The 48,741-nt window shown below is 68.4% G+C and carries 49 protein-coding genes and 2 pseudogenes; 23 read left to right on the top strand and 28 right to left on the bottom strand.

The window, feature by feature from the left end:
- Window positions 1-49 precede the first annotated feature (49 nt).
- From D1832_RS13295 to ahpC, 7 genes and pseudogenes are all read right to left on the bottom strand, one after another.
- Entirely contained in the window at window positions 50-265 is a 216-nt protein-coding gene (locus tag D1832_RS13295; protein ID WP_118914717.1) for a hypothetical protein, read from the bottom strand.
- 96 nt (window positions 266-361) lie between these two features.
- The gene (locus D1832_RS13300) at window positions 362-862 is read right to left on the bottom strand and encodes a hypothetical protein (protein WP_118914719.1); all 501 of its coding nucleotides are present in this window, start codon (window positions 860-862) and stop codon (window positions 362-364) included.
- A 107-nt stretch (window positions 863-969) separates the two neighbouring features.
- On the bottom strand, window positions 970-2,427 hold the full coding sequence (locus D1832_RS13305) for a phytoene desaturase family protein (RefSeq protein ID WP_118914721.1): 1,458 nt from the start codon (window positions 2,425-2,427) through the stop codon (window positions 970-972).
- 29 nt (window positions 2,428-2,456) lie between these two features.
- Window positions 2,457-3,338 carry a hypothetical protein gene (locus D1832_RS13310; RefSeq protein ID WP_118914722.1) on the bottom strand — a complete coding sequence of 294 codons (882 nt, stop codon included), beginning with the start codon at window positions 3,336-3,338 and terminating at the stop codon, window positions 2,457-2,459.
- Window positions 3,339-3,550: 212 nt separating this feature from the next.
- A pseudogene (locus D1832_RS16335) lies at window positions 3,551-4,438 on the bottom strand (FAD-dependent oxidoreductase); the annotation flags it as partial.
- Window positions 4,439-4,572: 134 nt separating this feature from the next.
- Window positions 4,573-5,100: pseudogene (locus D1832_RS16340) on the bottom strand (alkyl hydroperoxide reductase subunit F); the annotation flags it as partial.
- A gap of 270 nt (window positions 5,101-5,370) precedes the next feature.
- Window positions 5,371-5,934: an alkyl hydroperoxide reductase subunit C gene (gene ahpC, locus D1832_RS13320; protein WP_047311193.1), complete on the bottom strand. Its 564-nt coding sequence runs from the start codon at window positions 5,932-5,934 to the stop codon at window positions 5,371-5,373.
- A 421-nt stretch (window positions 5,935-6,355) separates the two neighbouring features.
- Here ahpC and D1832_RS13325 point away from each other — a divergent pair, with 421 nt between their 5' ends.
- Window positions 6,356-6,580, top strand: coding sequence for a VOC family protein (locus D1832_RS13325; protein ID WP_206609407.1), 225 nt, complete (start codon window positions 6,356-6,358; stop codon window positions 6,578-6,580).
- A 130-nt stretch (window positions 6,581-6,710) separates the two neighbouring features.
- On the opposite strand, the gene D1832_RS13330 is transcribed toward D1832_RS13325, so the two are convergent.
- Entirely contained in the window at window positions 6,711-7,631 is a 921-nt protein-coding gene (locus tag D1832_RS13330; RefSeq protein WP_118914785.1) for a LysR family transcriptional regulator, read from the bottom strand.
- A gap of 89 nt (window positions 7,632-7,720) precedes the next feature.
- Between D1832_RS13330 and D1832_RS13335 the strand changes: the two genes are divergently transcribed.
- Window positions 7,721-8,833, top strand: coding sequence for a threonine ammonia-lyase (locus D1832_RS13335; RefSeq protein ID WP_241511017.1), 1,113 nt, complete (start codon window positions 7,721-7,723; stop codon window positions 8,831-8,833).
- Between the two features lie 53 nt (window positions 8,834-8,886).
- Here D1832_RS13335 and D1832_RS13340 read toward each other — a convergent pair whose 3' ends face one another.
- The 3 genes from D1832_RS13340 to D1832_RS13350 all read right to left on the bottom strand — a co-directional run bounded on the left by D1832_RS13340 (window position 8,887) and on the right by D1832_RS13350 (window position 11,942).
- Complete coding sequence (locus D1832_RS13340; RefSeq protein ID WP_241511018.1) at window positions 8,887-9,858, bottom strand: metallophosphoesterase; 972 nt, start codon at window positions 9,856-9,858, stop codon at window positions 8,887-8,889.
- A gap of 252 nt (window positions 9,859-10,110) precedes the next feature.
- The gene (locus tag D1832_RS13345; RefSeq protein WP_118914726.1) at window positions 10,111-11,052 is read right to left on the bottom strand and encodes an ABC transporter permease; all 942 of its coding nucleotides are present in this window, start codon (window positions 11,050-11,052) and stop codon (window positions 10,111-10,113) included.
- Entirely contained in the window at window positions 11,049-11,942 is an 894-nt protein-coding gene (locus tag D1832_RS13350; RefSeq protein ID WP_118914727.1) for an ABC transporter ATP-binding protein, read from the bottom strand. Before D1832_RS13350 ends, D1832_RS13345 begins: the two co-directional genes overlap by 4 nt.
- A 194-nt stretch (window positions 11,943-12,136) precedes the next feature.
- Between D1832_RS13350 and D1832_RS13355 the strand changes: the two genes are divergently transcribed.
- Window positions 12,137-12,736, top strand: a complete 600-nt coding sequence (locus D1832_RS13355) for a pentapeptide repeat-containing protein (protein ID WP_182434795.1) — start codon at window positions 12,137-12,139, stop codon at window positions 12,734-12,736.
- A gap of 65 nt (window positions 12,737-12,801) precedes the next feature.
- Here D1832_RS13355 and D1832_RS13360 read toward each other — a convergent pair whose 3' ends face one another.
- The gene (locus tag D1832_RS13360; RefSeq protein ID WP_118914731.1) at window positions 12,802-14,295 is read right to left on the bottom strand and encodes a CoA-acylating methylmalonate-semialdehyde dehydrogenase; all 1,494 of its coding nucleotides are present in this window, start codon (window positions 14,293-14,295) and stop codon (window positions 12,802-12,804) included.
- Between the two features lie 129 nt (window positions 14,296-14,424).
- Between D1832_RS13360 and recQ the strand changes: the two genes are divergently transcribed.
- Window positions 14,425-16,302: a DNA helicase RecQ gene (gene recQ / locus D1832_RS13365; protein WP_415557364.1), complete on the top strand. Its 1,878-nt coding sequence runs from the start codon at window positions 14,425-14,427 to the stop codon at window positions 16,300-16,302.
- Between the two features lie 14 nt (window positions 16,303-16,316).
- Here recQ and D1832_RS13370 read toward each other — a convergent pair whose 3' ends face one another.
- Entirely contained in the window at window positions 16,317-16,814 is a 498-nt protein-coding gene (locus tag D1832_RS13370) for a hypothetical protein (RefSeq protein WP_118914733.1), read from the bottom strand.
- Between the two features lie 120 nt (window positions 16,815-16,934).
- Between D1832_RS13370 and D1832_RS13375 the strand changes: the two genes are divergently transcribed.
- Window positions 16,935-17,459 (top strand): type 1 glutamine amidotransferase domain-containing protein, encoded by a 525-nt coding sequence (locus D1832_RS13375; RefSeq protein WP_118914735.1) that lies wholly within the window; start codon window positions 16,935-16,937, stop codon window positions 17,457-17,459.
- 56 nt (window positions 17,460-17,515) lie between these two features.
- On the top strand, window positions 17,516-18,235 hold the full coding sequence (locus D1832_RS13380; protein WP_206609408.1) for an HAD family hydrolase: 720 nt from the start codon (window positions 17,516-17,518) through the stop codon (window positions 18,233-18,235).
- On the opposite strand, the gene D1832_RS13385 is transcribed toward D1832_RS13380, so the two are convergent.
- Complete coding sequence (locus tag D1832_RS13385) at window positions 18,202-18,624, bottom strand: NUDIX hydrolase (RefSeq protein ID WP_118914737.1); 423 nt, start codon at window positions 18,622-18,624, stop codon at window positions 18,202-18,204. The two genes, D1832_RS13380 and D1832_RS13385, sit on opposite strands and share 34 nt — an antisense overlap.
- 30 nt (window positions 18,625-18,654) lie before the next feature.
- Here D1832_RS13385 and D1832_RS13390 point away from each other — a divergent pair, with 30 nt between their 5' ends.
- Complete coding sequence (locus D1832_RS13390) at window positions 18,655-19,845, top strand: alpha/beta hydrolase (RefSeq protein WP_118914739.1); 1,191 nt, start codon at window positions 18,655-18,657, stop codon at window positions 19,843-19,845.
- A 157-nt stretch (window positions 19,846-20,002) separates the two neighbouring features.
- Complete coding sequence (locus D1832_RS13395; RefSeq protein WP_118914741.1) at window positions 20,003-20,755, top strand: hypothetical protein; 753 nt, start codon at window positions 20,003-20,005, stop codon at window positions 20,753-20,755.
- Between the two features lie 311 nt (window positions 20,756-21,066).
- Here the strand turns inward: D1832_RS13395 and D1832_RS15165 are convergent, their stop codons facing one another.
- From D1832_RS15165 to D1832_RS15410, 3 genes are all read right to left on the bottom strand, one after another.
- Window positions 21,067-21,360 carry a hypothetical protein gene (locus D1832_RS15165; RefSeq protein WP_147362716.1) on the bottom strand — a complete coding sequence of 98 codons (294 nt, stop codon included), beginning with the start codon at window positions 21,358-21,360 and terminating at the stop codon, window positions 21,067-21,069.
- 80 nt (window positions 21,361-21,440) lie between these two features.
- Window positions 21,441-21,989 carry a TM2 domain-containing protein gene (locus D1832_RS13405; RefSeq protein ID WP_118914744.1) on the bottom strand — a complete coding sequence of 183 codons (549 nt, stop codon included), beginning with the start codon at window positions 21,987-21,989 and terminating at the stop codon, window positions 21,441-21,443.
- Between the two features lie 118 nt (window positions 21,990-22,107).
- Entirely contained in the window at window positions 22,108-23,118 is a 1,011-nt protein-coding gene (locus D1832_RS15410; protein WP_182434796.1) for a hypothetical protein, read from the bottom strand.
- 262 nt (window positions 23,119-23,380) lie between these two features.
- Between D1832_RS15410 and D1832_RS13415 the strand changes: the two genes are divergently transcribed.
- Window positions 23,381-23,824 (top strand): hypothetical protein, encoded by a 444-nt coding sequence (locus tag D1832_RS13415; protein ID WP_147362717.1) that lies wholly within the window; start codon window positions 23,381-23,383, stop codon window positions 23,822-23,824.
- Window positions 23,825-23,829: 5 nt separating this feature from the next.
- Here D1832_RS13415 and D1832_RS13420 read toward each other — a convergent pair whose 3' ends face one another.
- Window positions 23,830-25,473: an AAA family ATPase gene (locus tag D1832_RS13420; protein ID WP_118914747.1), complete on the bottom strand. Its 1,644-nt coding sequence runs from the start codon at window positions 25,471-25,473 to the stop codon at window positions 23,830-23,832.
- Window positions 25,474-25,476: 3 nt separating this feature from the next.
- Entirely contained in the window at window positions 25,477-28,428 is a 2,952-nt protein-coding gene (locus D1832_RS13425) for a hypothetical protein (RefSeq protein WP_118914748.1), read from the bottom strand.
- Window positions 28,429-28,624: 196 nt separating this feature from the next.
- On the opposite strand from D1832_RS13425, the gene D1832_RS13430 reads away from it, so the two are divergent.
- From D1832_RS13430 to D1832_RS13455, 6 genes are all read left to right on the top strand, one after another.
- A complete protein-coding gene (locus D1832_RS13430) occupies window positions 28,625-29,233 on the top strand; it encodes a hypothetical protein (protein ID WP_118914750.1) in 609 nt (202 codons plus the stop codon).
- A 172-nt stretch (window positions 29,234-29,405) separates the two neighbouring features.
- Window positions 29,406-30,095 carry an LppP/LprE family lipoprotein gene (locus tag D1832_RS15415; protein ID WP_182434797.1) on the top strand — a complete coding sequence of 230 codons (690 nt, stop codon included), beginning with the start codon at window positions 29,406-29,408 and terminating at the stop codon, window positions 30,093-30,095.
- A gap of 128 nt (window positions 30,096-30,223) precedes the next feature.
- The gene (locus tag D1832_RS13440) at window positions 30,224-31,573 is read left to right on the top strand and encodes a TrkH family potassium uptake protein (RefSeq protein ID WP_118914752.1); all 1,350 of its coding nucleotides are present in this window, start codon (window positions 30,224-30,226) and stop codon (window positions 31,571-31,573) included.
- Window positions 31,566-32,231 (top strand): potassium channel family protein, encoded by a 666-nt coding sequence (locus D1832_RS13445; protein WP_118914754.1) that lies wholly within the window; start codon window positions 31,566-31,568, stop codon window positions 32,229-32,231. The genes D1832_RS13440 and D1832_RS13445 overlap by 8 nt, the downstream gene beginning before the upstream one ends.
- Window positions 32,232-32,281: 50 nt before the next feature.
- Complete coding sequence (locus D1832_RS13450; protein WP_118914793.1) at window positions 32,282-32,557, top strand: DUF7218 family protein; 276 nt, start codon at window positions 32,282-32,284, stop codon at window positions 32,555-32,557.
- A gap of 105 nt (window positions 32,558-32,662) precedes the next feature.
- On the top strand, window positions 32,663-33,361 hold the full coding sequence (locus D1832_RS13455; RefSeq protein WP_118914756.1) for a hypothetical protein: 699 nt from the start codon (window positions 32,663-32,665) through the stop codon (window positions 33,359-33,361).
- Window positions 33,362-33,364: 3 nt separating this feature from the next.
- Here D1832_RS13455 and D1832_RS13460 read toward each other — a convergent pair whose 3' ends face one another.
- Window positions 33,365-33,883 carry a hypothetical protein gene (locus tag D1832_RS13460; RefSeq protein WP_118914758.1) on the bottom strand — a complete coding sequence of 173 codons (519 nt, stop codon included), beginning with the start codon at window positions 33,881-33,883 and terminating at the stop codon, window positions 33,365-33,367.
- Window positions 33,884-34,002: 119 nt separating this feature from the next.
- Between D1832_RS13460 and D1832_RS13465 the strand changes: the two genes are divergently transcribed.
- Window positions 34,003-34,914, top strand: a complete 912-nt coding sequence (locus tag D1832_RS13465) for a DNA-formamidopyrimidine glycosylase family protein (protein WP_118914759.1) — start codon at window positions 34,003-34,005, stop codon at window positions 34,912-34,914.
- A 133-nt stretch (window positions 34,915-35,047) separates the two neighbouring features.
- Window positions 35,048-35,941, top strand: coding sequence for a glucose 1-dehydrogenase (locus D1832_RS13470; protein ID WP_118914761.1), 894 nt, complete (start codon window positions 35,048-35,050; stop codon window positions 35,939-35,941).
- Window positions 35,942-36,040: 99 nt separating this feature from the next.
- Here D1832_RS13470 and D1832_RS13475 read toward each other — a convergent pair whose 3' ends face one another.
- Window positions 36,041-36,289 carry a hypothetical protein gene (locus tag D1832_RS13475; RefSeq protein WP_118914763.1) on the bottom strand — a complete coding sequence of 83 codons (249 nt, stop codon included), beginning with the start codon at window positions 36,287-36,289 and terminating at the stop codon, window positions 36,041-36,043.
- A 190-nt stretch (window positions 36,290-36,479) separates the two neighbouring features.
- Here D1832_RS13475 and D1832_RS13480 point away from each other — a divergent pair, with 190 nt between their 5' ends.
- Together D1832_RS13480 and D1832_RS13485 are read left to right on the top strand one after the other, a co-directional pair.
- The gene (locus D1832_RS13480) at window positions 36,480-37,151 is read left to right on the top strand and encodes an exonuclease domain-containing protein (RefSeq protein ID WP_118914765.1); all 672 of its coding nucleotides are present in this window, start codon (window positions 36,480-36,482) and stop codon (window positions 37,149-37,151) included.
- A 65-nt stretch (window positions 37,152-37,216) separates the two neighbouring features.
- Window positions 37,217-37,921: an NUDIX hydrolase gene (locus D1832_RS13485; protein ID WP_118914766.1), complete on the top strand. Its 705-nt coding sequence runs from the start codon at window positions 37,217-37,219 to the stop codon at window positions 37,919-37,921.
- A gap of 21 nt (window positions 37,922-37,942) precedes the next feature.
- Here the strand turns inward: D1832_RS13485 and D1832_RS13490 are convergent, their stop codons facing one another.
- Window positions 37,943-38,614 (bottom strand): class I SAM-dependent methyltransferase, encoded by a 672-nt coding sequence (locus D1832_RS13490; protein WP_118914768.1) that lies wholly within the window; start codon window positions 38,612-38,614, stop codon window positions 37,943-37,945.
- A gap of 227 nt (window positions 38,615-38,841) precedes the next feature.
- On the opposite strand from D1832_RS13490, the gene D1832_RS13495 reads away from it, so the two are divergent.
- Both D1832_RS13495 and D1832_RS13500 read left to right on the top strand, forming a co-directional pair.
- Entirely contained in the window at window positions 38,842-40,197 is a 1,356-nt protein-coding gene (locus tag D1832_RS13495; protein WP_118914770.1) for a glutaminase, read from the top strand.
- Window positions 40,178-40,798, top strand: a complete 621-nt coding sequence (locus D1832_RS13500; RefSeq protein WP_118914771.1) for a hypothetical protein — start codon at window positions 40,178-40,180, stop codon at window positions 40,796-40,798. The genes D1832_RS13495 and D1832_RS13500 overlap by 20 nt, the downstream gene beginning before the upstream one ends.
- A 9-nt stretch (window positions 40,799-40,807) precedes the next feature.
- Here the strand turns inward: D1832_RS13500 and D1832_RS13505 are convergent, their stop codons facing one another.
- The 4 genes from D1832_RS13505 to D1832_RS13515 are packed head-to-tail and all read right to left on the bottom strand — an operon-like array spanning window position 40,808 to window position 43,104.
- Complete coding sequence (locus D1832_RS13505) at window positions 40,808-41,161, bottom strand: DNA alkylation repair protein (RefSeq protein WP_241511019.1); 354 nt, start codon at window positions 41,159-41,161, stop codon at window positions 40,808-40,810.
- A 46-nt stretch (window positions 41,162-41,207) separates the two neighbouring features.
- Window positions 41,208-41,405: a hypothetical protein gene (locus D1832_RS13510; protein ID WP_118914775.1), complete on the bottom strand. Its 198-nt coding sequence runs from the start codon at window positions 41,403-41,405 to the stop codon at window positions 41,208-41,210.
- Window positions 41,383-41,544 carry a hypothetical protein gene (locus tag D1832_RS15420; protein WP_182434798.1) on the bottom strand — a complete coding sequence of 54 codons (162 nt, stop codon included), beginning with the start codon at window positions 41,542-41,544 and terminating at the stop codon, window positions 41,383-41,385. Before D1832_RS15420 ends, D1832_RS13510 begins: the two co-directional genes overlap by 23 nt.
- A gap of 48 nt (window positions 41,545-41,592) precedes the next feature.
- Window positions 41,593-43,104 carry a flavin-containing monooxygenase gene (locus tag D1832_RS13515; protein ID WP_118914776.1) on the bottom strand — a complete coding sequence of 504 codons (1,512 nt, stop codon included), beginning with the start codon at window positions 43,102-43,104 and terminating at the stop codon, window positions 41,593-41,595.
- A gap of 183 nt (window positions 43,105-43,287) precedes the next feature.
- On the opposite strand from D1832_RS13515, the gene D1832_RS13520 reads away from it, so the two are divergent.
- Complete coding sequence (locus D1832_RS13520; protein ID WP_118914778.1) at window positions 43,288-44,643, top strand: dihydrolipoyl dehydrogenase family protein; 1,356 nt, start codon at window positions 43,288-43,290, stop codon at window positions 44,641-44,643.
- Here the strand turns inward: D1832_RS13520 and D1832_RS13525 are convergent.
- Complete coding sequence (locus D1832_RS13525; protein WP_118914779.1) at window positions 44,606-45,331, bottom strand: flavin reductase family protein; 726 nt, start codon at window positions 45,329-45,331, stop codon at window positions 44,606-44,608. The two genes, D1832_RS13520 and D1832_RS13525, sit on opposite strands and share 38 nt — an antisense overlap.
- 148 nt (window positions 45,332-45,479) lie before the next feature.
- On the opposite strand from D1832_RS13525, the gene D1832_RS13530 reads away from it, so the two are divergent.
- Window positions 45,480-45,758, top strand: coding sequence for a helix-turn-helix domain-containing protein (locus tag D1832_RS13530; protein WP_241511020.1), 279 nt, complete (start codon window positions 45,480-45,482; stop codon window positions 45,756-45,758).
- Window positions 45,759-46,258: 500 nt separating this feature from the next.
- Here D1832_RS13530 and D1832_RS13535 read toward each other — a convergent pair whose 3' ends face one another.
- Window positions 46,259-48,331: a multicopper oxidase family protein gene (locus tag D1832_RS13535; RefSeq protein WP_118914783.1), complete on the bottom strand. Its 2,073-nt coding sequence runs from the start codon at window positions 48,329-48,331 to the stop codon at window positions 46,259-46,261.
- Window positions 48,332-48,741 lie beyond the last annotated feature (410 nt).

Genomic DNA, 48,741 nt, shown 5'->3' on the forward strand with positions numbered 1-48,741 from the left:
CCCCCGCCCCCCGCCCCCGAGCAAATCTCGCCCTCTGAGGGCCGTCTCGTCACGAGCCGAACTGCGGGACCCACCCCGCTCTCCTGACATTCGGCAGGACGCCATCCGGGTCGTGATGGACGGTGAGGAAGCACTCCGGGCTGAAGAGTCCCTCGAGCGAAAGTCCGCGTGACGGCTCCTCGCACGCTGCACGATCGAGCAGGACGCCTTCCCGAGACGAGGTCACCGCACCGGGAGGGGCCGTCGTGTCGACGATGACTTCCACGTACTCCTTTCCCAACCAAACGAGTTCTCGGCGACTTGTCCACGGACCGTCCGGTGGAGGCCCCACCCACGTCGACCACGAGACCGTAGGCGGGCATCAGGACGCGGCGATCTCTGGGCCTGTGGCTGCTCCGAACCCGTACGGCGGAGCAGCGGTGATCTGACCGAAGACGGCTTCCGAGCTCCGGCACGTTTCCATGAAGGCGCGCTTGTGTCGTTCCGAGAGGTCCGCCCGAAGTCCTACCTGAAACACGGCAACCGGCGGTCCAGGGTCCAGAACCGGAGCGTCTTCGTATTCCTCGTCGTCAGCGAAGTCCGTGTCGAACGGGTCGTCGAACTCCACATCCTCTGTGAAGGTCTCGGGGAAGGAAACGTGTGCCACACCTCCACCCGCGAGCTCCAAGAAGAGAGAGCCCGAGCTCGCTTCTCGGACCTGGGACAGGATGCTTTCGGCATCGCCGACACGTGTCCGAAGTGGCTCGGACTCCCCAGCCCGCGCCGGGAAGAAGCCGAACCCCTCAGCACTGGCAACCTCGCACCAGCTCGACAGAAGGTTGTCGAGCTGTTCGGACACACAGACGAACTCCTTCTCGAACATGAAGCCATCAACGCCTTTCGCACACAGGAGAGGCGGCCTCCTGACGAGGAAGCCCTCTCCCTCAGTGTTCCAGGAGGGCGCCCGTTGCAGAGCCCCGAAGGCTACTTCTACCCTGCCGCGGCTTTCCGCAGCGACGGCGGCGCGATGCCGTGGTCGAAGAGGAGCGTGCGCGCCGCGTGCCAGCCGCACATGCCGTGAACGGCCGGGCCGGGCGCCGTCGCGCCGGAGCCGAGATAGACGCCGTCGAGCGGGGTACGCCAGGGCGCGGTCGACACCACGGGTCGCTTCACCATCTGCGCGACGCTCACCGCGCCGCCCGCGAAATCGCCCCCGGCGAAGTTGGGGCTCACCGCCTCGGCGAAGTCGGTGGCCCGCGTCGCGACGCTCGCGAGGACGAGGTCGGAGAAGCCCGGCGCGTACTCCTCGACGGCGCGTGTGACGAGGTCGGTGGCGTCGAGATTGCTGTCGTGAGGCACATGGAGGTAGGCCCAGAACGTCGCCTTCCCCTCGGGTGCTCGGGTGGAATCGACGACGCTCGGCTGCACCGCAAGGACGTACGGACGATCGGGCACCCAGCCGCGAGCGACCTGCCGTTCGGCTTGAGCGATCTCGGCGCGTGTTCCGCCGAGGTGGACGGTGGGCGCCTCGCCGAGACGGGCATCAGCCCACGGCACCGGCCCGGCGAGCGCGAAGTCGACCTTGCTCACGCCGCGCCCGTGCCGGTAGCGGCGCAGGGCCCGGGCGTACTTCGCGGGCAGGCGTTCCCCGGCGAGATCGAGGTAGGCGGGCACACCGACGTCGAGGACGCAGGCGTTGTACTCGTCGAGTTCGTCGAGGTCTGTCACCCCGCGATCGAGCACGATGCGTCCACCGTGCGCCTCGAGATCGGCCGCGAGAGCGTCGACGATGGCCTGCGAGCCGCCGACGGGAACGGGCCACCCGGCCGCGTGGGCCGTGGCAGCAAGGAGGAGCCCGCCGCCGGCGAGCGCCGGGCTGGGGTGTCGGCCGATGGCGTGAGCCGCGCAACCGGTGAGCATAGCGGGCGCGATCCCCTCCGCGAACCGGGCGTTCCAGGCGGGGGTGCCGGCCTCGGCGACGCGGGCGGCAAAGATCGTAGCGGCCACCGGGTCGCGCGGCACGCGAAGCAACGAGTTGAGCGTGAGATCGACCGTTCCGGCGAGGTGGTCGACGACCGGCGCGAGGAAGGCTCGGTACGCGCCGCCGTCACGGCCGATCGCGTCGGCGGCCCGGTCGAGATCGCGGTACCCGAAGCCGCTACGGCCGTCGGGCAGCGGGTGGGCGAACGACATCTCCGGGACGGCGATGTCGATGCGGTCGGCGAGCCCGAAGGACTGGAAGAAGGGGCTCGCGAGCGCCATCGGGTGCACCGCGCTCGCGAGGTCGTGGCGAAACCCTGGGAGGGTGATTTCGCGGGTGGCCGCTCCCCCGCCGAGCCAAGCGTTGCGTTCGAGGACGTCGACGGCGAGGCCGGCGCGCGCGAGCGTCACCGCGGCAGCGAGGCCGTTGGGCCCCGACCCGACGACGGCGACCCGGCTGATGCTCATGGCGTCAGGATGTCAGGTCGCGAGGGTGTTCAGCGGCGACGAATGATCTGGGTGGCGTCAGGGTCGTCGGGGTCGCTCGACTCCGGGGAGTACGGGCTCTCCGGGTCGAGGTGGCGGCGGGTCGGCATCGCGCGGGTGCGTCCGTCGTCGCCGCGCAGACTTCCGCGTGACGGCTGTGGTTGCGTCGCGGTGTAGCCGTCGTCCTCGTACCAGCGGGTCGAGTTGGGGCGGTCGTCGAAGTCGGAGAACTCGTCGTAGCGCACGGCGTCGGGCTCACCGCCACCGAGCGGGAGGTCGGCCTGGGCGGCGGGCGTCGCTGCTGCGGGTTCGCCGTACAGCGCAGCGTCCTTGCGCTCGCGACGGGCGCGCGCCTTGCCACGGAAGAAGCGGTGGATGCCGACGAGGAGCGCGAGCGCCCCACCGATGAGCAGCCCGATGGCGAGACCCGTCCAGTTGTCGACGACGTCCTGGCTCGAACAGCTGCGCTTGAGCTCGGGGTAGAGATCCTGGATCGTCTCGATCCCCGGTGGAAGCGCGAGGAGGAAGGCGATGCCGAGGAACTTGCGCCAGAAACCGTCGAGGAGCATGACGCCGACACCGGCGGGGAAGAACAGCCAGACATTCGGCGGCCGGGAGCCGGAGCTGAACCAGTAGTCACGGGCGAGCGGGCGCCAGATCGACCAATCGCACCCCGCCGCCGGGATCCCGAAGTAGTCGTTCTTGACCGGGCTCAGCGTGACGACGGCCGCGACGACGAGGCACCACACGACGAGCGCGAAACCGACTCGGTCGGCGTGCGAGCGGCGTCGGGCGAAGAGGAAGAAGGACACCAGCGCGAGGAATGCTCCGACGACGATGGCCGGGCCCGTCCACGGCAGGGCCTTGAGGATGAGGCGGAACTGTTCGAGCATGCGTTACGCCTCCTGGCCGTGCGTGTCGGGATGTTCACCCGGTTCCCGGGAGACAGGCCACGGTAGCAACGACGCGTGACCTTCCCGTTATGCGGCGCGCGGGGTGGGCGTCATCAATCACGCACGAGGGGCCGAAACCTTCCCTTCGTGTGCGCAAGCGGTCTGCTTGGACGCAAGAAGGGAAGGTTTCGACCCTTGTGGTGCGGGAGGCGTCAGACGCGGATGCTCGCGTCGAACGCGCCGAGCGCAGCCGTGGCGCCGGAACCCTCTGCGACGACGATCTGCTTGTAGGGCTCGGTCGTCGCGTCGCCGGCGGCGAAGATCGCCGGGTCGGACGTGCCGCCGCGGGCGTCGACGACGATCTCCTTGCGCTCGTTGAGCTCGACGACCCCGTCGAGGAACTCGGTGTTCGGCAGGAGACCGATCTGGACGAAGACGCCTTCGACGTCGAGCTTCTTCGTCTCCCCGCTCTCGCGGTCGGTGTACTCGAGGCCGGTGACGGCCTTGCCGTCGCCGAGAACCTCGGTCGTCGCAGCGGACATGACGATGTCGACGTTCGGCAGCGACTTCAGCTTGCGCTGCAACACCTCGTCGGCGCGCATGGTGTCGAGGAACTCGAGCACGGTGACGTGGCCGACGACGCCGGCGAGGTCGATGGCGGCCTCGACGCCGGAGTTACCGCCGCCGATGACGGCGACCTTCTTGCCCTTGAACAGGGGGCCGTCGCAGTGCGGGCAGAACGTGACGCCCTTGTTGCGGTACTCCTCTTCGCCGGGCACGTTCATGCGGCGCCAGCGGGCGCCGGTGGCGAGGATGAGCTGCTTGGCACGCAGGGTGGCGCCGGTCTCGGTCGTCACCTTCTTGAGGTCGCCGTCGTCCTCGATGCTGGCGACGCTCTGGCCCTTCATGACGTCGATCTCGTACTCGTGCAGGTGCTGGTCGAGCGCCGCGGCAAGCTTGGGGCCCTCGGTGTACGGCATCGAGATGAAGTTCTCGATGGCCATGGTGTCGAGCACCTGGCCGCCGATGCGGTCGGCGACGAGGCCGGTGGAGATGCCCTTGCGTGCGGTGTACACGGACGCGGCCACACCAGCGGGGCCACCGCCGACGACGAGGACGTCGAACGCGTCCTTGGCGCTGAGCTTCTCGGCGGCTTGGCGTCGGCGCCGGTGTCGAGCTTCGAGATGAAGTCCTCGATCGTCATGCGGCCCTGACCGAACACGTCGCCGTTGAGGTAGACCGTCGGCACGGCCTTGATGTCGCGCTCTTCGATCTCGTGCTGGAAGGCGCCGCCCTCGATGGCGATGTGGTGGATGTTCGGGTTGATGACGCTCATGGCGTTGAGCGCCTGCACGACGTCGGGGCAGTTCTGGCAGGAGAGCGACATGTACGTCTCGAAGCGGAACTCGCCTTCGATGTCGCGGATCTGCTGGGCCTGCTCGTCGCTGATCTTGACGGGGTGGCCGCCGACCTGGAGGAGTGCGAGCACGAGCGAGGTGAACTCGTGGCCGAGCGGCAGGCCCGCGAAGTGGACGCCGACGTCGGTGTCGCGGCGCGCGATTTCGAAGGAGGGGCGGCGCTCGTTTTCGTCGGTGCGCGAGTAGGAGACGAGGTCGTGGAGTGCCTCGATCTCCTTGAGGAGCTCTTCGGTCTGCTTGGACTTGTCGGAGTCGTCGAGGCTGGCGCGCAGTTCGACGGGCTCACGAAGGTTGCCGAGCAGCTGCTTGAGCTGGGCGGTCATGTTCTGGTCGAGAACGGCCATGGGGTGCCTCCTGGGAGTCGGACGGGCGTCGCTCGCACGTCACGACGTGAGGCGAGCGGGGAGTCGGGTCGGGAGTGGGAGTCGGCGAGAACCTGGGGGGCGTTCTCGCCGGCTTCCACCCGCGGCCCGGGGGACGGGGGGGTGGCGGCGGGCGCGGAAGGGGTGAGCGCGCCCGTCGTCACCGGCTTGGGGTGCGCGATGAGCGAGCCGCGAGGCTGAGAGCCCGAACTTGCGAGGGGTTCAGCCCCGCGGCTCCACGAATCGCAACGGTCAGATCTTGCCCACGAGGTCGAGCGAGGGGGCCAGCGTGTCTTCGCCCTCTTCCCACTTGGCGGGGCAGACCTCGCCCGGGTGGTTGCGGATGTACTGGGCGGCCTTGACCTTGCGGACGAGCTCGGCGGCGTTACGGCCGATGCCCTCGGAGGTGACCTCGGTGAACTGGATGACGCCGTCGGGGTCGACGAGGAAGGTGCCGCGGTTGGCGAGGCCCTCGTCTTCGCGCAGGATCTCGAAGTTGCGCGAGATCTGGAGCGTCGGGTCACCGATCATGGCGTAGTTGATCTTGCCGATCGTCTCGGACGAGCCGTGCCACGCCTTGTGCGTGAAGTGGGTGTCGGTGGAGACGGAGAAGACCTCGACGCCGAGCTTCTGCAGCTCGTCGTAGTAGTCGGCGAGGTCGCCGAGCTCGGTCGGGCAGACGAAGGTGAAATCGGCCGGGTAGAAGAAGAAGATGCTCCACTTGTCGGCGACGTCGGCCTCGGAGACCTCGACGAATTCGCCCTGCTTGAAAGCGGTGGCCTTGAACGGCTTGATGGTCGTGTTGATGAGCGACACGTCATGCTCCTTCGCGTTGGGGATCGGCGGCGAGCGTGGCGCCGCCGCAAGCATTCCTTAACTGGAATGACTCCATTTTAGCCTATCTGGTCGCCCTGTCCAACAGCGGGCCGCGTGAACATCGCGTGAACGACCCGCCCCCCTCGCGGCGCGCCCCGAGTTCTCAGGCCGACGGCTGTGTGCACATCTGCGATTCACGGTCACATTCGTTCGCGACGGCGTGGTCGAGTCGCGACCATCTTCACCGTCCGACCGTGGCAACCTGGGGCCATGACGACCCACGAGCACACCCACCCACTTCGCGGCGTCATGATCTTTGCGCGAGACCCTGAGACCTCATGCCGGTGGTACGCCGAGCGCGTCTTGCGCGTGGAATCTACTGCCGTGCAGTTTGATTCGGGGTTCTGGTTCGTCGAGGTCGATGGTGGGCGAGATCGGCTTCCACCCCGCCGACGTCGAGCGCAACCCGTTCGGTACCAGCGTCGTTGCCTACTTCGCGACGGACGGAGTCAGCACCCATCGCGAGGCGCTTCTCGATGCGGGAGCCGAGCATCATCGGGGGCCGCTCACGATCGGCGGCGGGCGCAGCATCTGCCAGCTCGTCGATCCGTTCGGCGGAGTCTTCGGCCTGGACGGCCCGCCCTGACGCCCAGCGCGTCCGAACATCGTCCGGAAACGCGTCAGGCACGACGCGTTCTCGGGCAATGAGCGCCGCACAACCGTTCACTGCAGGCCCTCACGATCGACGCGCCGTCGAGACACGGCTCAACCTTTCGTCACGCGATCCACGACAGGCTGAGCAGCGTCTGCACGACCTCCTCGACGGCGGCCGGGCGCGGCGGTGCGCCGTACGTCGCGACGTGCAGTTCTCGGCCCGCACCGACAACGGAGTGCGTGACGACGCCTGGGTTGCGGTGGCCCGCGAGCGCGAGTGCAGACAGCAACGTCACCCCGAAACCCGCTGCCACGAGAGCTTGTACGGCGACGACGTCGTCACTGGCGAAGCCGATGTCGGGCTCGATTCCGACGGAGGCGCACAGGTCGAGCAGCCCTGTGCGGCAGCGCTCGCAGCCCGCGATCCACCGGTCATCGGAGAACCTTCGCAGTTCTTCCGGCCGCAGGCCCGTCGCTTCCCTCTCGCCGGAGGCGCGCCCCTCCACGATCGTGCCGCCAACCGAACGAGACGGTTCGACGAGGTGCAACGCGTCCCACCCGAGGTGCTCAACGGTGACGTCGTCATCGAAGTGCTGCCCGGAATAGGCGAACGTGATGGCGACGTCGACCTGCCCCGAGCGCAGCAACGCGGCGGCTTCCGGCGGTTCGACCTCGACGATGTCGAACGTCAGACCAGGTGCCGTGTCGGCGAGCGTCGAGAGCAGCCGCGGCACGATCGTGCTGCAGGCAGAGGGGAAGGCCGCGAGGCGCACGTGCCCTGCGGCGAGCGTCGTCAAGGTGTCCAGTTCCGCCTCCGCGCGCCGCAACAGGCCGAGGATCTCCTCGCCGCGCGCCGCCAGACGCGCGCCGTCGGGCGTCAGTCGCACCCCGCGCCCGACGTGCTGCACAAGCACCGCACCAGTTTCCTCCTCGAGCCGACGCAGGTGGTGCGAGACCGTCGGTTGCCCACACCCGAGCGCGGTGGCGGCCGCGCTCACCGTTCCTTCCCGGGCGAGCGCGACGAGCGCTTCGAGGCGTTTCATCTCCACCTCCTCAATCTATCGGCGTCATCGATGCGATCAAGTGATTGCATGTATTGGACGGATGATTCGCCGTCGCGCACGCTGGAGGCATGACGATCCTGCCGCGGCCCACCCGCGAAACCGCCGCGCCGCATGACCTCGTGTCGGCCCCGCACATGCAGCCCATCGAGCCCACCCGCGCCGCACCTGCCACCGGCGACACCGGCTCGGCGACCCCGGTCGTCTCCTTCGACGGCGTCCTCGCCGCAGCCGAGGCCCTCGCTGCACACCTCGTGCCCACGCCGACGTGGCGGTACGCGGCACTGAGTGACGCGGTGGGCCGCGATGTCGTCGTCAAGCACGAGAACATGAACCCGACGGGCTCGTTCAAGGTGCGCGGGGGCCTGACACTCGCCGCCTCGCTCGGTGCCGACGAACGCCGCGCCGGGCTCGTCACCTGTTCCACCGGCAATCACGCCCAGTCGATCGCCTACGCCGCACGGGTCGCCGGGACGGGGGCACTCATCGTCATCCCGCACTCGGCGCCAAGTGTGAAGGTCGACGCCGTGCGCGCCCTCGGGGCTGAGGTCGTCCTCGAAGGTGAGCGACTGCCCGAGGCCGCGGCCCATGCCCGAACCCTCGCGGCCGAGCGCGGCATGCGCTTCGTCGACCCAGGCAACGAACCGGCGATGATCCACGGTCACGCCACGGTCTACCTCGAGCTGCTCCAGGCGCATCCGGAGATCGCGGAGGTCGTCATCCCGATCGGCAGCGGTTCCGGGGCCGCCGGCGCCTGCCTCGTGCGCGATGTCATCGCGCCGCACGTGCGGATCATCGGGGTTCAGGCGGTCGGCGCCTCTGCCGCCTACGAGTCGTGGGTCGGTGAGGCGGAAGTCTCCCAAGCGGCCAACACCCGCGTCAGCGGGTTGGCCACGGGATGCGGCTTCGCCACGCCGCAGAGCGTCCTGCGCGGCTCGCGCGGCACGGCAGGCGATGTCGGACTCGCCGCGTTCGAACTCGTGCCGGACGACGCCATCGACGACGCCGCGCACCTGCTCGCCACCCACGCCCACCTGCTCGCCGAGGGCGCCGCAGCTGCGTCACTCGCAGGGCTGCGTGCTCGTCAGAAGCGGGACGGGGAAGCGCAGGGCGGTTCGGTCGCCGTCGTCGTCACGGGTGGCAATGTCAGCACTGACGAGTGGAAGCGGCTCGCGAGCCGGTGACGCGTCCCTCGACGGAGCGCCCCAGGCCATGGGAGCGAAGATGCTCCCGTCGGTCAGCCGGCCTGCGTCCGGTAGGGGATGCGGCTCCACTCGAGGACTGCGGGTGAATCGGTCACACTCACCTTGAGCCAGCCCTTGTTGTTGTCCGAACCGTCCACCGTGATGCGGGTGAGGTTGTTCGCGCTGACCTTGACGCCGTAGAACGAGAGCCACCGCGAGCCGCTCGCCAGCGGCCGGTCGCTGGTGTAGACGTGCGAGTCCCCGTTGATGAGGTAGACGGGGCCATGGAACGCGTTCGACTGCTTGACGAGTTCGGCGACAAGTGGCGTGAACGCCGTGTTGTTCTCGTGCGGCACGTCGTACGTCGGGTCGAACATGTCCGCCTGGAGAGAGACCGCGACGGCGCGGGACTTGTGCTTCTTCGCGTCGGCGAACGTCGAGCGCAGCGCCGCCAGGTTGGTGTTCATCCGCGCCTTCTGCTCGGCAACCTGCGCGGGCGTCGCCGCCTTCTCGCCGATACCGGTCCACGGCACGAGGTCGTCGTTCGACCCGACGACGTGCAGCGCGGCGAAGCTCACCTTCGCCTTGCGCCACGTCACGATCTCCGGGAAGGCGCGGTTGACGCCGTCGATGTGCTGGGGGCGCCCGTTCGTCGTGTTGTTCTTCGCGAAAAACGTGGAACGGACGGCAGAGAGGCGCTCCAAGGGGTTGTACGAGCCGTTGTTAGGGCGGTGGCAGTCGGTCCACTCGTTGTCGCCGGGGGTGTAGACGAGCGGGTCGCGGAAACGGTCGAACTGCTTCTTGATCGAGGCGAAGTAGCTGTCGTCGCAGCGCGTCGAGCCGTTCTTGATGTCGCCGACGTGCTGAACGAGTCGCACGTCGGGGTCGGCGTTGATCTCGTCGACCCACTTCGGGAACGCCTCGATCTGCGCCTGGCCGTAGGGGACGTCACCGATGACGGCGAAGGTGTAGCCCGCATGATGCTTCGCGCCGTCAGAGGCCGCAACCGCCTGAGTGGGAGCCATGCCTGCGAGGCAGGCGAGAGCAGCAAGGGCGGCCGGGGTGCAATGTTTCACGTGAATCCTCCAAGTCAAGGTGCGGACAGCCCCTGCATCCCACGCCTCCGACCTGACGACGGCGAGTCGCCGGCGCGAACGGGACATGAACGACTCGGGCCATGGGAGCGAAACACCCTCGGTGGGAGCGCCGTTACGCTCACGAGGGTGTTTTGCTCGCCGTCGGCGACCGAGGCCCGCCGGACGGTCAGTCGACCTGGGTCAGGACGACTTCACCTCTCGCTTGTTGAGGCGGATGAATCCGATGACCATCGGAAGGACGAGCCACAGCACGTGCGCGACGGCGAACTTCGCCCACCCTTCGTTCGACATCGTGCCGTTGTAGAGCGGCTGCGTCGTGAGGTTGAGGTCGATCCACTCACCGACCGTGCGCATCGTCTCGCCGAACGACGTCACGATGCTCACGAGGATCGGGATGAACAGGTACGAACAGATCGCGGCCGGGGTGTTCTGGAAAGCCAGGCCGAATGCGATACCGATCGAGACCGCGATGAGCTGCGCCAGCACGTTGCCGCCCACGGCGCCCCACGACATCGTCCAGTTGGCGTCGTGACCGAACGCCGCCTGGGCGATGAGCGTCGTCGCTGCACCGATCGCGAACGCAAAGATGATGGAGAGGGCGCCGAACAGCAGGCCCACGGCCCACTTCGCGAGGACGACACGGGAGCGTCGCGGCTCGAGCGTGAACGTGACGAGCGCCGTGCGCTGCGACCACTCACTCGTCACGGTGAGGATGCCCAGGATCGGCAGTAGGAAGCCCATCGGGATGCCTGCGGCGGCAACGAAGTTGCCGAACTCCGGCGACGTCCGACGCCCGTTCACCATCACGGCGACGGACGCGATGATGATGAGGACGCCCATGGCGATGAGGAGCCACTTGCCGGCGCGCGTGTCGATCATCTTGCGCATCTCGACGGCGAAGAGGCGCCCGAAGGAGACCGGGGACGTGCGTCCCTCGTCACCGAGTCGGCTTGGCAGGCGTGATTGGGTCGGAGCGCCGCTGCCCTGCTGGGGGGTGAACTGCGCGCCCTGAGGAGCCTGCTGGGGCACCTGCGCGCCCGGGCCGCCCGCCATAGCGGGCTGCTGCTGCGGCGGGTAGTGCGCTCCGCCCTGCGGCTGGTTCGGGTTCATGGGGGTGCTCATCGCGCAACCTCTCGGGAGTCGGCGGCGGTCAGGTTGAGGAACATCTCTTCGAGGCCGGAGCCGCCGGCCTGGCCGAGCTGGACGAGGACGATGCCGTTCGCGGCAGCGACCTTGCCCACCTCGATGGGTTCGGCCGGCGTGTGGATGCCGGTCTGCGTGCGCTGCACGGGAATGTTCGCGGCCTGCAGCGCGGAGGCGAGGGCAGCGTCGTCGGTGCTGTGGGCGTTGGTGCCCGCACCGCGCAGCAGCTCCCGCTTCGTGCCCTGACGCACGATGCGGCCGCGGCCGATCATGACGAGGTCGTCGGCGATCTGCTCGACCTCGTGGAGCAGGTGGCTCGACAGGAGCACGGTGCCGCCACGCTCGGCGTAGGAGCGCAGGAGGCCACGCATCCAGCGGATACCGGCCGGGTCGAGGCCGTTGGCCGGCTCGTCGAGGATGAGCACCTCGGGGTCACCGAGCAGCGCGTGCCCGATGCCGAGGCGCTGACGCATACCGAGCGAGTAGTCGCCCACGCGACGCTTCGCCTCCGGCGGCGTGAGGCCGACGACGTCGAGAATTTCGTCGACGCGGTCGGTGCCGAGGCCCATCGTCTTGGCACCGAGCGTGAGCACCTCACGGCCGGTGCGTCCGGCGTGCTGAGCACTCGCGTCGAGCAGGACACCGACGTGGCGTCCAGGGTTCGTCAGTTCGTCGTACTTCTTTCCCAGGATGGTGGCGTGGCCGCTCGTGGGCGGCGTCAGCCCCGTCATCATGCGCATGCACGTCGACTTACCGGCACCGTTCGGGCCGAGGAAGCCGGTGACTCGGCCCGGCTCGGCCTTGAAGGTGACGTTGTCGACGGCCACGGTTCCCCCGTAGCTCTTGGTCAACGCCTCTACTGTGATCATGCTTCAAACCCTAGGCGCCTGACACTGCGTGAGACCTGAGGGACATCCCCCATTTCGACCCTTCGTCGAAAATTCATCCTCAGGGTGGACACGGCGTCATCCTCAGGGTGGACCCGCGACGGCGCTCGCCGATCTTTGAGTACGAGAGTGACTCCCCCGTCACGCTCATACCCAAAGACGAAACAATGTTTCGCATGGTCGACTCCTCGCTCACCGAGAACGAACGCTTCGTCGAAGTGGACTTCTACGACACCGATCTCGACGGCCGACGCTTCATCTCCTGCCGCTTCAACGGCTGCGACTTCACGGAGAAGACGATGGCCGCCACGGTGTTCGAAGGGTGCGCGTTCTTCAACTGTCGGTTCAACGACGCGCAGCTCGAGCAGGTCGCGTTCACCGGGTGCACGTTGAGCGACTGCGGGTTCTTCATGGCGACGCTCGCCGGGTGCAAGCTCTCGGGTTCGACGTTCGCCGACTGCTCGTGGACCCACGCCGTCGTCCGCGGTGGGCAGTGGCCGATGGTGACGATGCGCCAGGCGAAGCTCGACGGGCTCGACCTGTCGGACGTGCGCTTGGCCGAGGCCGATCTCAGCGAGTCGTCACTCAAGCGCGTCGTCTTCGACGACGCCGACCTCACCGGCGCGACGCTGCGCGGCTGCGACCTGCGCGAGGCGGACCTGCGCGGCGCGAGGGTCGACAGCGTCAACCTCGCCGGGGCCCGCTTCGGCAGCACACGGATGGACGTCGACGGAGCGCTGGCCGTCGCGGTGGCGCAGGGCATCGTCATCGGTTGAGAGACGACGCCCTGGACACACGTCGTCGCACGAGCGGACGTTCCACGTGCGACGACAGTGCTCACTCAGTGCGTCGGGAAGCCCAGGTCGACCTGGCTCTCGGTCGGCTCCGGCCAGCGCGACGTGACGACCTTGCGGCGCGTGTAGAAGTTGAACGCCTCGGGGCCGTACATGTGTGTGTCGCCGAAGAGCGACTTCTTCCAGCCGCCGAAGCTGAACGAGCCGACCGGCACGGGGATGGGCACGTTGACGCCCACCATGCCCACCTCGATGGCGTACTCGAACTCACGCGCGCTCTTGCCGTCACGCGTGAAGATGGCGACGCCGTTGGCAAACTGGTTGTCGTTGACGAGCTTCACGGCCTCCTCGAAGGTGTCGACGCGCACGACCGACAGCACGGGCCCGAAGATCTCCTCGTCGTAGACCTTCATGCCGGGCCGCACGTTGTCGACGAGGCTCGTGCCGATGAAGAAGCCGTCGCCGTCGAAGGTCTTATCGCGGCCGTCGACGACGACCGTGGCCCCCTCACCGGCGGCGCCCCCGACGTAGGAGGCGACGCGGTCACGCGCCTCGGCGGTGATGAGGGGGCCCATTTCCGAGGCTTCGTCGGTGCCGTCGCCGATGGTGAGCTTCTTCATGCGCTCGGCGATCTTCTCGACGAGCGGGTCGGCCACCTCGCCGACGGCGACGAGGACGGAGACCGCCATGCAGCGCTCGCCCGCGGAACCGTACGCGGCGGAGACGGCGGCGTCAGCGGCGCCGTCGAGTTCGGCGTCGGGCATGACGACCATGTGGTTCTTCGCGCCGCCGAGTGCCTGAACCCGCTTGCCCTTGCCCGCTGCTCGCTCGTAGACGTACTGGGCGATGGGGGTGGAGCCGACGAAGGAGACGGCCGCGACGTCGTCGTGGTCGAGGATGCCGTCGACGGCTTCCTTGTCACCGTTGACGACGTTGAGCACGCCGTCGGGAAGACCGGCTTCGCTGAACGCCTCGGCTAGCCAGAGGGCCGCTGAGGGGTCGCGCTCGCTCGGCTTGAGGATGACGGTGTTGCCGGCGGCTATCGCCGTCGTCACCATCCACAGCGGCACCATGGCGGGGAAGTTGAAGGGCGTGATGCACGCGACGACGCCGACGGGCTGGCGCACGGAGTGAACGTCGACGCCTGTCGAGATCTGCTCGGAGTAGTCGCCCTTGAGGTGGTGCATGAGGCCGGCGCAGAACTCGACGTTCTCGAGGCCGCGCGTCACCTCGCCGGCGGCGTCGGAGACGACCTTGCCGTGCTCACTCGTGATGATGCGGGCGAGTTCGTCGCTGCGCGCCGTGATGATCTCGCGGAGCTTGAACATGACGGGGGTGCGTTTCGTCAGACCCGTGTCGCGCCAGCCGGGCAGCGCGGCGCGGGCGGCCGCGACGGCCGTGTCGAGTTCGCCGGGCGACGCGAGCGCCACCCGTCCGGTGACCTGGCCGGTGGCGGGGTTGAACACGTCGCCCTCGCGACCCGATTCCCCTGCGACCCGTGGTCCGTTGATCCAGTGCCCGATCTGCGTGACGTCTGCCATGTGAGCGCCCCCTTCCTCGTCGTTTCGACCCTATGACGGGGCAGTGCGGGCGCGGGGCGAGCGCAGCGACCGAAATCCGCGTCGTCCGGGCGCCAGCGCGCCGAGGGGCTCCCCCGTAGGCTGGCCGCGATGTCCCACCAGAGCGAGCCCGACGCCATGCCTGCCGCGAACACCCCTCCTGCTGCACCAAGCGCTGCCCGCGAGGTGCTGCAACGCGTGTGGGGGTACGACGACTTCCGCGGTGATCAGGCGGCCGTCGTCGACGAGCTCATCGCCGGGCGCGACGCTCTCGTTCTCATGCCGACCGGTGGCGGCAAATCGCTGTGCTACCAGATGCCTTCGCTCGTGCGGGAGGGGACGGGCGTCGTCATCTCGCCGCTCATCGCGCTCATGGCCGACCAGGTGGACGCCCTCTCGGCCCTCGGTGTGCGCGCCGGCTTCCTCAACTCGACGCAGCTGCCCAACGAGCGGGCGGCCACCGAGCAGGCCCTCCTCGCGGGCGAGCTCGACCTGCTCTATCTCGCGCCCGAGCGACTCCTCGTGCCCGAGACGCAGCGGCTGCTCGACAACGCGCGCATCGCCCTGTTCGCCATCGACGAGGCGCACTGCGTGTCGCAGTGGGGCCACGACTTCCGGCCCGATTACCTGCGGCTGTCGATGCTGCACGAGCGCTGGCCCGGCGTGCCGCGCGTCGCCCTCACCGCCACGGCCACCGACGCCACGCGCCGCGAGATCGCGACCCGCCTCGAGCTCGAGGACGCGCGGCACTTCGTTGCCGACTTCGACCGGCCGAACATCACGTACCGCATCGTCGCGAAGGATTCGCCGCAGCAGCAGCTCCTCGCGTTCCTGCAGGCGGAGCACGCGGGAGACTCCGGCATCGTCTACTGCCTTTCGCGGGCGTCGGTGGAGAAAACGGCGGCGTTCCTCGAGAGCAAGGGCATCCCGGCCCTGCCGTACCACGCGGGCCTCGATCGCCAGGTGCGCGCGGCCAATCAGTCGCGCTTCCTGCGCGAGGACGGCCTCGTCATGGTGGCGACGATCGCCTTCGGCATGGGGATCGACAAGCCCGACGTGCGGTTCGTCGCCCACCTCGACCTGCCGAAGTCGGTGGAGGGCTACTACCAGGAGACGGGGCGCGCGGGACGTGATGGCCAGCCGTCGACGGCGTGGCTCACGTACGGGCTCGCCGACGTCGTGCAGCAGCGCAAAATGATCGCGGCGAGTGACGGCGACGCCGCGCACCAGCGCAACCTGGGGCGCCACCTCGACGCAATGCTGGCGCTCTGCGAGACCGTCACCTGCCGACGCGAGCAGTTGCTCGCCTACTTCGGGCAGCCGGATACCGGCCCGTGCGGCAACTGCGACACCTGCCTCGAACCGCCGAAGACGTGGGACGGCACTATTCCGGCACAGAAGCTGCTGTCGACGGTCGTCAGGCTCGACCGACGCGGGCAGCGTTACGGCTCAGGCCATCTCATCGACATCCTGCTCGGGCGCGAGACAGAGCGTGTGGTGAAACTCGGCCACACCGACCTCACGACATTCGGTATCGGCACCGAACTCGAGGAGCGTGGGTGGCGCGGCGTCGTTCGGCAACTGCTGGCGGCGGGCCTGCTCGACGTCGAGGGCGACTACGGGATGCTCGGGCTGACGGAGGCGTCGGGCACGGTGTTGCGCGGGGAGCGTCAGCTCGCGATGCGCACGGAGCCGGAGCGACGCAAGACCCGATCGAGCTCCGGTGGTGGCAAGAGTGCGAAGGCGACTGCCGATCTGACGGGCGCCGAGGCGGAACTGTTCGAGCAACTGCGCGCGTGGCGCGCCGCCACGGCGAAGGAGCAGGGCGTGCCCGCGTACGTCGTGTTCCACGACGCCACGCTGCGGGCCATCGCGACAGCGGCTCCGACGACGATCGACGAACTCGGAAGGCTCAGCGGCGTGGGAGCCGCGAAGCTCGACCGCTACGGTCCGGGCGTGCTCGAGACGGTGGCATCCGCAGGAGGATGACGGACGCTTTCGACTCAGGCCTGCGCTGCTGTTTTCGCCGCCTCCCAGCTCCCGAAGTGCTGACGGACGGCAGCGCCGCTCGGGCGCTTCGCGCCTGCTGCGGTCCGCTCCTTCGCCCACACGATGTACTGCGCGAACGAGTCCGACGTCACGGATCGGTTGTCGCCATCCGCTGCAGCGTCAAGGAATTCGGCGACAGCGGAACGGTAGTCGTCGTCGCTGAACGAGCCGGTTCCACGGGTTCGGCCCGAGTTCGTCGTGAGGCCGAGGCTCGTCATGGCCGTACTCCACGAGCCGTTGCCCAGGCGCTTCATGAGGGTCTGCGATGTCGGCGGCCAGATCGCAACGCCCGGTTTCGCGACAATGCGCTTCTCTGCAAGGTAGTCGGCCCGAGCCGAGTCGTACTGCGCGGCCGACAGCGAACGCTCCCCCGGCGTCGGCGACTGCCCGACGGCGCGCTCGTGAAGGAGGCGATAAGCCGCCTCGGGGGTCTCGTCACCGTCTGCATTCACCGTGCCATTGTGCGCCGCCCGCCCACGATGCGGAGCGCTCGCCCCGCACGACCGCGGCCGCCCGCAACTCCACCCGTGCGGGCGTTGGCGTGCCCCGCACTGTCCAATTACGTTGGAGACATGGCAAAGATCGCTTTTCTCACCGCATCCGAAGGCATCGAAAAGGTCGAGCTGACCGAGCCCTGGAAGGGCGTCACCGACGCCGGTTTCACCGCCGAACTGCTCTCCCTCGAGAGCGGCGAGGTCCAGCTGTTCAACCACCTCGACAAGGCTGACACGCAGAAGGTCGACATCGAGGTGTCGAAGGCGAACGTCGACGACTACGCCGCGCTCGTGCTGCCCGGCGGCGTCGCCAACCCTGACGCGCTGCGCCTCGACGAGGACGCCGTCACCTTCGTCAAGAACTTCGTGGCGTCGGGCAAGCCGGTCGCCGCGATCTGTCACGCACCGTGGGTGCTCGTCGAGGCCGACGTCGTGCGCGGCAAGCGCCTCGCGTCGTTCCCGAGCGTGCAGACCGACATCCGCAACGCCGGCGGCGAGTGGGTCGACGAGACGGTCGTCGTCGACGGCAACCTCATCACGAGCCGCAACCCCGACGACCTGCCCGCGTTCAACAAGGCCATCCTCGACGCGGTCAAGGCATAGACCTGACTCCAGCTGCGAACACTGACGACGTCGGTGCCACCCGCTACTGTCGCGGTGTGTGCATCGACGTCGTCGTTTTCGACCTCGACGGCACTCTCGTCGACCACGAGGGCGCCGTCGTTCGTGCGCTGCACGACTGGCTCCCCCGTATCGGAGTAGCCCCCGACGCGGTACCCCCGCTCGTCAGCACTTGGTTCGCCACCGAGGAGCGGCACTTCGCCTCATGGCGCTCCGGCGAGATCAGTTTCGCCGAGCAACGCCGTCGGCGACTGCGCGACGTGCTTCCCCTCATCGGACGCTCCGTCCCCGACGACGCCGAGTTGGATCGGATCTTCGAGGACTTCCTCCACGCCTACGAGCGCGGATGGCGCGCTTTCGACGATGCCATCCCCTGCCTCGACACCCTTGCCGCCCACGACCTCCGCCTCGCCGTCCTCACCAATGGCACGCAAACCCAGCAGACGGAAAAGCTGCGACGCACGGGCCTCGACGGTTACGTGGAGCGCGTCTTCACCGCCGAAGGTCTTGGCGTCGCCAAGCCGCGGCCTGAGGTCTACCTCCGGGTCTGTGCTGCGCTGGGGGTGGAGCCGTCACACACGCTCCACGTCGGCGATCACCCCGACCTTGACGTGCGCGCTCCGCGAGAGGTGGGCCTGCAGGTGCTTCATCTCGACCGCCATGACACCCATCTCGAGTCGCCACGCATCAGCACCTTGCGCGATCTCCCGAGGCTTCTGGATGGTCAGTCGAAAATCGCCGGGACGGCGTTGAACTGAAGCATTGGCGCGAGCAGGACGCCGGGTGGCGGGGTGCGCAGTTCGGCCTCGGTGAACCAGCGCAGCTCGTCGATCTCCGCCGCGACGGCAGGCACCTGCGTCAGGACGCCGCGGTAGGTGAAGACGTGCGACTCCAGCGCGTGGCCGGGCTCGTTGGCGGCGTCCGACGAGAAGCGGCCGAGGGCGTCGAGGTCGTCCGGCGTGACATCGAGCTCCAGCTCCTCGTCCACCTCGCGCGCCGCCGTGTCGATGAACTCCTCGCCCGCCTCCGGCTTCCCGCCGGGCAGCATGAACCGCTCCGTCCCGCGCTTGCGGACGGTCAAGACGCGCCCCTCGGCGTCCCGAAAGACGACGGCGGCAACCCGGATCAACAGCGAATTCGAGGACATGCACCGAGGCTATCCGGCACAGTGAAACCCATGGCCGAGCGTCCTTCCACCCCGTACCGTCCCTCCGCAGCCGAACGCGCCGAGCGTCGCGCCTTCGAAGCGCTCCTCGCGCTCCCGAAGTCGGCGCGCAAACGCGCCGCAGGGCGCCCACACGTCGTCGACGGCGGCGCCCTCGACCCCGACATCGCGACCGGCCTCAAGGTGCTCGGCCGCGTCGGCGGCAAGGAACTCGACGAGCGCACCGTCGACGACGCCCGCACCGCCCTTGCCGCCGAATCCTGGATGTTCGCAGGCGAACCCGCCGACGTGGCGTCGGTCGAGCAGGTGACGATCGACGGCGCAGCGCACGGCGCTGACGGCGACATCCCGGCTTTCCTCTACCGCCCGAACCCCAGCCCCGTCACCGTCGTGGGCAAGCACGCCGACGCCGCCCGCACTCCCGGCACAGCCCGTCCCTGCGTCGTCTACTTCCACGGCGGCGGCTGGGTGCTCGGATCAGCGCAGACCCACGACGCCGTGGCCCGCGCCCTGTGCGCCGACGGCGAGGTCATCGTCCTCAACGTCGACTACCGCCGCGCCCCCGAACACGTCTTCCCCGCCGCGGTCGACGACGCCGTCGCCGCCTTCCGGTGGGCCCACGCCAACGCCGAACGCCTCGGCATCGACCCGGAGCGCATCGCCGTGGCGGGCGACTCCGCGGGCGGCAACCTCTCCGCCGTCGTCGCCCAGGAAACGACGCGCCACGGTGGCCCAAAGCCCGCCCTGCAGATGCTCTTCGTGCCCGTCACCGACCTCACGCTGCCGCGCTCCGACAGCTACGAGCGCTTCTCCAGCGGCTACTTCCTCACCCGCGCCAACATGGACTGGTACGAGGCCACCTACCTCACCGGCAGCCCGACGCTCGGTGGGAGCAGCGACGTCGATATCGACGCTCTGCGCGCCGACCCCCGCGTCTCCCCGCTGCGCGCCACCGACCTCGACGCGCTCGTCGCCGCGGGCCTTCCCCCGGCCTACGTCGCGGTGGCCGGGTTCGACCCGCTGCGTGACGAGGGCATCGCCTACGCGCGGATGCTCGAGCGCGCCGGCGTCGCGACCACCCTGCGGGTCCACACCGACGCCGTGCACCCGTTCATCAACATCCTCGCCACGGATCTCGGGCGCCGCTGCATGGCCGAAGCCGTTGGCGCGATGCGGACGGCGCTCGGCGTCGACCCCGCCTGAGCTACCACCTCCCTGGGCAGACTTTCCTGCCGTTGGGTCGTCACAGACACTGCCCAACCGCAGGGAAGTCTGCCCAACCCGTTTCTCGGACGCTCCGCGGCCAGGGGGCATCACCCCAGAGTGAGAACGGTTTTCATTATGAGTTAGTGTTCCATCCATGAACACCACAACGCATCTGCGCGCACTCGCCCTGACGGCCACCGCAGCCGTCGCCCTCCCCGCCTGCGGCAACTCGACCTCGTCCGCCGGGTCGTCGAAAACCTCGACGCCGTCATCGACCACCGCGACGGCGCCCGTCGGCAGCAACGAGAAGGAGGCCGCCACCGTCAACCCGCGCGTGCTCCTCTCGCACGACCAGGGCCTCACGCTGCTCGACGCCGAGACCGGCAAGACGCTCAAGGAGACGAAGAAGCCTGGCTTCCTGCGCCTGTCGAACGCCGGGGACGGTCGGCACGTCATGGTGAGCGACGCCGACGTCTTCCGCGTCTTCGACATGGGAATCAGCAGCCAGCCGCACGACGACCCCAAGCACAACTACACGTACGAGCCCGGCCTCGCCGAGCGGACGTTTGCCGCGCCGAAGGCCGGCCACGTCGTGCCACACGCCGGCAAGGTGTCGCTGTTCTCCGACGGCGCGGGCACGATCCAGACGCTATTTGAATGTTGGACAAACCCTACGGAGGGCAGGTGTTTCACGCGGTTCGCGGCGCGACCTACTCACCGGTGTCGATCGGATTGTGATGATTTCTTCCCTATGCTTTGCGGGTGGTCGCGCGCAGCGATCCGAAGTGGGGTCACTCCGCCCGTCGACGCTGAACTGTGCGCCTTTGCGGCCCTCGACGGCCGAGGCGCGATTCCTCCCGGACGCGACACGCCGACGCCGGTTTGCACGAACATCCAGCGTTCGTAAACTCGGTGGTATATGGGTGAGGACGAGCCGTACTGGTACGACGACGAATACGACGATGAGTCCGAGAACGAAGAGGCTGATCGTTCCCGTCAGCGCGCCTTCGTGGGGGTCGTGACGGCTGCCGTCGTCGGCTCCGTGGCTCTCGTGGGGGCCACCCTCTTCGCGAAACAGTTCGAGGGTGGCCGCAACAGCGACGAACTGCCCGGCTCTGTGGCTTCCTCGACGTCTGAGCCGTCGAGTTCTTCCTCGTCGACGAGTTCGCCGAGTTCTTCGAGCAGTTCGAGTTCCTCGTCGACCTCTTTGGCAACCAGTTACGACTCGGCGGCGGCCAAGGCTGCCGCAGAGCGTGCAGCAGCCGTTGAACGCGCCCGCAAGGCAGCGACAGCCCGCGCTGCAGCCGAGGCGCGGGCGTCGGCCTCCGCGAAGGCCAAGGCCAAGGCGAGTGCGTCGAAGAGCTCCAAGTCCTCCAGCGCGTCCAAGAGCTCGAGTTCGTCGAAGTCCAGTTCCAGCACGAGTTCGACCACGCCCAAGCCGACCTCGCCTAAGCCCACCACTCCCAAACCGACGACGCCGAAGCCTCCGTCTCCGACGAACACCTTCACCACTCAGCCGGAGCCGACGCCTCCGCCCGCGCCGTCGACCCCGCCTCCGGCCGCGCCGGAGGGCGCTCCCGCGTCATAACGCGTCAGGGGCTGAGCTTGCGGCCGTTGCCGTCGCGCACGGAGCCCGTCCACATGAGGATGGCGTCGACGAACGCCCACAGCGACAGGCCCATGAGAACGAGGAAGCCGATGCCGAAGATGAGCGTCACCATGCCGAAAAGCCACATGCCGAGCTGAATCGCGCCGACCGTCGTGTCACCGATGTAGAACCGCCCGACGCCGAGCCACCCGAGAAAGAACTGCAGAAGACCTGCGGCAACCTTCGACTTGTCCGACAGCGGCTCACCCGTGTACGGATCGACACGCCCCTGCCAGGGGCCGTCGAAACCGGCCGCGCCCGGCACGAAGCCCGGGGTCGGATGGGCCCGGAACACATTGGGCGTCGCCTGCGGCGGGTACGGACACGGCTGATGCGCGGGGTAACCGTCCGCGTACGGAGTGGAGCCGCTCGAATACCCGTACGGCGTCTGAGGCTGCGAGGGCGGCACCGGGCCCGACGACATGCGCGTGGGCTCGTCGTACACGGACCGGTCGTCGTCCCAGCCGCTCGTCTCCCACCCCTGGTTGCTCATGCTTCATGCTGGCACACGCCGGTGACAAAGGGTCCGAAGTTGTCCACAGGGGGATGAGACGAGCGGCGACCCGGACTACCGGATCGCCGCTCGCCGTAGACGCTTTCGCGCCGAGAGGTCAGTCGCGCAACGCGCTGATCACACTCGTGATGACGAGCGCGATTCCCGCGATGAGACAGAGCGTCAGGCCCCAACCGCTGCCGGCGCTGAACGAGGCCTGATCACCCAAGGACGACATCTGGTCCTTGAGATCGGCCAGGTCGGAGCGCACGTCGAACCAGTCGTAGATGGCAACGGCCGACGCGACGAGACCCATCGCGACAGCACCCCACATGACCGGCTTGCGCACTCGCCCGATGGCGCGCAGCACACCGAGCGCGAGGGCGATGAGGGCCGGAATGAGGATGATCCAGCCGTCGGTGACCTTCTCCTGATCCGCGCCCGTGGAGCGCCCCTCAGGAGCGTTCGACGACTCCATGCCCAGGCCGTTCGTCGAGGCGGTGAAGTCGCCGGTCATGGGGTGACCCACCTTGACGAAGACCCAGGTGCCGAAGCAGCCAATGATGGCGAGGAGGGCCGTGGCGACGACCCCCCAACCCATGGTGCGTCCGATGCCGGCCTTCGGCTTCGCCTTCGTGTCGGTCGTCGCGAACGATCCGTTCTGTCCGAACTGACCGTACTGCTGCTGGTTGTTCTGGCCGGCGAAACCGTGACCGGCGGCGGGCTGGCTGTTCCACTGCTGGTTGCTGCCCGGTGCGCTGGACGAATGCTGCGCGCCCTGCGACGCGTAACCACCGCTGGGGTAGTTACCCTGCGGCTGCGAGCCGTAGCCCTGGCCCGGCTGGTTCTGGCCGAACTGGCCCGGCTGACCCTGCTGGTTCGGCTGACCGCTCGGGTAGCCACCCTGCGACGGGTACTGCTGCTGGGGGGCCTGGCCCGGCACCGGCGGGTACTGCCCGGGGCCACCCTGAGGCTGCTGGCCGTTGTACCCCTGCTGCCCCTGGCCGTACTGGCCCGGCTGACCGCCGTTCTGCTGGTTCTGCCAGGTCTGCGCCGGACCCTGCTGGTTCTGGCCCTGGTGCGCCGCCTGGGTGGGCTGCTCGTCCCAGTTGCCGTTGTTGTTCGACATCTCTCGTCCCCTCCCGAAACCCGTGGTGTATCGATCGGTACAAAACCAGCCCCGACTCCCACCTCAGGACGACGCTAATGCGTTCCGCGCCGTAACTTTCGGGTCACGCCGGTTCGTCGTCGCGCTCGTCGCCGATGAGTCGACGCCCCTAGCTGCTGAAAACCCCCACCGAACTGTCCACTTACGTCGCTTCGGAGCATCCAGGACGTCACCGGAGGGGCGTTCTTCGGAACCACAAGGCCGCTGACGGGGTCAAAGGGGCATGAGACGCACACAGTCACTGACGTTACGAGCCGGAGCAACCGGGTTGCTCGCCCTCCTCGCGGCCTGTTCGCAACCGGAGCCGTGTGCGTGCAGCGTCGCCCCGATCAGCGACTCGCTCATGCCCGTGGGCGTGGCGTCGCCGCAGGAGCCCGGGCAGGGGACGGTCAGACCGTCAACTCTCGTCGAGGGCGACACCCGGATCACCGACATCGTGTGGGACGAGTGGGGGGCGGAGAACATCACGGCTCGCGGCACGATCGATGGCCGTCGCGTCACGTTGCGTCTGGTCGCCGCGCACTGCGCGGGCCGCGACCGCTACGTGGCACTCACCTATGGGACGTCTGACGAGTTCGACAAGGGCGGGACGACCACGCTGAGGATGTGCGAAGACCCGCCGTCCACGCCTGGCTCACCGACGTCGACGGACTCCCCGACGACGTAAGGCACTCAGATCGTCAGGGTGCCGCGGGCGAAGGCACCCAGGATGCGCTCGTGCGTCTGGCGGGGCAGGGCTCGTGATCCCGGTTCGCCGTTCGGTGTTCCCGGACGCGCGGGCGCGGTGGCGAGCAGGTCGTCGAGTCCGGCACGCGCCACCATGAGCAGCCCGTGCGTCGCGCGGGTGCATGTGACGGCGAGGCGGCCGAACGCCGAGTTGAACTCGTCGAGTTTGCTCGCGCCCGAGAGCGGGTGGATGGCGACCGTGATGCCGTTCGTCTGCCCCTGCCAGGAGTCGACCGTCGAGGCCATGACTGCGCCCTCGGGCAGTTCGTAGCGACGCGTGAGGCGTTCGACGACGTCACTCATGTCGTCGACGGCCTGGTTGCGAGTTGCGAGCAGCGCGATGAGCGGGTCGCCCCCGAAGTCGTCGATGGTGTCGGTGCGCTCTCCCGTCGGTGACCCGTCAGGGCCGTAGGTGGCGCTGCGCAGTTCGAAGCCGTCGGCCACCAACTCGTCGAGGAGGGCCTCGATCGCCGCCACGAGCGGAACGTCGATGTCGGCGGCCTCCGCCTCGGGAAGGCCGTCGATCTCGAGGAGCGTCGGACGGCCGGTGCCGAGTTGGCGCCACACGTCGTCGGACGCAGCGCGCACCGGCATCAGCGCGTCGACGAGTTCGGGGCCGCCGATCTCCTCGCCGAAGGTCGGCTCATCGGCGCCTTCCCTCGCGCATACGCCCGCGACGATCGACCGATCGCCAGGCGCTGCAACGCAGTTCAGTTCGGCCCAGTCGGGGTAGAACGCCTGCCAGAGCCCCAGCTGCTCACCCGTGGGACGCCAGACGGCGGGCAGCTCACGCACCCACGTGACCCCGTCACGCTCGGCGTCGAGTCGTCGCGCCGTGATGCCGACGTACGACTCCGGCCATGCGCGGTACGGGTTGTAACCCGAGTCGCCGCGCCAGGGGTTGGCCGAGGAGTCGAGGGGCGGCAGCTGCCCGACGTCGCCGACGCCGACGTGAAGTTTCGACAACCACGAGACGCGGTCGAAGAGATGCTCCGCGAGTTGCCACGCCTCGTCGACGAAAAGGACGTCGAACAGCGGTTCGTGACGCGCGAGGTCGCGGCTCGTCTTCCACGCATAACCGCGCATGCCCATCATCGCGGCGGTGGCGAGGATGACCGGTGTCTCGAGATCGAGCTCACCCGAACTGACGATGGTGCACCGCTCCGCGAGGTGGGGCGGCAGGGTGTCGCGGTCGATCGAGTTACTCATGACGAGCGCGACGTTCTCGGCGCCGAGATCCTGGCCCAGCGACTCCGCGAGCGACCACAGCTGCTTGTTCGTGAACGCCGTGATGCCCACGGCGCGGCCGGTCGGTGTGCGCCCTTCGCCGAGGGCGCTCGCCTCAGCCACCATGCGCTTGAGAACGAACGACTTGCCCGCGCCCGCAGCGGCTTTGAGCAGGATGCGTCGGGCGGCCGGAGCCGCGTCGTCACCCTCGGGGTCGTAGGAGCGGAGGGCGTCGTCGACCGCCGCGAGCGCCGCGTGCAGTTCGGCCACGGCGTCAGCGGCCACGGCGGCGTTCGAGGCCGCGGCACTCGCGTGGTGCTGCGCGTTCTCAACGGGGGTGGGCGTGGTGAAGGTGAGAGCCATGGGTCACTCCCCCAGATCGTCGCGGGTGAGGTCGGAGGGCGGCTGCGTCGCGTCGACGTCTTCGTCGTCGGCCTGCGGCAGCGTGCCCTCCGCGATGTCGAAGGCATCCGTGTCGACGAGCGGCGGCCACACCTGCGGGTTGAGTTCGCCGGCCTCGCGGCGCTCGGCGAGGTAGTCGCTGAACTCGGCCTCGGCCGCCTCGTGCGGTTTGCAGCACCAGGCGTGGTTCTCCGGGTCGTTCGCGTACGAGCCCGGCCCGCACGCCTCGGCGTTGCGACGTGCCGGGCGGGGTGCGCTCGAGGTGTCGAGGTTGGGCATCGGCACGGCGACCTCGCGGCGGTAGGAGAAGTTGCCGAACTTCTCGTAATCGCCGAGAACGATGTCGTCACCGACCGTGAGTTCGCGCGGTTCCTTGCCCTTGGTTGGATTCGCCGGTTCGAAGCCGAAGAGCCGATAACCCACGGGCGCGGCCTCGTCGGGAAGCGCAGCCCGTTCGACGTCGTCGAGGTCGAGAAGGGCGCCGATCGGGATGCGTCCCCACTTCGTCGGGCTCTTCGCGTTGGGGATGCCCTCGGCGATCGTCGGCTCGTCGTTGATGTGCAGGGCGACGACGTTCTGCCCGGCCGTGAAGCGCCGCGAACCGACGGCGAGCACGAGCGGGTTGTCGCCGACGACGCGGGCGAGCGCCACGTGCCTGACGCCGGCGTTGAGTGCGGCGTCGCGCGCTTCCTGCGGGTCGCCGAGCATGGCGAGCCCGTGGACGAACTCGGCGTCGCCGGACAGGATCTCGACCTGGCTGTTGCGCCACCACCGCGAGGTGCGGCCGAAGCGGACGAGGTCGCTTGCGTGCAGGTGGAGTCGACGGCGCCAGACCTCCTGCGCTGCGCCCTCGTGCGCCCGGTGAGCCACTCGCGTCGGAGCGTCGGGCAGATCGGCCAGAACGCTGCGGGCGTCGTCGAACAGGCTGGATTTGTAGTCGAGCTCGTCACGGACCAGGTCGGGGAAAGGCGGCCCCTCGGGGGGTTTCACGTGAAACGAACCCTCGACGGCTTCCTGCTCATGGCGCTTGCGCCGCATCGAGATGTGCGAGAACAGTTCGTCGGAGCGATCGCGGCTCAGGCGCGCGCCGGGGGTCTCGTGGCGGTCGGCGATCTCATCAGACAGCGCCCGGTGATCGATCGGGGTCTCGCGCGTGGCCCACGCGAGCAGATAGTCGAGACGGCCGGCGTCACCCAGCGGGCCGCCGGGAATGACGTGCCGCGCCACGACGTCACGCAGGACGACAGTGGTGCTGCGCCCGACGAGAGCGCGAGAGCGGTCGTCTTCGAGGAGGAAGCTGACGGCGAGGCGCTGCTCGTCGGTGAGCGGAGCCGGCACGGTGGCGGGGTTGCCGTCGAAGGTGAGGGGCTCGCGTCCGGCCTCGAGGTCGCGCGCCCAGCGCAAGCGGCTCGTCTCGATACCGGCGAGGGAGTCGGCGATCGAGACGAGGAGGTCGGCGGTGGCGCGGTCGGGCACGACAAGGTGAACGGGGCTCGGGTCGGGCTCACCGTCCTTGTCGAGCGGCGCGGTCGCGAGGAGCTCCTTCATCGCCGCGGCGAGCTGCTCGCCGAGGAGCGACATCACGGAGAGTCGGGTGTCGGGTGCCTGCGGTTCGGCGGTGGCGAAGCACGCGAGTTCGCTCAAGGTGCCGTCGGTGAGCACCCGGCGAACGGCCATGCCGTAGACGCCGAGGGCGCTGCTCTCGGCCTTCGCGACGACGACCTCGATCGTGCCCGCCTCGCCCACGGGGTCGATACGGCCGTGCGGCGTGAACTGCGGCGCTCCCTCGAGGGTCGCGCGGACGGCGGCCGTCAGGGTTGTCGACGTGCGTTCGGGCGCGACGCCGTCGGTGACGAGGGCTGCGAGCGCCGGACGGTCGTCGGTGGGCGCCCCGATCTCGACGAGGACGTCGGTGGCGTCGCTCGACGTGCGCAACTGGTGACGGCAGTAGCGGAACATCGAGCAGGTCTGGCAAGAGGTGGGGTCGAACTCCTTCTCGCGGAGGTCGACCCACGCCTGCAGTTCGCTCTCGGGCACGTGGTCGCCGCCCGTTTCGGCGTGCACCTCCTGGCGCAGCGCTTCGCGCTCGGCGGCGCGGGCGCGCACCTCGGCGCGGTGGTCGTCGAGGCGTTCCATGACGGCGGTGGGCTGGAGGAAGCTGTTGCGGGGCACGGCGAGCGCGCCGTAGGTGTGCACGCGCATGTCGGCGGGCCGCTTGCTCCAGGCTTCCGCGGACTCGGCGCCGAGGGCGACCTGGAGGAAGCCCTTGAGCATGCGGCCGTCGTCGATGCGGCTGCGCACGCGCCCGTAGTCCTTCGCATCACCCATGACGAGCCAGCTGCCGATGGCTTCGTCGGCGACGGCGGTCATCGTCTCGTCGTTCGCGTCAGCTGCCTGGAGGGCTTCGTCGAGTTCGTCGGGGCCTGCGGCCCCCGGACCGAGTGGGTCGTCGGCGAATCGCGGTGTGACGATGGCGAAGTCGGGCTTGACGGGCGTAGCGCCGGTTTCGCCCTCGAGGCCCACGAAGGGCACGGCGAGCGACGTGATGAGGGTGCAGTGGCCGTGCTCGACCGCGGCCTCGTGCGCCTGCGCGAGGGCCTGCGCCGTGGCACCGACGGAGACGCGCGCGTCGAGGCGCGTGACGGCGTCGGGGCGGCGCAGGCGCAGGTCGCCGACAGCGGTGGTGAGCAGCGGAGAGACGAAGCGTTCGTCCTTGACGAGGCGTTCGAAGGTCATGGCGCGCATCCAGCGCGCCTCGGGGATGCCGCCGTCAGCGTCCGCGTGGCCGAGGCGTTCGGCCAGTTCACGACGCGCGAGGCCGGTCACCATCGGGTCGGTGTGGCGGAAGCGCTCGCACCCCGCGTGTGCCGAAGCGGCGACGGCCGACGAGCCCCCGCCCGTGCTCAGTGATCCCATTCGCTCCCCTTCACGCGCAGTCGCTCGCCATTGTGGCCGATGTCACCGACAGCCGCCGGGACTCTGTAGACGTTCGGCGTCATATACGACGCGGAACGTCTACAGAATCGACGCGGAGGGGGTGTTACCCAGACCACGTGGGGGCGTTCGCAATAATCGCCGTCGCGCTTCGCACCCCGACGAAAGATGAGGCCTGATGTCGACGTCCCCCTCCGCCCGTGGCACCTTCCGCGAGGACGACGGCAGCCCCGTCGCCTTCGCCTACGCCCTCAAGGTCTGGACGCGCATCGGTTACGCCCTCCTCCTCGACACCGCCACCCGCTACAACGCGGTGACGACCTACAAGGAACTCACGACGCGGGTGCAGGACGAATCCGGCCTCCGCACGACGACGCCGAGCGCCACCCTCGCAGGCAAGATCCTCGAGTTGTGTGCCGTCCAGGCTGCGCAGCAGGGTGAGCCGCCGCTGACGTCGTTGTGTCTCAAGACCGACGGAACCGTCGGAGCCGCCTACTGGCGCATCCCGACGGCGGAAGACGTCGAGCTGCCCGCCGTGACAGCCGATTCGGACGTCGAGGCGCACGCCGCCGAGCACCGCCTCCTGTGCTACCGCAAGCACGCCACGGACCTGCCCGCCGACGGCGGTACCGCCACCCTGCCGGAGCACCTTGTCGCCCGCCGCGAGCGCACCGAGCGTCGCGCCGAGAAGGCACGCATCGCCGAGCGCGCGGACGCACCCAAGCCCGTGTGTCCCACGTGCTTCACTCAGCTACCCGCGAACGGCGTCTGCTGGCAGTGCGACTGACGCCCTGAGCCGACCGTTGGGCAGGGTTTCCTGCGGTTGGGCAGTCTCCGACTCGACCCAACCGCAGGAAAGTCTGCCCAACGATCCTTTGTGAAGGATCGTTTCTCCATGGAACCTCTCCGTCGTGCCCCGCGTCACAGAACCATCAGCAGGCACGACCAAGGAGAGAGCCATGAAGGTCACCCGCTCCGCCGTCACCGCCCTCGCGGCCACGGCCCTCACCCTCACCCTCGGCGCCTGCCAGCAGGAGCAGACCGCCGGAGGTTCGCCCAGCGTCACGGCGTCGTCGAGCGCTTCGTCCTCGTCAGCCTCGGGCGGCGGCTCGAGCACCACGTCCTCGGGCACGCCCACCCGAACCGCAACGTCGAGCGCGTCGGCCACGCGGTCGACGCCCGCAGCAACGACGCCGAGCACCACGAGCACCCCCGACTCCGAGGCGCAGTGCTCCACCTCCACCGCCTCCCAGGCCGCACGCGACGCTGCCAAGCGAGTGCCCCCGTACGACCCGGGGTTCGGCGACGGCACCCGCTGGAAGTACACGGCCGACTCCTCCATCAACGGGTGGGACCGCTGCGCCGGCCTTTCCTGGGTCGCTCTGCCCATCGAGCGCGGCACCGGCAGCTCCCCGTGGCAGATCGCCCTGTTCCGCCACGGCGAGTACCTCGGCACCGCGACCGCCAAGGGCTATGGCTTCTGGCCGACGATCACCCGCGTCAGCGACGACAAGATCAAGGTCGTCTACCACTGGCCCAAGGAGGGCGAGGGCACCGCGAACGCGAGCGGCACCACCGTCGCCTACTTCGCGTGGGACGACGTCGACCACACCGTCCGTATGACCGGCAGCACCCCGCCCGAGAACTGATCGAGCACCGGGCAGACTTCGCTGCGGTTGGGTAGTCGCCGACACGGCCCAACCGCAGCGAACTCTGCCCAACGAACGAACCCGTCACTGCGGCAGGCGCAGGACGCCCCTGTGGGACACTGGCGGGCATGGCCGCAGCCACGCGAGGACGTCGCAAATTTCTGCGCCACCCCAGCCAGGTCGTGGCCCTCGCGTTCGCCGCCGCCATCCTCGTCGGGGCGGTGCTGCTCTCGCTACCCATCGCGACGCACGACCCGGGGCGCGCCCCCTTCGTCACGTCGCTGTTCACCGCGACGAGCGCCATCTGCGTCACCGGCCTGTCGACGGTGGACACCCCGAACTACTGGACCCCGTTCGGCCAGGTCGTCATCCTCGTGCTCGTCCAGATCGGCGGCTTCGGCGTCATGACGCTGGCGTCGCTGCTCGGCCTCGTTCTCGCGCGCAAGGTGGGGCTGCGCACGCGCGTCACGACGGCGCAGGAGACGAAGAGTCAGGCGATCGGCGATCTGCGCAGCCTGCTGCTCGGTGTCCTGCGCGTCACCGTCGTCATCGAGTCGGTGACGGCGATCGCGCTCGTTCTTCGATGGTGGCTCGGCTACGGCGAAAGTTTCGGGCGCGCCGCGTACCTCGGTGTCTTCCATGCCGTTTCGGCGTTCAACAACGCCGGTTTTGCGCTCTTCAGCGACAGCCTCATGTCGTACGCCACCGACCCGCTCATCGTCGGTCCCATCTCCATCGCCGTGACGCTCGGCGGCATCGGCTTCCCCGTCATCATGGAGCTGCTGCGCCAGCACAAGCCCCACCGCTGGAGCCTCCACACCAAGATCACGCTGCTCATGACGAGCGTTCTGTTCGTCGGCGGTGCCATCCTGCTCACGGCGCTCGAGTGGAACAACCCTCAGACGCTCGGCACCCACCACGGCTTCGACAAGCTGCTCGTCGGCCTCTTCCACTCCGTCGCGCCGCGCAGCAGCGGCTTCAACACGTGGGACAACGGCGCCATCGAGGACGGCACCCTCATCGCCACGATCGCGCTCATGTTCATCGGTGGCGGCTCGGCCGGCACCGCCGGTGGCATCAAGGTAACGACCTTCTTCCTCCTGCTCATCGCGATCATCGCCGAGGTGCGCGGTGAGGAGGACGCAACGGCGTTCGACCGCCGCATCGACTCGCGCGCCATGCGTCAGGCCCTCACCGTCGCGCTCATCGGTATCGCCGCGATCATCTCCGGCACGATCGCGCTGACGCAGATGACACACCTGCCGCTGCGTGATGCAATGTTCGAAACGACGTCGGCGTACGCCACCGTGGGCCTGTCCACCGGGGTGACGCCGGAACTGCCACCGTCGGCTCAGATCCTCGTCTCGGGCCTCATGTTCTTCGGCCGACTCGGGCCGATCACCCTCGTCTCCGCCCTCGCCATCCGCGAGAGTTCCCGCCGCTACAAGCTTCCGGAAGGCAGGCCCATCATTGGCTAGGAAGAACCTCTCCGACGGCGTCGTGGTCATCGGCCTCGGCCGTTTCGGCAAGTCGCTCGCCCTCGAACTCGAGCGCGAGGGCATCGAGGTGCTCGGCATCGACGCCTCAGACAAGCTCGTGCAGCAGCTCGCCAACCGCCTGACGCATGTCGTGCAAGCCGACTCCACCGACGACAAGGCCCTGCGTCAGCTTTCGGTTCACGAGTTCAGCCGCGCCGTCATCGCAATCGGCACCGACCTCGAATCGAGCGTCCTCACCGCCTCGATCCTGCTCGAAATGGGCATCTCGAACGTGTGGGCGAAGGCCGTCAGCCAGTCGCACGCGCGCATCCTGAGGCAGCTCGGCGTCCACCACGTCGTGCGCCCGGAACACGACATGGGCCAGCGCGTCGCGCACCTGGTGCGCGGGCGGATGCTCGACTACATCGAGTTCGACGACGGCTACGCGCTCATCAAGACGCAGCCGCCCGCTGCGGTTCTCGGCAAGCCCCTCGGCGAGACGCGCGTGCGTTCGTACTACAACGTCACCGTCGTCGGCGTGAAGCGTGCGGGCCAAAGCTTCACCTACGCAACGCCGGAGACCGTTCTCGAGGAGGGCGACATCGTCATCGTCTCGGGCGAACGTGACGCCGTGGAGAACTTCAGCGACGAAACCTGACGTGGCACAGTGGAATTGCACTGAATCCCACGCGATCTCGAGGAGTGTCGATGGCTGAGAAGAAGGAAGACCCGGGCCCGTCGGTCAAGGACGACGAGATGTACGAGGCCCTGCGTCGAGAGGGCAACAGCAAGGAGAAGTCGGCACGCATCGCCAACGCGGCCGCCAGCTCCTCGCGCAGTGAGGTCGGCGAGAAGGGCGGCGAAGCGGGCAGCTACGACGACTGGAGCGTTGACGAGTTGCACAAGCGGGCCGCCGAACTCGACATCGAGGGCCGCAGCTCGATGACGAAAGACGAACTCATCGAAGCTCTGCGCTCGCACTGAGCGGGCTGATCGGCCCTGATCAACTCACAGGGAACCGACGGCCTGTGAACCACGTCTCAGCTGTGAAGGGGCAATCGCGCCCTGCTGCACCTGGGAGGGAACACCATGCGCACCACCGCAGTCGCCGCTCTGACGCTCACCGCCGCGCTCGCCCTCGGGGCATGCCAGGACGAGGTCACCTCTGCGTCACCGTCGAGCACGGCGTCGTCCAGCGCGAGCAACACCACGGAGGGCCCGTCCTCCGCGTCGAACCCTCCCCCCACGACGCGTGCTTGGAGCAAGACGCCGACGTCCGGCGCAACGGCTGCGAACGCTTCGGGTCGTGAGGCGATCACGTCCTTCGACTTCAAGAACGCCACGTGGACGACGGCGGACGGTTCGCGCGTCACGATGAAGAACGGCCGGGCACGCACGGCAGGAAGCGACGGCTCGACGCGCACCTACAGCGTGTCACCGCACTACCAGCTCTGGACGCACACTCCGCTGTTCTACGACCTCGACGACGACGGCTACGAAGACGCGATCGTCGTGCTCGAGGAGGCGGAGGGCAACGGCTACAGCGACACCCCCATCGTCTGGCTGGGTGGGCCGAGCGGACCGCGTCAGCTCACGACATCCGCCCTGCCGAGCGCTCAGCGATGCGGCACCTACATCAAGAGCATCAAGGTCGTCGACGAAGGAACGATCGTCGTCGAAGGCGCCGAGCGCAGCGAGAACCAGGTGTGCGCAGAGCTGCCGAACAAGCCGTTCACGCGCGCCTTCTCGGTGAAGGGCAACCGGGTGGTCGAGCAGATCGTCGAGTGACGATCAGCGCGGCTGCACGGCTCCCGGGTAACGCCAGTTGAAGACGACTGCCTCGTCGTCGTCGAGGCACGAACCCGGCGCAGCGCCCTGGCCGACCATCTCATCGGGATTGTGCGAGCACGTGTAGCTGCCGACCTTCGAGGATGCGCCCTTGGCCCCCTCGGCTGTCGCTTCGTAGGTGGCCAAGGCCTTCTTCGCGTCGGCGCACGTGATGCCGCGACGGTCGTAGATGCGGCTTCCCCCGGCGTAGCAGTCGCCGGCGCGGGGGCCGGACAGCTGCTCGGCCGGATACGACGTCGACGGCGCCTCGCTCTTGAGGTCGATGCCGCCGTCACCGATGGGCTCGTCGCCGCCGGGCGACGACTTCTGCGACGATTCCGACGGCTTGGGCGACGACGTTGCACTCACGGCTGACGAGGTTGAACTGCTCGTCTCGGACTGCGACGACTCGTCTCCCCCCGAGCATCCTGCGAGCATGACGACTCCGGTGAGGAGCATCGGCACGGTACGTGCCCACGACATCTGGTCTCCTGACGGTCGGTGGTGGCATCTCATCGTGTCACGCAGGGGCGCACGGGCGTTTCACGTGAAACTCTCGTGTCGGATGACCACGAGAAGGATCCGACGAGCGAGGAGGCAGCATGCCGGAGGGCGACACCATCGTCTGGACCGCTCGACGCCTCGACGCTTCCCTGAGTGGAAAGGTCCTCACGCGCACCGACTTTCGTGTGCCGAGCCTCGCGACAACGGATCTGGCGGGGCGGGAGTCGCTTCCCGTTGCGACGTACGGCAAGCACCTGTTTCACCGCTTGTCCGGCGGCGTGACGATCCATTCGCATCTCAAGATGGAGGGCCGGTGGTCGACGCTCGTCGCACCCCATGCCGCTCCTCCGCGCGAGACGAAGCGTCTCGAGACCCAGGTGCGGCGGGCCGAGCGCGGCCACACGACGCGGGCGTTGCTCTACGTCTCCGACGCACTCGCGGTGGGCTCGAAACTCGGCCTGCTCGACGTCATCCCGACGAGCGAGGAGCAGGCGATCACCGGCCGTCTCGGGCCCGACATCCTGGCCGAGAGCTGGCTGGAGTCCGGGTTGGACGCCGCCCTCGACAACCTGAGAGGCCAGCCCCAGCGCCTCCTCGGTGAGGCGTTGCTCGACCAGCGCAACCTTGCCGGGCTGGGTACCTTCTGGATCAGCGAGATGCTCTTCGTCCACGGCGTGCTGCCCTGGCTCACAGTCGCCGAGGTGCCCGAGGAGACGCTGCGCGCGGTGCTCGACGACGCCCGCCGGCTCATGCTCGCGAGCGCCACCACGGGCGTCCAGAGTTCGACGGGTCGCGCCGGTGATGGCGAAACGAAACGTGTCCACGCCCGCTCAGGGCTGCCGTGCGTGCGCTGCACGGACACGGTGCGCGTCGCGATGATCGGTGAAGCCGGCCGTGAACGAACACTGTTCAGCTGCCCGACGTGTCAGGGCGGCTACGCACCGAACGACGATCGCCGTCCGCAACGCCCCCTCGTCGAGCGTCCCGCCGGTGGTCGCCGGAGGGTGTGAGTACCACCCTCTTGGGTCTGCCTGCTGTTCATCCGCGGTGCGTACCGTCGAGGGTGAACTGGCGCGCGTCGGCTCGCGGGGCCGCCCCGCACGCATCGACGCGCCTCGCACCGCATCTCTCGAGGAGTGAACGATGGCCGATCAGTACACCTTCACCAACCCCGTCACGCAGTACACGAACGAGAACTTCAGCGACCGTCAGCAGGGCTGGCCCGGCCTCGACACGAAGATGACGCCGAAGGCCGACCACGGTGAGGACACCTATCGCGGCAGCGGCCGCCTGGAGGGCCGCAAGGCGCTCATCACGGGCGGCGACTCCGGCATCGGTCGCGCCGTTGCCATTGCGTACGCGCGCGAGGGCGTCGACGTGGCGATCAACTACCACCCCGAGGAGCAGAAGGACGCCGAGAGCGTCTGCAAGCTCATCGAGGACGCCGGCCGCAAGGCCGTCCTGCTGCCGTGCGACCTCATGGACGAGGACGCCACGCGCCGCATGGTGAACGACGCCGTCGAGAAGCTCGGCGGCCTCGACATCCTCGTCAACAACGGGTCGCGTCAGCAGTACTGCGACGACATCGCCGACCTCACGAGCGCCGACTTCGACGCCACGTTCAAGACGAACGTGTACGCGATGTTCTGGATCACCCAGGAAGCCCTGCCGCACATGCCGGCCGGTTCGACGATCATCAACACGAGCTCGATCCAGGCCTACAAGCCGAGCGATCACCTGCTCGACTACGCGACGACGAAGGCCGCGATCAACACGTTCAGCAAGGGTCTCGCACAGCAGCTCGCGCCGAAGGGCATCCGCGTCAACGTCGTGGCGCCCGGCCCGTTCTGGACGCCGCTGCAGGTCTCGGGCGGCCAGCCGAAGGAGGCGCTGCCGGAGTTCGGGCAGAGCACGCCGATGGGTCGTTCGGGGCAGCCGGCCGAGGTGGCGGGCGCCTACGTCTACCTGGCGTCGGCCGAATCGGGCTACGTGACGGGCGAAACGCTCAACATCAACGGGGGCATGGTCAGCCCCTGATCCGCGTGGTCGGCGAGAACCGTTCGCCGAGATGATTCCCCGTGGGCGCTGTTGGTAGCGCCGACGGGGAATCGTTGTATCGGGAGCTTCGCTGCACGCTCAGGAGCGGGAAACAGGCGTGTCGAAGGCGCCGTCCGCGGATTCCTCCGGTTCGTCGTCCTTCGTGAACGCGGTCGCGAGCAGCCACGCGGACGAGAGGAGGCACACCCAGGCGAGACCCCAGCAGATCATGCCGCCGACGCCGGTGGTCAGCGCCTCGGGAAGGAGGCGATTCCGGGCACCGAACCACACGAGGGGTGGCACGAGAAGAAGGACGGCGAGGACGCCGTGCAGCACGCGCTTCGTCACGATAGCCCCTCTCGACATCTTCTCTGTCATCAAACCCTCGCACTCTCGGAGAGCGCAGACGGCGAATTCGACCGTCGGATCCACGGGATTCCGGGGTTGTCGGCTCCCTCTCCTACTCTGGTTTCAACGCCGCACGACGACGGCGTCGCAGGCCGTGCGGCCTGCTCCCCAGCAGTGAGAAGAGCCCGTCATGTCCGCGCCGAGCGCCCCCACGCCGTCCCTGCGGCGCGGTTTCGCCGTCGTGGACGTCGAGACGAGCGGCCTCGACCCGACGAAGCACCGCGTCATCGAGGTGGCTGTCACGCAACTCAGCCCTGCGGGCGTCGTCGAGAGCGAGTGGAGCACCCTCGTCCGGGCGCGAGGCGGCACCGGGCCGGTGCACATCCACGGCCTCACCGATCACGACCTGCGTGACGCGCCCACCTTCGCGGAGGTGGCCGGCACGCTGCGCGGACTGCTCGAGGGGCGCATCCTCGTCGCGCACAACGCGGTGTTCGACTGGACGTTCCTCGCCCACGAGGCCGCGCGTGCCCACACGTCACTGCCGGTCGAGGAACGCCTGTGCACCGTGACGCTCGCGCGTCAGCTCGGCATCCCGAGCCGCAATCTGCGCCTCGGCACGCTCGCCGAACACTGGGGCATTCCCGTGACGCAGGCCCACCGCGCGGCCGACGACGTCCACGTCCTCGTCGACGTGCTGCGCCAGTGCCTCGACGAGGCCGGTCGTCAGCGTTCACCGCTGCCGCTCGAACAGTGCCTGCCAGCCGCTCGATGGTGGCGCCTCGCGGGTGTTGCCCACCGGTGGAAACGTCGCGTCCGGCGTGCCAAGCGCGCCACCACCCGCGCCCTTCGCCGCCGCTGAGCACCGCGCGAAATCTCCGGCCTCCCGGGCGGGTGTTCATTTATCGCTCTGACTAGAATTAGGGCATGCCGGATTCCTCGCGGGAAGTCGCGTACGTCGCCGCGGACATGGTCGTCCTCACCCTTCGTCAGGGTGTGCTGCACGTCGTGCTCGTCCGGCGGGCCGCCACAACCGAGCACGGCAAGTGGGCTCTGCCCGGTGGCTTCATGAAGCGCGGCGAATCCGCCGAGGAAACGGCCTACCGGGAGCTCCGCGAAGAGGTCGGCATCAAGCGCAGCGAGGTCGTCCTCGAGCAGCTCAAGACGTACTCGCTCCCGAGTCGCGACCCCCGCCCGCACCGCGTCATCAGCGTCGCGTGGGTGGTACTCGGCGCTCACCTGCCCGAGGTGCACGCCGCAACGGACGCCCTCGAGGCGCAGTGGGTTCCGGTCGAGGAGGCGCTCGAGATGCCGCTTGCCTTCGATCACGCCGAGATCCTCGCCGACGGCATCGAACGCGCTCGCTCCAAGCTCGAATACACCCGCCTCGCAACGGCATTCCTCGACGGCGAGTTCACGATGTCGGAGCTGCGCGGCGTCTACGAAGCCGTCTGGGGCGGCACCCTCGAGCCCGCCAACTTCCACCGCAAGGTGTTGAGCGTCGACGGTTTCGTCGAGGGCACCGGCGAGAGCCGCAGTGGGCGCGGACGTCCGGCGAAGCTCTACCGCGCCGGCAGCGCCCGCACCATCTACCCGCCGCTCACCCGCGCGTCGGTGCGTGGGGATCGCTGAGCGCAGCCGTCAGAATCGGCGTCACTCCTGCGCGTCGACCCCGCCGGACTCGGCACTGCGGCGCGCGATGACGACGACGTCCGCGTGGTGATGCGCGCCGCGGCCCTCCGTCACGTGGCGCTCGGCCGTGTAACGCTCGACCTCCCAGCCGTGCGGCAATGCAGCGACGATGTCGTCGGGCGCGACATAGTCGTCCGGATCGAAGCCGCGTTCGAGAGCGGCCTCGCGGTCGATCCCGTCATGCGCGACGACGAGGAGCACGCCTCCGGGTGCCACGAGCGCGGGAAGCGAGAGCTCGCTCGCCTTTTCTTCGGTCTTACGAAGAGCGGGGTAGAAAGCGCTCACAAGGTTGAAGAGACCCGGTGCGAGGCCCGCTTCGAGCAAGCCGGAGTGAACCCACTCGATGTTGCCAGCGACCTTCTCTCCCCTGGCTTCCGCCGCGTGACGCCCACGAGCGAGAGCGCCCTCGGCGACGTCGAGCGCCGTCACGCGCCAGCCGCGCTCGGCGAGCCACACGGCGTCGCCGCCCTCGCCGCAGCCCACGTCGAGCGCGCGCCCGACGGGAAGATCGGCAAGCTTGCCCTCCATCGCGGCGACGAGCGCAACGTTCGCGTTGCCGCTCCAGACCTGCTCCTCGCCGTAGATCTCGTCCCAGTTCTGGTCGTCGGCGCCGTGAGTGTGCGTGGTGTTCATAGCTCCATCCTCACTCAATCGCCGTCTCTGACCACATCTGCAGTCACCCCTAGAAACCCCTAGCGGAGGCGAGCGTGTGGCCGAGCACAGCTGACGCAGTTCGCTGCGCCTGGCGCAGTTCGAGCTGACTCAAACTGCGTCAGCCACGCCGAACTGCGCCAACCGTCAACAGTCCGGGCGGCCCGAACGATTCGGCAGGCAACAGCCCACCCCATAGGCTGACACCAATGAAATCGCCGATTCTCGACTACCTCAACGAGCTGCTCGACACCTGCGCCCCGGATGCGTCGGCCAAGAATGCCGACTACATCCCGGAGCTCGCGCGCGTCAGCCCGGACACCTTCGCCATCGCGTTCGCGACGATCGACGGCAAGATCTACGCCGCCGGCGACGACAGGTTCGAGTTCACGATCCAATCGATCAGCAAGCCGTTCATCTACGCCATGGCGATCGAGCAGCGGGGCCTCGACGAGGTCATGGAACGCATCGGCGTGGAGCCCTCCGGTGAAGCGTTCAACGAGCTCTCGCTCGAGGCGGGCAGCAAGCGTCCGCTCAACCCGATGATCAACGCGGGCGCCATCACGGCCCACTCCCTCATCGGCGAGCCCGACGACTCGAAGGAGACCCGGGTCGCGCGCGTCCTCAAGGGGCTTTCGGCGTTTGCCGGCCACGACCTACGCATCGACACCGAGGTCGCGGAGTCCGAGTGGAGCGCCGCTCACCGCAACATGGCCATCGGTCACATGCTGCGCAGCTACGACATCCTGCCCGAGGACCCGGACGTCATCGTGCGCGGTTACGTCGAGCAGTGCGCCGTCGTCGTGACGACGCGCGACCTGGCCATCATGGCGACGACGCTCGCAGGCGGCGGCCTTCACCCGGTGACGGGCGAACAGGTCGTCAGCCAGCGCACGGCACGCCACGTCCTGTCGGTGATGCTCTCGTGCGGCATGTACGACGCGGCGGGCGACTGGCTCACCGCGGTCGGCATCCCGGCGAAGAGCGGTGTCGGTGGCGGCATTATCGGTGCGCTTCCGGGGCAGGTCGGGCTCGCCACGTTCTCGCCGCCGCTCGATCCGCACGGCACGTCCGCGCGCGGCGTGGACGTGTTCGAGCGCCTCAGCGAGGACATGGCCATGCACCTCATGGACGTCCCGCCGCCTGCGCGATCGGTCGTGCGCCGCTCGGAGGTCGTCGAACTCCTCGACGGCGTCGAAGCACACGTCTACGACCTGCAGGGCGACATCCGCTTCGCGGGTGCCGAGCGCGTCGTCCGTCTCGTCGTCGACGAGCCGCCGGAGCCGGAGATCGTCGTGTTCGACCTCGTCGACGTTCACGCGCTCGACGAGCCGGCGATCCGCATGCTCTGGGAGTCGGTGCGTCGCCTGGATTCCGAGCGCCACGACGTGTGGTTCGCCGGTTTCGACGACGCCGAGCTGACGCGCGGGCGCCTCGACACCGAGGGCTACGACGTGGGCCGCGGCGTCCACGTCGGCATGGCGGAGGACCTCGACGACGTCGCCGCGCAGATTCGGCAGAGCACGTCCGGCGGAGAGGTTTCACGTGGAACACATCACCCCTGAAGCGACGCTCGAGCCCGAGATCGATGCCCTGCGCCCGACGGCGCGGCGCCGGTACTGGGTGCGTCAGGTGCTCAACGCCGCAATGCTGCCCGCCTTCGCCGCGCTCCTGCTGTTCAGTCAGACCTTCGATCTCACGTTCTTCCTCGTCGCCTGTGCCATCGCTGGTCTGAACTTCGTCATCGCGATGCGTCAGCGCAAGCCCGTTCTCGCCGGCCACCGTGACGCCTTGGTGCCGCTCGTGCTCGGTCTCGACGGCGGGCGCCGCCGCATCGTCCGGCGAGCTGTGCGCACCGCGAAACCGAGCGCCGACCCGGTGTTGCAGTACGTCGAACTCCTCGAGGCGCGGCGGTTGTCCTTGCAGTACCGCACGAGCGTCTGGTCGTTGGGCATCGCCCTGCTGGCGCTCGGCGTCCTGGTCGCCGTCCACCTCGCCGACGGCGACAGTGCCACCGTCGCCCTCCTGGCCGCCCTCTCGGTCTGCGCTGTCGTCGCAGGAGCGTGGAGCATGATCGCCGCCCGGGGCGCGATGCGCTACCTCGAACGGCTGGGCTACGACCCGCGGACGATGACGCACCGCGACGACGGCGACACCTCCATCTGACGACGGCGTTCAGCGCGCCGCCGCGCGCCGGCCCATGAAGTCGCGGCGCGCGTCGGCGTCGTGCTTCTCGAGCGGGTAGCGCAGGGCGGTGCGCGGCATCGTTGCGGCGTGACGTTCGAGAAACGCATCGAGCGCGGCGCGATCCCGCTGGCCCGCTTCGCGCAGCATCCAACCGACGGCCGTGTGCATAAGGTCGTGCCGGTCGTCGATGAGCGTCTCAGCCAACCGGAAGGCTTGGGGCATTTCGCCCGCCCGTATCATGGCGAGCGTCGAGACCATCGCGAAACGCCTGCGCCACAGCAGGGGCGACGCCGTGAGGTCGTCGAGCACCGCGTCCTGCTCCCCCTGCGACCTGTCGAGCAGCCACGGCCCAGGGGTGTACGGCGCGACGGTGTCGACAAGATCCCAGTTATCGAGGTACTCCCACCCGGGTCAGCACCAGCGCGATGATCTTGTCACGTGTTTCTACGGGAGTCTTGGCACTCTTGTAGACATCCACCGCGAGGATCGCTCCGCGCAGCCGCGCTTCGTGGATCTCGGGCTGGAGCAGAGCGTCGATGTCGTCGAGCTGAACGCTGCGGCCGTCACGCGCGAGCGTCCGGCACATGCACGCCGACGAACACGTCCCCCTCGGCGTAACCCCCAGGAAACGCCTGGAGGTAGCGCGCATTCGCCTGTGAGTCGGCGTCGTTGCCGAGTGTGCGCAGCCAATCGACGAGCTCGTCCGCCAGTGCCGTCATCGTCATGGCGGGAGCATCTCAGGCGGCGGGAGCAGAACTGCGTCGATGGGAGCGTTACCGCGCGCCCATCGCGGGGGTTTTGCTGCCATCGGCGGGGATGCTCCCACCGGCAGCGCCCGAGCGCTCGTAGCGCATGTCCGTCGTGACGGGCGGGTTTTTCATCTCGCGGGCTTCGGCCAGGTAGTCCTGGCGCATCGTCCACGGCGGCGTCTTCGCCTTGCGCGGCATGAGGGCGGCGCCGCGCTGCAGGTAGCCGGATTCCATCTCGAGCAGAGGTGCTCGCTCGAGGCCGGGGGGCGCCGTGGGCGTCGCGATGTCCGATCCGGTGGTGCGCATGTGCTCGACAACGCGCGCGATGAAGCGGTTGGACAGATCGCTGCGCAGCCCCCACGACGCGTTGATGTAGCCCACGCACATGCCGACGTTCGGCACACCTTCGAGCATGCAGCCGCGGTAGGCGAGGCGTTCGGAGAGGTCGACCTTGTCGCCGTCGACGAACACCTCGGCGCCGCCGAGCATCTCGAGGGAGAGACCGGTGGCCGTCACGATGATGTCGGCGTCGATGAACGTGCCCGACGTGGTGCGGATGCCACCGGCCTCGACGCGCTCGATGGTGTCGGTGACGACGTGGGCGCCGTCCTTCTTGAGCACCTTGAACAGGTCGGAGTCGGGCACGACGCACAACCGCTGATCCCACGGGTTGTAGGGCGCGGTGAAGTTCTCCATGTGGCTCATGCCGGCGCTCATGCGCACGCCGGCGCGCAGTGCTCGGGTGGTGAGTTTCGGGGCGCGACGGGCGAACTGGTAGGAGCCCCACTGAAGGAAGACGTTCTTGTTGCGCAGGATCGCGTGACGACGCTCGTCGCTCACTCGTCCGCGCAGGAGGCGGTTGAGAGGGTCGCGGCCGGGCTGGCCGAGCACGAAGCTCGGGGTGCGTTGCAGCATCGTCACGTCGGCGCCGGCGTCTGCGAGCGCCGGCACGAGGGTGATGGCGGTGGCACCCGAGCCGATGACGGTGATGCGCTTGTCCGTGACGTCGAGGTCGGCCGGCCAGAACTGGGGGTGGATGACCGTGCCACCGAAGTCGTCGATACCGGGGATGTCGGCCTTGTACGGCTCGTTGTAGGAGTAGTAGCCGCTGCAGGCGTAGACGAAGCGGGTACGCACCTCCTGCTCGCCGTCGGGGGTGCGGACGGTGAGCGTCCACAGGGCGTCCTCGCTCGACCAGTCGCCGCGCACGACCTCGTGCTCGTAGCGGATGTGCTCGTCGATGCCGTACTTCGTGGCGGTGTGCTTGATGTAGTCGAGGATGTCGCCGCCCGCGGCGATGGCGCGCTCGTGCTGCCACGGATCGAAGGGGTAGGCGAGCGTGTACATGTCGGAGTCGGAGCGAATACCGGGGTAGCGGAACAGATCCCAGGTCCCGCCGAGCGAGGGGCGGCGTTCGAGGATCGCGTACTTAAGGTCGGGCATGCGCTCGGTGAGGCGGTAACCCGCGCCGATTCCGGAGAGGCCGGCGCCGATGACGACGACGTCGAGCACCTCGGGGGTGGTTTCGTTGGTCATGGCTTTCCTTCCGTCCGACGTGACCCACGCCACGCTAGCGACCGGTTCGGACTCGTCGGTGGAGTTTGAGCGAACTCACGGACGTTCGTCCTGAACCGGTGCACGACGCGAAATATCCGACGTCGATGGCTCGTTCCGGCCAATGACGGCAGAACATCAGCGCGCAAGGTGAAGGAGCACTCAGTGGACGTCGACCTTCTGGTCATCGGTTGGGGCAAGGCGGGCAAGACGCTCGCCGGGCGGTACGCGGCGACGGGGCACTCGGTGGCGCTCGTGGAGCGCTCCCCCAAGATGTACGGCGGCACCTGCATCAACATCGCGTGTGTTCCGACGAAGGACCTCGTCGTCTCGGCCGAGCAGCGCCGCGAGAGCGACGACCCGGCCGAGTACTTCGCGCAGTCCGTCGCTGGCCGTGACGCTCTGATCAGCAAGCTCAACGCGGCCAATCACAAGATGCTCGAGAAGCCGAACGTGACGCTCATCGACGGCACGGCGCGTTTCGTCGGGCCGCACGAGGTGAGCATCGACACCGCCGACGGCGAGGTCAACGTAACAGCGTCGAAGATCATCGTCGGCACGGGTGCCACGCCGGCACGCCTGCCCATCCCGGGGGCTGACGGCGAGCGCATCTACGACTCGACGACCATCCAGCACGTCGAGCCCTTCCCGAAGCGTCTCGTCGTCATCGGCGGAGGCTTCGTGGGTCTGGAGTTCGCGAACATGTTCGCCCACTTCGGCTCGGAGGTGACGGTTCTCGACGGGGGCGACACGTTCCTGCCCGCCGTCGACCGTGACGTCGCCGAGGCCGTCCTCGACGCGCTCAAGGCCGGGGGCATCCGCGTCGAGTCGGGCGTGAAGGTGGAGGAGTTCTCCGAGACCGCTGACGCCGTCGTCGCGCGTTCGAGCGCCGGTGAGTTCGAGGCTGACGCCGTGCTCGTCGCGGCGGGCCGCGCGCCTGCGACGAAGGAACTCGGCCTCGACGCGGTCGGCATCACGACGAACGAGCGCGGCTTCATCGAGGTCGACGACCAGCTCCAGACGTCCGTCGAGGGTGTCTACGCGGTGGGTGACGTCAACGGCGGCCCGCAGTTCACGTACATCTCGCTCGACGACAACCGCATCGTGTGGGACGCCATCGTCGGTGACGGCAAGCGTCGTCGCAGCGACCGCGTCGCGGTGCCGAACTCGACGTTCATCACGCCCCCGCTGTCGATGGTGGGCATGAACGAGAAGCAGGTCCGCGAGAGCGGCCGCAAGGTACTCGTGGCGTCGAAGCCGGTGGAGAAGATCGCGGCGATGCCCCGCCCGAAGATCGTCGGCGACACGCGTGGCCTGTTCAAGATCTTCGTCGACGACGACACCGAGGAGATCCTCGGCGCGACGGTGTTCAGCATCGACTCGCAGGAGCTCATCAACTTCGTGTCGCTCGCGATGCGCCTGGGCGCGAAGGTCTCGGACCTGCGCGACGGCATCTGGACGCACCCCTCGAGCACCGAGGGCTTCAACGAGGTGCTCGGCGAGCTGGAGCCGCTCGACTGACGCTCTCCCCCGACGACGGGGGCGCGGTCTCGCGAAGCGGGAACGCCGCGCTGCCGCACCGGGGGTGCACCTGGTCAGCGGCCGCTCGGGGCGGGGCCTTGAAGGTGCGACTGAGGTGCTCCCCTTGGCCGTGGTAGCGCCGAAAGGTGTAGTACAACGGCTTCCATTCCCGAATGTCGACGTGGTTCGTTCCCGGCACTTCGAGTGCGCGGTGCACATGCACCGCACGGACGCGAACGTCGTAGGCGGCGAACGTTTCGTCGAGCGGCAGGGCCCGTTCGAGAGATGCCTCGTTCTGCACCGGGCACGCGGCCACGCGGGGCGGCGCGACCCTCGTCGAGGGCTCGGGGGTGAAGCCCGCGAGGTGCCACTTGTCGAGTTCACTCCGGTAGCGCTGTCGCTTCTGCTCCGGCACGGGCGCGGCCCCTGTCGTCGGCGCCAGCCGTTCGACGCGCTCCACAAGCGAGGTGTCGGCGAAGTTGATGACACACTCTTCGGTTCGAGTGAGGTTCGCCGCCCCGTGGTTGCCGTTAGCGATGCCCAGAACGTAATGGTCGCCAAGCGACCACGTCGACGAGATAGGCGTGATGTTGCTCGTGCCATCGACGTTCATCGTCGTGACGAGGGCGACTGCTGAACCGAAGTAGTGCACCGGCGGTGTCACGGTGACGGTCGTGTGCTCTGACATGTGTCCAGCCTGAGCCACTGATCGTTCGGCGCACTCCGAACAATGGTTGACGTTCAATCGCGCTGTGCAACCTTCCACACGGCCTCTGATCGAGCGCCTCGCTGCGGCGCTGTTTCATCAGGCGCGTGCGCAGATGGCGCTGGCACTCATGGACGGACGCTATTGGACAGTCAACGAGCTAGCGCAGGTGGTCGGGCTCGCCAGAAGTTCAGCGAGCGAGCACGTCGACCGACTCCACGCGGCCGGTCTCATTCGCGAACGTCGCCAAGGCCGCCACCGCTATGTCAAGCTCAATGGCCCGGAGACGGCCGAGCTGATCGAACACATGGGTGCTCTGGCCGGCGAGCACGCCCCGGCACCTGCGCGCCCAGCGTCAGGACAACCTCCTCCAGACGGGCCGAACGTGTTATCGACACTTCGCGGGTGAACTGGGTCAGCAAGTCCTGCACGCATGGCGATCCGCCGGGTTCGTGACGAGAGACTGGCAGTTGACCTCCACCGGCCGAGAGTGGGCGTGGGCGAATGGTCTCGGCCTCGAAGGCAGGCGCGCCTTGGTGCGTCCGTGCGTGGACTGGACCGAGCGAGTGGATCACGCGGCGGGCATCTTCCCTGACGAGTTCGCCGGTTCGGCGTTCGAGTCCGCTCTCGTCACGCGGGGCAGCCACGAGCGCTCGGCCGTCCTCACGGACGCAGGTGGCTCGCAGAGAGGCGCTGAACGCACGGAACGAAGCAAATCCGGCACCGGCCGCACCGTGGACGATTCGTGCCCGTACTGTGGCCATGCCCTCGCGGCAGCTACGAGCCGACTACGCGGTCGGCTGGTGGAATCGTACGACGAGGTGTGCCACCGTCACGCGGCCGGCCCGCGACGGTGCGCGCCGGCGCAATCTCGCGATCACGTCGGCGCACACCCTTGTGTCGCAGACGTCAGTGGTGACCGCCCCCGTGGCCGGCGTGGAAGGCCAGCAACGGCTTCGGCAGCACGACGAACGGCCGCATCATGGTGTGGTCCTCGTGATCGAGGATGTGGCAGTGATACATGAAACTACCCGTTGCACCGGCCAACTCGCCGAGAATGCTCACCCACTCCCCCGGCTTGACGACCCACGTGTCCTTGCGGCCGGCCGTGATGGCATCGATCGGACGGCCAGCTGACGGCACGGGCAAGGGTGTCGGAGTCGCACCCAGCGTCATGTCGAAACCGGGGACGTTGCCGTTCGTCAGGGGCCACTGCCGACGCGTCAGCATCTGGAAGTCGGTCATGTGGATGTGCATGGGGTGTTCGGGGCCACCCAGGTGCACGATGTTCCACACCGCCCAGTCGCCTTCGCCGAAACGTAGCGTCACCGTGTCGTCGAACAGCTTGGCCACGGGGCGTAGCGTCGTGACACCGCCGTCCTGCGTGGCAATGCGGATGACGTCGGGCGTGTCTGCGGGCACGTCGCCCTCGACTTCCTTCAACTCCCACATCTCCGGGTGAGCAGCTCCACGCACCCGCGGGGGGACGACTCCTATCCAGGCATGCTCGTGGTGGTCGACGAGGCGGCCCCCGTCGACCTCGAGCACACCGTCCGATCGGTGTGTCCAGCGTGCGTAGCGTGCATCAAGCACACGCGGTAGTCGGAACGGGTCACGTACCTGGCGGCGGTCGACGACGAACTGCATCGCGGACGCTTCGCTCTGGCCGGGCCGAGCGTTAAGGACGGTGTTGTTCTCGTTCCGTAGTTCAACCGTGCGCCCTCGTAGCGCCCCGAAGTCGACGAGGACGTCGGCACGCTCACCGGGGCCCATCTCCAGCACGCCGTCGGCCGGAGGGGAGGGCTTACCGAGGAACCCGCCGTCGGTCCCGATGACGACGAGTGCGTCAGCGATGCGGGTGGCAGTGAACGCGGGGTCGTTCGAGGGCAGCGGAGCTTGGCCGTGGCCGTCCGTCGTGTCGTGAAGCGCAAAGCGCATGACGCGTGAGTTCGAGGCGTTGAGCAGCCTCAATCGGTGCCAGCGCGCGTCGACGTTCTTCGTCGGCCAAATGGTGCCGTTGACCATGGTGAAGGGGCCGGTCACCGGGATTTCGCCCGCGATGCCGTTCTGTACGGTGCCGGCCTGCTTGTAGAGGATGCGACCGGTGAAGCGGCCCTTCTCGTCCGTTTCGAGATTGCGGTCGGCGACGGCGAGAACGAGTTCCTCATCGCCGCGCGGCAGGTCGAGCGCGTCCTCGACCTCGTCGCGAATGAGGTAGAAGCCCGCCAGTCCGGCGTGGACGTTGAACCGGGTGACGGCCATCGCGTGGTCGTGGTACCAGAGCGTGCGTGCGGATTGAGCGTTCGGATAGGCGCACCGTGTGACGTTTCCGGGCAGCGCGACGTTGTGCGCCCACCCGTCGTTGTGGCCGTCGGTCAGCGCACCGTGCATGTGCACGACGGTCGCGGCCGTAATGTCCTGGGTGTTCGCCAACGGCGGGTACGCGTCGTCACCGCCACCGCGTGCGTTCGAGCGGCCGCCCGGCTGCAGGGCCCGGACGAAGTCCGTCACTCCCGCGTTCGGCGGCACCCGGACGACGTCGAACGGCAGGTGGAGCGGGCCGCGGCGGTCGGCGAGGCCGTTCTCCCAGTCGATGCGAACCTCGCGTCCGGAGCGCACCTCGATCGTCGGTGCGGGCATGCAGCCCTCGTATGTCCACACGCGGGTGCGTGGCAGTCCGGCGTGCAACCGGACGACGGCCTCCTCTGCGCGGATGCGGATCGGCTGCTCGCCGAAGCGCCGCCAGGCGCGGATGATCGGCGGCTGGGTCAGTCGGTCGACGAATTTTCGCAGCCCGAGGCCGGAATCGACACCGGGCAGTGCGGCGCCGTGCGGCTCGCCCCGGTCTCGCTCGCTGGACCGACGCTCCTCACCGTGCCCGGGGACATCGATGACATCGATCGGCGGCGCACTGCCGGTGTGCGCAAGGTTCTCGTACTGTTGCGATCCGACAGGTGGCGTGTCGTTCTCCGTGGTGCTCATGGTCGTCCCTCCCTTATGCGAGCCGACGTTGGCAGCTCGACCACTCTGTGACGCACGACACGCGTGGCGGGTTCCCGACTTCCGGTCGCGACCGAACCTCATCGACCTGGCGTTTTTCGGACCCCTGTCTGGGGCAGGGGTGCCATCGCCAACTCCAGGTCACTGGCTGGGAGCTCACCGATACCGGACGTGCATGCCTCGGACCAACGCGTGCGAGCGTCGCCCAGGGGACATCCCTCCATACTCACCCCTGTCCGCACGGTCTGACGCGCCCCCTCACAACCCTTTTCTACGATCACGGGCGGTTACCAGGCTCTTCACAGATGAGGGTGTAGTCGGTTGAGCGCGTCGGTGGCCGGGTAGGGGTCGAGGTCTCCCGGATGATGGAAGTTCTTCACGCTCGCCATCCC

This window comes from Dermacoccus abyssi, assembly GCF_003515945.1.
Lineage (GTDB): Bacteria > Actinomycetota > Actinomycetes > Actinomycetales > Dermatophilaceae > Dermacoccus > Dermacoccus abyssi.

Bases quoted from the DNA above. Each gene is read 5' to 3' on its own strand.
- D1832_RS13300 (WP_118914719.1), bottom strand. From the start codon at position 862: ATGTTCGAGAAGGAGTTCGTCTGTGTGTCCGAACAGCTCGACAACCTT.
- D1832_RS13305 (WP_118914721.1), bottom strand. From the start codon at position 2,427: ATGAGCATCAGCCGGGTCGCCGTCGTCGGGTCGGGGCCCAACGGCCTC.
- D1832_RS13310 (WP_118914722.1), bottom strand. From the start codon at position 3,338: ATGCTCGAACAGTTCCGCCTCATCCTCAAGGCCCTGCCGTGGACGGGC.
- D1832_RS13325 (WP_206609407.1), top strand. From the start codon at position 6,356: ATGGTGGGCGAGATCGGCTTCCACCCCGCCGACGTCGAGCGCAACCCG.
- D1832_RS13330 (WP_118914785.1), bottom strand. From the start codon at position 7,631: ATGAAACGCCTCGAAGCGCTCGTCGCGCTCGCCCGGGAAGGAACGGTG.
- D1832_RS13335 (WP_241511017.1), top strand. From the start codon at position 7,721: ATGACGATCCTGCCGCGGCCCACCCGCGAAACCGCCGCGCCGCATGAC.
- D1832_RS13340 (WP_241511018.1), bottom strand. From the start codon at position 9,858: ATGGCTCCCACTCAGGCGGTTGCGGCCTCTGACGGCGCGAAGCATCAT.
- D1832_RS13345 (WP_118914726.1), bottom strand. From the start codon at position 11,052: ATGAGCACCCCCATGAACCCGAACCAGCCGCAGGGCGGAGCGCACTAC.
- D1832_RS13350 (WP_118914727.1), bottom strand. From the start codon at position 11,942: ATGATCACAGTAGAGGCGTTGACCAAGAGCTACGGGGGAACCGTGGCC.
- D1832_RS13355 (WP_182434795.1), top strand. From the start codon at position 12,137: ATGGTCGACTCCTCGCTCACCGAGAACGAACGCTTCGTCGAAGTGGAC.
- D1832_RS13360 (WP_118914731.1), bottom strand. From the start codon at position 14,295: ATGGCAGACGTCACGCAGATCGGGCACTGGATCAACGGACCACGGGTC.
- recQ (WP_415557364.1), top strand. From the start codon at position 14,425: ATGTCCCACCAGAGCGAGCCCGACGCCATGCCTGCCGCGAACACCCCT.
- D1832_RS13375 (WP_118914735.1), top strand. From the start codon at position 16,935: ATGGCAAAGATCGCTTTTCTCACCGCATCCGAAGGCATCGAAAAGGTC.
- D1832_RS13385 (WP_118914737.1), bottom strand. From the start codon at position 18,624: ATGTCCTCGAATTCGCTGTTGATCCGGGTTGCCGCCGTCGTCTTTCGG.
- D1832_RS13390 (WP_118914739.1), top strand. From the start codon at position 18,655: ATGGCCGAGCGTCCTTCCACCCCGTACCGTCCCTCCGCAGCCGAACGC.
- D1832_RS13395 (WP_118914741.1), top strand. From the start codon at position 20,003: ATGAACACCACAACGCATCTGCGCGCACTCGCCCTGACGGCCACCGCA.
- D1832_RS13405 (WP_118914744.1), bottom strand. From the start codon at position 21,989: ATGAGCAACCAGGGGTGGGAGACGAGCGGCTGGGACGACGACCGGTCC.
- D1832_RS15410 (WP_182434796.1), bottom strand. From the start codon at position 23,118: ATGTCGAACAACAACGGCAACTGGGACGAGCAGCCCACCCAGGCGGCG.
- D1832_RS13415 (WP_147362717.1), top strand. From the start codon at position 23,381: ATGAGACGCACACAGTCACTGACGTTACGAGCCGGAGCAACCGGGTTG.
- D1832_RS13420 (WP_118914747.1), bottom strand. From the start codon at position 25,473: ATGGCTCTCACCTTCACCACGCCCACCCCCGTTGAGAACGCGCAGCAC.
- D1832_RS13425 (WP_118914748.1), bottom strand. From the start codon at position 28,428: ATGGGATCACTGAGCACGGGCGGGGGCTCGTCGGCCGTCGCCGCTTCG.
- D1832_RS13430 (WP_118914750.1), top strand. From the start codon at position 28,625: ATGTCGACGTCCCCCTCCGCCCGTGGCACCTTCCGCGAGGACGACGGC.
- D1832_RS15415 (WP_182434797.1), top strand. From the start codon at position 29,406: ATGAAGGTCACCCGCTCCGCCGTCACCGCCCTCGCGGCCACGGCCCTC.
- D1832_RS13440 (WP_118914752.1), top strand. From the start codon at position 30,224: ATGGCCGCAGCCACGCGAGGACGTCGCAAATTTCTGCGCCACCCCAGC.
- D1832_RS13450 (WP_118914793.1), top strand. From the start codon at position 32,282: ATGGCTGAGAAGAAGGAAGACCCGGGCCCGTCGGTCAAGGACGACGAG.
- D1832_RS13455 (WP_118914756.1), top strand. From the start codon at position 32,663: ATGCGCACCACCGCAGTCGCCGCTCTGACGCTCACCGCCGCGCTCGCC.
- D1832_RS13460 (WP_118914758.1), bottom strand. From the start codon at position 33,883: ATGTCGTGGGCACGTACCGTGCCGATGCTCCTCACCGGAGTCGTCATG.
- D1832_RS13465 (WP_118914759.1), top strand. From the start codon at position 34,003: ATGCCGGAGGGCGACACCATCGTCTGGACCGCTCGACGCCTCGACGCT.
- D1832_RS13470 (WP_118914761.1), top strand. From the start codon at position 35,048: ATGGCCGATCAGTACACCTTCACCAACCCCGTCACGCAGTACACGAAC.
- D1832_RS13480 (WP_118914765.1), top strand. From the start codon at position 36,480: ATGTCCGCGCCGAGCGCCCCCACGCCGTCCCTGCGGCGCGGTTTCGCC.
- D1832_RS13485 (WP_118914766.1), top strand. From the start codon at position 37,217: ATGCCGGATTCCTCGCGGGAAGTCGCGTACGTCGCCGCGGACATGGTC.
- D1832_RS13490 (WP_118914768.1), bottom strand. From the start codon at position 38,614: ATGAACACCACGCACACTCACGGCGCCGACGACCAGAACTGGGACGAG.
- D1832_RS13495 (WP_118914770.1), top strand. From the start codon at position 38,842: ATGAAATCGCCGATTCTCGACTACCTCAACGAGCTGCTCGACACCTGC.
- D1832_RS13510 (WP_118914775.1), bottom strand. From the start codon at position 41,405: ATGTGCCGGACGCTCGCGCGTGACGGCCGCAGCGTTCAGCTCGACGAC.
- D1832_RS15420 (WP_182434798.1), bottom strand. From the start codon at position 41,544: ATGACGATGACGGCACTGGCGGACGAGCTCGTCGATTGGCTGCGCACA.
- D1832_RS13515 (WP_118914776.1), bottom strand. From the start codon at position 43,104: ATGACCAACGAAACCACCCCCGAGGTGCTCGACGTCGTCGTCATCGGC.
- D1832_RS13525 (WP_118914779.1), bottom strand. From the start codon at position 45,331: ATGTCAGAGCACACGACCGTCACCGTGACACCGCCGGTGCACTACTTC.
- D1832_RS13530 (WP_241511020.1), top strand. From the start codon at position 45,480: ATGGACGGACGCTATTGGACAGTCAACGAGCTAGCGCAGGTGGTCGGG.
- D1832_RS13535 (WP_118914783.1), bottom strand. From the start codon at position 48,331: ATGAGCACCACGGAGAACGACACGCCACCTGTCGGATCGCAACAGTAC.